The organism is uncultured Roseobacter sp. (assembly GCF_947488185.1).
Lineage (GTDB): Bacteria > Pseudomonadota > Alphaproteobacteria > Rhodobacterales > Rhodobacteraceae > Roseobacter.
This window is the reverse complement of the sequence record NZ_CANKYM010000003.1, coordinates 850,587-900,506: the sequence shown is the minus strand read 5'-3', so window position 1 is coordinate 900,506 and position 49,920 is coordinate 850,587. Positions and strand designations below refer to the sequence as shown.

Genomic DNA, 49,920 nt, shown 5'->3' with positions numbered 1-49,920 from the left:
TCTACGCCGCTATGGAAAGATCAGACATGGCCGCGTAACTAAGACAAATCAGCCTCAGAAAAAACCGGCGCGGTTCAATCGACCACGTACCGCTGCGGCCACTCAGGACCTCGCCACGGCTGTTCATGGCCACATGCCGGGTGGACGAAGAAGGCCCCCTCAGGACCTTTGAGAGGGTCGATGAGAGGTTCTCGCGGATACTGTAGAGTGTACGCTGAGTTGTTGCGTCGATCATGTGTTGCCCTGCTCAGGGAAAGGCAGGCTCGATGACCGGGCTACCTTTGACAATTCGCGGTCCAGTACTCTCTCGGCTTCCCGAAGTACATCACAGGTATCTGCTGCGATGCTGGCTTCGCTTACAAACATCTTTCCCGGGTTTGCGGCCCGGATTGCACCGTGCTCAGCCTGAGCCTTGGATACGGCCTGTCTCAGACCCACGAGGATGGAACAGGCCATCTCCCAGTAGTTCATATCAGTGGCCGGAACGGCCTTGGGTCGTGGCATTTTGAGCCCCCTCTCCATCAGTTCGCGATTGCAACGGTCAAAGCGGTCATCTCATCGTTCAGACGGTTCAAAGCGGCGTCTTTCACAAACTGATCAAGCTCAGTCACCGCCCCCACGTAAGCTGTAACGCCCGGTGACACTTCCAGTGCATCTGACAAGTCGAACGAGAAGGTGCCTGCACTGCGAGAAAGCACACTGCCGTCCGGGAGTGCGATTACACTCCGCGCAGTCGAGACATTGACGCTTTCGACGCGTTTGATTGTTTCGTGAAGTTGCTCCCGGGTTCTGCGGAACGCCAGTTCGTTATTGGTCATATTGTTTTCCTTGATTGGATTAGTTGATTGTTTGCGGTGTCAGTTTTTGACCGAGAAGGTGCTCACCTGTCGGAGGATCGACATAGCCAAACCCATAAAGGTTTGCCTGTCAGTCGGTAGCTCCTTGGTCAGCCTGAGTAGTTTGATCCACAACGGAAGTTGGGTCATCGGATCAAGTGGACCTTTTACGAGATGCTCGAGTTGTTGGGCCGCTGCGTTGTTGTATCTGTAACGCTTCCTGCGGCCTTGCAGTTCGAACAGCATGGCGTCCACTTCCTTGGTGATCCGTTCCGTTGTCCTGTAGCTGATCAGGTGTTCGGCTTTTGCCACCGGGCGGGAAGCCTTACGGATAGCTGCGATGTCCTCCTGATATGCCTTAGAGTTGGCACGTAGAGAGGTCCCACGCCGGTATCCATTGAGAGTACGACCACAGTTCTTCGGGTAACCCTTAATTTACAGAGGTTCCCCAAGGTCATTGTTGGGTGACGAGGCCCAGCACGAGCTGAATTCACAAGACCAGATTGACTCAAATCAACGCGCCCCAGGCGCCCGCCTTCTATGGTGCCGTAAGCATCAACAGGGGAGCCATTCATGCGGTTTTTGATTTTCGCAGCACTTTGCCTCGGCCAACAGGCCCACGCACAGGACATAGGAGAAGGTCAGACGTTGTTTCGTCTTCATTGTGCGGCCTGCCACGGCATCGAAGGGCGAGGAAATGGCCCTATGTCGCCGGTCCTGCTGGTCCAGCCTGCCGACCTTACCAAGCTGTCGCAAAAGGAGGACGGGGCCTTCCCGACTTACCGTGTAGTGAAACGGATCGACGGGCGGGACCCTCTTGTCAGCCACGGCAGCGACATGCCGGTCTACGGGTGGTTCTTTGAGGGCAACGACGTGGCGATTTCTGCCCAAACCGGGCAGCCGATCATGACCAGCCAACCCGTGGCGGATCTGGTCGCATGGTTGCGCACCATTCAGGAGTAGCGATGGATCAGGGTATTTCGCGCGGGTCGAGAATGCGCGCGATCACCCCCCGCTTGGTAACCTGCCCCACCAGATCGCCGTCATCCTCCACACCCAGGGGGCCATCGTTTTCCAGCAGCATGCGCATGACGGTTTCGACCTCCATATCCGCTGGCACGGCCTGCTCGGGTGCGGCTTTCGCGGGCTCCATCACATCACTGGCGCGCAGCACGCCAAGCGGGTTCATATGGGCCACGAAATCCGCGACGTAATCATTCACCGGCTGCGAGAAAATCTCCTGCGGCGTGCCGCATTGCACGATGCGCCCGCCTTCCATGATCGCAATCCGGTCGCCCAGCTTGAAGGCCTCGTCGAGGTCGTGGCTGACAAAGATGATCGTGCGCTGCAGATCGCGCTGCAGGTCCAGCAATTCGTCCTGCAGCCGGGTACGGATTAGCGGATCGAGCGCGGAAAACGGCTCATCCATCAACAGAATGGGTGCATCGGTTGCAAACGCGCGTGCGAGCCCCACCCGCTGCTGCATCCCACCGGACAACTCGCCGACCTTGCGGTCTGCCCAATCGGAGAGCCCCACGAGGTCTAACTGTCGGTCGGCACGGGCCAGACGGTCCTTCTTGGACACATCCGCCAGCTCCAGCCCGAGGCCCACGTTTTCGCGCACCGTGCGCCAGGGCAGCAGCCCGAACTGCTGGAAGACCATGGACACGCATTCGCGCCGGACCCGCCGCAAATCCGGCGCCGAGCTATGGGTGACATCGCAGGACCAGTCGCCGTCATGCACGCGGACCGCGCCGCGCACCACCGGGTTCAGCCCGTTCACAGCCCGCAACAGTGTGGATTTGCCCGACCCCGAAAGCCCCATGAGGACAAGGATTTCACCGGCGGGCACGCTGAGCGAACAATTGTGCACGCCGAGCACCTGATTGGTCGCCTGCTGGATCTCGGCGCGGGACTTGCCTGCGTCCATGTCCGGCAGGGCCTTTTCCGGCGCGTCGCCAAAAACGATGGAGACGTTGTCGAATTCAACAGCCGTTGTCATTTGCGATCCACCCGCAGCATCCGGTCCAGCATGATGGCCACAACCACGATGATAAATCCGCTTTCAAATCCAAGCGCCGTATTCACCTGGTTCAGCGCCCGCACAACCGGCACCCCAAGACCGTCGGCACCCACAAGGGCGGCGATCACCACCATCGACAGCGACAGCATGATGGTCTGGTTCAGCCCCGCCATGATCTGCGGCAGGGCATAGGGTAACTCCACCTTCCACAGTTTCTGCATCGGGGTGGCGCCGAAGGCATCCGCCGCTTCCAGCAGCGGCTTCGGTGTCGTGCTGATGCCCAGATGGGTCAGACGAATGGGGGCGGGCACCACGAAGATCACCGTGGCGATCAGGCCCGGCACCATGCCGATCCCAAAAAACACAATGGCTGGAATAAGATAGACGAAGGTCGGCAGCGTCTGCATCAGGTCCAGCACCGGGCGCATCGCTTGGAACAGGCGCGGCCGGTGTGCGGCCGCAATGCCGATGGGCACGCCAACGGCCATGCAGACCACGCAAGCCGACAGGACTAGCGTTATGCTCTCCGTCATCTCCTCCCAGTAATCCTGGTTGAGGATGAACAAGAAACCCAAGGCGACGAAAAGGCAGACTTTCCAGCTGCGTTGCAGCACCCAGGTGAGGGCGACGAAGGCCAGGATGATGACGAAGGGATGGGGCGTCTGCAGCACCCAGAGGATCGCGTCGATCATCCCCTCCATCGCAACCGCGAGCCCGTCAAAGAACCACTCGCCGTTGGTCTGTAACCAGTCAAAGAACGCCGCTGCACCCTTGCCAACAGGTATTTTCGTCTCGGTCAGCCAGTCCAGCAAAACACGCACCCTTCCCCGGAAAAGTCATCGCCCCGCACGATGTGTCGTGCGGGGCGTCTTGATCACAGACCGAGGGCCGATTTCACCGCAGCGACGCTGTCCCCGCCATCCACGGTGGTCACACCGTCCAGCCAGGCGACAAAGGCATCCGGGTTGGCCGTCAGCCAGGCGCTGGCGGCGTCGGAAGGTTCTTCGCCGTCATTCAGGATCGCGCCCATGATCTCGTTTTCCATGGCCAGCGTGAATTCAAGGTTGTTGAGCAACGCGCCCACATTGGGACATTCGCCCACATAGCCCGCGCGGGTGTTGGTATAGACCGAGGCACCGCCCAGATTGGGGCCAAAGAAATCATCGCCACCGGTCAGATACCCCATGTCGAAATTCGCATTCATCGGATGCGGTTCCCAGCCGAGGAAAACGATCGGCTCGTCCTTCTTGGACAGACGCTCGACCTGCGCCAGCATGCCCTGCTCTGAGCTTTCCTTGACCTCAAACTCGCTCAGACCAAAGGCGTCCGCGTCGATCATGGATTGGATCAGGCGGTTGCCGTCATTGCCGGGCTCGATCCCGTAAATCTGGCCGTCCAGCGCATCCGCGTGCTTGGCGATATCGGCAAAGTCCTTGATGCCCATATCCGTGGCCGCCTTGTTCACGGCCAGCGTGTATTTGGCGCCTGCAAGGTTCTCACGGACGGTGTCCACGGAGCCTGCCTCGCGGTAGGGCGCGATATCCGCTTCCATCGTGGGCATCCAGTTGCCGAGAAAGACATCGACGTCGCCCTGCGCCATGGAAGTATATGTCACCGGAACGGAAAGAACCTTGATATCCGTCTCATAGCCAAGCGCGTCGAGGATGACGGTTGTGGCGGCCGTCGTGGCGGTGATATCGGTCCAGCCGACGTCGGAAAAGGTCACTTGCGTGCAGTCGGCGGCCGCCACGCCGGTCATGGCAAAAAGAGCCAGCGCACTTGCTGTTGTCTTGAGCGTCATATCGGATCTCCCATCTGATTTTTCTTTATACATGCGCAGGTTGGAACAGGGGGTCAAGGCGAAACCCCTGAACCCTGCTGCGGCTCTTGGTTGTATGAAAAGCCAGGTGTGGTTCTCAGCTGTCCGGAGGCAGGTCGCGGAACACGCCAATGATCTTGGTGATCTCACCTGAGGCATCCGCCCGTGCCAGCCCGAAAGACTCCACATTCACAGTATCACCGTCGCTATTGATCAACCTGTGCTTAAAGTGGAAATCCCCCCCTTTCTTGGCCACGCGGTCGACCTCCTTTATGACCGCCGCGCGGTCATCGGGGTGATAGTACTCAAGGGCCTCCTGCAGGTTGGGCGCAGGTTTTCCGGAATCTACTCCGTGAATGCGATAGACTTCCGAAGACCAGTGTAGCTCCTTGGTTTCGATATCCAGCGCCCAGAAGCCGACCTTGGCAAGATCCTGCAGCAGTTGCAGATGTGTCAGTGCTTCCTCTGCCTTGTCACGGGCATCCACCACATCCGTGATATCCGTCCCGACCGAATAGATCGAAGAGTTCGGCAGTGACGGATCCGCGAAGATGAAGTTTTCGGTGCTCATCCAGTATTTTTGACCGTCGTCCTTGGAGACGACCTCGTGCACATGGCTTTCGCTCCCCGACGCGCTGTTCATCAGCGCGTTATCACGCTCCTTGACGGCATCGGCGGTTTTCTTGGTCGCCAGCTTGAAGAAATTCTGGCCTTCCGCCTCCTCCCGCGTGGTGCCCAGAATCCCCGCCGATTTCTGGCTGATCCGCAGGATCGTCCCGTCGGTCGCCCGGTTCAGCATGAAGATTTCCGCATGATCGAGGATCAGGTCGAGTTCCTGCGCCAATCCGGGGAATTCTGACACCACCATGGTGGAGCCCTTCATCTGTCCGCGCATGTCGAAGAATGGCGAACAGGTGAGTTTGAAACGGGATCCCCTGGAGGTGAACTCGCGTGAAATCGGCTCCCCCAGCTTGAGCGTTTCATTGCAGATCGGTGCCAGGGACGGGCAGTTTTCCGGCAGCACACATTGGCTCACATGCGGGTTGGAGACCGGGCGAGACAGGCCAAACATCTCTGCCGCCGCGTTGGTCGCCTGCGAAATTTGCAGCGCCGTATCCAGAACCATGATCGCCAGCGGCGCGGTTTCAAGCACGGACATCAGCTCGCCCGTCCGACCGCTGAGCTCAGCCGCCGTGACCTGCAATTCCTCGTTGACAGTGATCAGTTCTTCGTTGGTCGATTGCAGTTCTTCGTTGGATGTCTCCAACTCTTCGTTTGTGGCCTGCAATTCCTCGTTGGTCGACTGCAACTCCTCGTTCAGCGACTGCAGTTCCTCATTGGAGGTCTCCAATTCCTCAATGGTCTGCTGAAGCGCTTCACGTGTCGTGGCCACTTCATCTTCAAGGAGCCGGATGCGATCACTTTCAAAGGCCGCGCCACCCGGTTTGATATCCGTATCGAACCCCTTGGCGCGATCCACCTGAATCTCACTGAAAACAATCAGTGCCGCGCGCTCATTGATGTCGCGCGCGATGATCGGATAGACATCCAGCCGGATCTCAGCGTCATCGTCATCAGCCAAAAGATGGCGGACACCGGTTCGATGCTCGCCATTTTTCAGGGCCAACGTCACAAGGCTGCGGGCCTCTTCCCGGAAGGGCCGCCGCAGCAGGTCGATGTGCATTTTCAGGTTGCTGCTTTCGTTCATTTCAATGAACGAACTGACGTTCCCGTAGATGCGCACGATGGAGTATTCATCCGTGACCAGCACCGAGTTCTTGCCAAGGGCCAGGGCAAGGGCTTCAAACATCTGCCGGTCGGTAGAGTGACCCGGCGTCGGCACCGCCGCCGTGGCAGGCGCGATCTTGCGCGACTGGGGCATGTTACGCGTGTTGGAGAACGGCGTGTGCTCGGAGCGCCGGATGGACCGCCGCCGGTAGATATGCGCGGACTGGCTGTCCTGAATAAAGAGCTCGTCCGAGCCCGCCACGGTCTCTGCCGTGCCAAGAAACATCAAAGAGGTTTCGGTCAGCGCATAATGGAACCGCGACATGACTTTGTGTTGCAGTGCATTTCCAAAATAAATCAGCAGGTTACGGCAGCACAGCAGGTCGACTTTCTGAAAAGGCGGGTCCTGGCACACGTTGTGATCGGAAAACAGGATCGCCGAGCGCAGCGAGTCGATGACCCGGATGCCATCGTTTTGCTGTATGAAGTACTGGTCCGACAACTCTTTGGGAATATCGTTCAGGGCAGCCATGCCGTAGATGCCCTTGCGGGCAACTTCGAGGGCGTCCTTGTCAATATCCGTGGCAAAAATCTGGACGTGATCCTTGAGCTGGACCTTCGCGCCGCCCAAAGCTTCGCAGAGCAGAATGGCAATGGAATAAGCCTCTTCGCCCGTCGCGCAGCCTGCAATCCACACCCGGAAGGGCGTATTGGTCTTTTTCTTCAGGAGCGCTGGCAACAGCTCCTTAAGGGCCTCGAACTCGCTTTTGTCCCTGAAAAACCGGGTGACCGAAATCAGCAGATCCTTGAAAAGCGCATCCACCGCGTTCGGGTTCACCCGGCAGAACTGGGTGTATTCCTCGTGGCTTTCGATCCCCAGCGCAATCATGCGCCGCTCAATCCGGCGGTTGATCGTGGTCTGCTTGTACTCGCGGAAATCAACGCGCGTGCGGGCCAGCAGGATCTGCAGCAGATCCGAGGAGGGGCTCTTTTCTGACGCCTCCTGCCGAAACGCATCGAAGTCACGCGGCGAGGTCAGGATTTTCTGCAGATGGGTGCCAATCTCAAAGGGCCGCAGCACCAGATCAACGCAACCGGTCTGCATGGCGGCCATGGGCATGCCGTCGTACTTGGCACTTTCGGTATCCTGGGCAATGGTGATGCCGCCGGCCTCGCGGATCGCCTGTACACCGTAGGCACCATCGGTGCCGGTGCCCGAGAGGATGATTGCCATGGACTTTTCGCCATGCTCGTCGGCGAGGCTGAGAAGGAAGCGATCCACGGAAGGTTTGGGCGAGGCCACCTCGTGGCTTGGATCCACCAGATTGAGCTTGCCCTTTTCGTAGACCACATCCGTTTTGGGCGGGGTGACATAGATAACGTTCGGCTCGGGCACCGATCCGTTGACCACATCCCGCACGACAAGACTTGTCTGACGGGCGACCAGCTCAGTCATCAGGCTTTTATGGTGCGGCGACATATGCTGCACGACCACATAGGCCACCTGCAGATCCGTAGGCAGAGTGGCGACAAGTTCGCGAATTGCCTCCAGGCCGCCGGCCGAGGAGCCGATACCGATAATTGTTAACTCTTCTGTATCTGCCCCGTCCACGCTCTCTACTCCCCACCGCGAAAACCATCACAGGTTGTGCACGCCGACTTGACCCGCGCACAGCCTGAATTTGGCAACCCATAGTTGCAATCCTAGTGACTCTGCTGTGATGTATTCAACCCTAAGATAGGGGGTTGCGTAATATTTCTCTACCCGTGGCGCAACAGGTACCGTACGGTGCGTTTACCCTTGCCTACCGAATTTAAGGCACCTTGGACCAATTGATTGCAGTTTATGGATAGAAAAGATGACAGATCCCAATAGAGTTGTGCCGCTGCCCTCAGATTTGTCCGACCGTGTGCTGACACTGAACCTGACGGTGAAGGAGGACAAGAGCATCACGGTTCGGTCCTGTGAAGTGCTGGGGCGTGGGTTTCGCAATCGGGTTTCTTTTCAAGAAACAAGTGAACTGGATCGGGTTCTCGTGGCAAACCTGGCGCATTCGGTGCGCAAGTGCATGTCCGCCATCCCGGATGGGGCACACGTTCTGTCTCTGCCCGATTTTCTTGTTGAGGTACCGGGGCTTGTCCTGTCCGGCGCGCATGTTCTGGTCATGGAAATCAAGGACGGGATGCGCAACGCCATCGTCCGGTTCAAGGAATTCATGGGCGCGCTCAACAACGCTTTTCATCCTGACATTGGTTTTCAGGAACCCTATTCCAATCACGCGGAACGGCTGGCCACCAATGTGCTGGCAGACATCTGCCTGCCGCTTCTGAACATGTGCCGGGACATGGAATACGCCCAAGTGGAGGCAAACGAACGCCTGCCACAGGGGTTCGCCGAACGGGCGCGGGAATTCGAGTTTCAGACCGAACTGCTCAAGCGCTTTATCTTTAATGCTGGCATCGGTCATGCGCAGCCGAGCCAAGTCTATCTGGAACCGGAGTACCGAGCGAAACCGCTCACCCTACCCCGTTCCTGATTGGTCACTTGTTTTGCATTGGCCGCTGTTTGTCTTTCTGCAGACATCACACGGTGCAGCGGCGCATTTTTATTGTCAAAGTCTGAATATTTTCGCGAAAATCCGCGCTTAAAAGCCACGATCTGGTCATTTCGGTGCCCTGCGACCGGCAGAAAAGCCCGGTATCCCTTTGTGTCGAGGCGGCCCCTCCGCTTCATGCGAAAGGACCGAACAGATGACCAAGGAACCGCAGAAACCTGCCCCCGTGCCAACGTCCGAAGGCGCCAAGAAACCGCCGCCCCCGCCGCCGCCCATTACGGATTACGCGAGCCTCTGAGAGCATTTTCCCAAGTGACAAACACCCCGGTGACGGCATAATCTGGCGCCATGTCCATCCCTGTGTCCTCCATCCGCAATCTTGGCCCGGCCTATGAGGCCTCCTGCAAGGCTGCGGGCATTCATTCCGCCGAGGACTTGCGCGATCTCGGCGCTGACGAAGCCTACAGACGCATGATTAAAACCGGCCTGAGGCCGCATTTCATCGGATACTACGTACTGGTGATGGCCTTGCAGAACCGCCCGTGGAACGACTGCAAGGGCGAAGAGAAAAAAGCGCTGCGCAAACGGTTCGATGCGATCAAGGCGTCGTCCTTCGACGCGGGCCTCGATGCATTTGAGCAAATGATGGATCAGATCGGCGTGCGTCCGGGCTGAGGCGCAAAAAAAGGGCCTCCCAGCGGAAGACCCTCTCAAAAATCATCCTGCGGTGGCGATTAGCCGACCAGTTCCAGACCGGAGAAGAAGTACGCGATTTCAACGGCGGCGGTCTCAGGCGCATCCGACCCGTGTACCGAGTTTTCGCCAACGCTTTCGGCGAACTCCGCGCGGATCGTGCCGGGCGCTGCGTCCGCGGGGTTGGTCGCCCCCATCACTTCGCGGTTCTTCGCAATGGCGCCTTCGCCTTCCAGCACCTGCACAACAACCGGCGCTGAGGCCATGAATTCACACAACTCGTCATAAAACGGGCGCTCTGCATGCACCGCATAGAAAACACCCGCCTGTGCCTTGGTCATGTGGATACGCTTTTGCGCAACGATCCGCAGGCCGGCGTCTTCGAACTTGGCGTTGATCTTGCCGGTCAGGTTGCGGCGGGTGGCATCGGGTTTGATGATCGAGAATGTGCGCTCAAGGGCCATGAGTAGTCTCCGTGATGTTTCGCGCAAGGCCCATGCCCTGACGCGCTTGAATTTCGCGGCCCACCTAACACGGGCAATCAGCCATGAAAAGCGGCGATTGACGCGGACCAAGGGATGCGGCACACCGCGCCCATGTTACGTATTTCCGACATCACCTATGCCGTCGAAGGCCGCCCGCTTTTCGAAGGCGCGAGCGCCGTTATCCCGGAGGGCCACAAGGTCGGTCTGGTGGGACGCAATGGCGCGGGCAAGACCACTCTCTTCAAGATCATTCGTGGAGAACTTGGGCTGGATGGCGGCGATATCTCGCTGCCAAGCCGGGCTCGGATCGGTGGTGTGGCGCAGGAGGTTCCGTCCTCGGCAACCTCGCTCATCGACACGGTACTGGCGGCGGATACCGAACGCGCCGCCCTGTTGATGGAAGCCGAGACCGCAACAGATCCGGGCCGCATCGCCGATATCCAGACGCGGCTTGCCGATATCGATGCCTGGTCCGCCGAGGCGCGCGCCGCCAGCATCCTCAAGGGCCTTGGCTTTGACGCCGCGGACCAACAGATGCCCTGTTCGGATTTTTCCGGTGGTTGGCGCATGCGCGTGGCCCTTGCCGCCGTGCTCTTTGCCCAACCGGACCTGCTGCTGCTGGACGAGCCGACCAATTACCTTGATCTCGAAGGCGCGCTCTGGCTCGAAGCTTATCTGGCAAAGTACCCGCACACGGTGATCATCATCAGCCACGACCGGGGCCTGCTGAACCGGGCCGTGGGCGCGATCCTGCACCTCGAAGACCGCAAGCTCACCTTCTATCAGGGCCCCTACGATCAATTCGCCCGCCAACGGGCCGAACAGCGCGCGCTCCAGGCCGCCATGGCCAAGAAACAGCAGACCCGCCGCGACCACATGCAGGCCTTCGTAGACCGGTTCAAGGCCAAGGCCTCCAAGGCGAAACAGGCCCAGTCCCGCCTGAAAATGATCGAAAAGATGGATATGATCGCCAGCCCCGAACAGGTGGCCAAGCGTGTCTTTACCTTCCCGGAACCCGAAGAACTCTCACCACCCATAATCTCCATCGAAGGCGGCTCGGTCGGCTATACCGACACGCCCGTGCTCAGCCGGCTGAACCTGCGCATCGATCAGGACGACCGCATCGCGCTCTTGGGCAAGAACGGCCAGGGCAAATCCACGCTCTCCAAACTTCTTTCAAACCGCCTGACCCTGATGTCCGGCAAATCGGTGCAATCCAACAAGCTGCGCATCGGGTTTTTCGCCCAACATCAGGTGGATGAGCTGCACATCAACGAAACGCCGTTGCAGCACATGATTTCCGCCCGCCCCGGCGTGTTGCATTCCAAGCTGCGTGCACAGATGGCCGGGTTCGGGCTGGGCCCGGATCAGGCGGAAACCGAGGTGGGCAGGCTCTCGGGCGGGCAAAAGGCGCGGCTCTCCCTGCTGCTGGCCACGCTGGACGCCCCGCATCTGCTGATCCTCGACGAACCCACCAACCACCTAGACATTGAATCGCGCGAGGCGCTGGTGGAAGCGCTGACCGCCTATTCCGGCGCGGTCATCCTCGTCAGCCACGACATGCACCTGCTGTCGATGGTGGCCGACCGGCTCTGGCTGGTCTCCGATGGCACGGTGAAACCCTACGAGGATGATCTGGAAGCCTACCGCAAGATGCTGCTGACCCCGGTCAAGCCCACCAGCAAATCGGCGAAAAAACCACTCGAAGCACCCAAGGCAAAACGCGCCAGCCGCGACGAAATCCTCGCCCTGAAATCGGAGACCCGCAAATCCGAAGCCCGCGTCGAAAAACTCAACGAGATGCGCGACAAGCTGGCCAAGAAACTGGCTGACCCCGCGCTCTATGAAGATGCCAAGGCGGGCGAACTCGAAGTCTGGAACCGCAAATACGCCGAGGTGATGGAGGCGCTGAACCGCGCCGAAACCCTCTGGATGACAGCGCTTGAAAAGCTCGAAAGAGCCCAGGCCGCATGACCACCGCTTCTTCTGGCCTGAAATATCCTGGGGTTTGGGGCAAAGCCCCAATTCATTTGCAATAGTGGATACCGCTTTCTTCATCACCGCCTTCGTGACCATGTTCGTCGTCATCGACCCGATTGGTCTGGCCCCATTGTTCGTGGCGCTGACCCACGGCATGACCACCGCTGCCCGACGGCGCATCGCGCTGCGCGCAACCCTGATCGGCATCCTGATCCTGCTGGCCTTCGCGGCTTTCGGCGAGGCATTGCTCTCCTTCATCGGCATCTCCATGCCCGCCTTCCGCGTGGCAGGGGGCATCCTGCTCTTTCTGACCGCCCTCGACATGCTCTTTGAACGTCGTACCAAGCGGCGGGAAGACAAGCAGGAAGAGGATCGCGATGACCCCTCGGTTTTCCCGCTAGCCATCCCGCTGATCGCCGGACCGGGCGCCATCGCCTCGGTGATCCTGCTGATGGGCCAGCGACCCGGTGTCGAAGGCGCGGCTCTGGTGCTCGGCGCAACCGGGATCGTCATGCTCATTGTCATGGGCTTCTTTCTGGCCAGCGGCATGATCGAACGCGCGCTTGGCAAAACCGGCGTGACGGTGGTGACCCGGCTTCTTGGCATGTTGCTCGCTGCGCTCTCCGTGCAATTCGTCCTCGACGGGCTCAGCGCTTTTGGCTTCGGTCCGACAGTAGGCTGATTTCCCGATCTGAACGCCTATATTGAGGACAACAGGCGACAGGAGTACCCCATGGACAGCTTTGATACCGGCAGATTGATCTATCTCGCCCTTCTCGGGCTGATGGTCTGTGCATGGTTCTTTGCGCAAAACCGGCTGTCGACGAACAAGCTCCTGCAACAGGCGGCGGTCTGGGGGCTGATCTTCCTCGGCGCCATCGCCGCCTTTGGCCTGTGGGAAGACATCCGCCAAACCGTGCGCCCGCAACAGACCGTCTTTGCCGATCAGGGTAAAATCGTCGTTCCCCGCAGCCCCGACGGCCACTACTATATCGCGGCAGAGGTCAACGGTGCCCCCGTCGAGTTTGTGCTCGACACCGGCGCCACCACGCTTGTGTTGACCCGCGAGGATGCCGCAGCAGCAGGTCTCGCCCCCGACAGCCTGAACTTCACCAGCCGGGCGATGACCGCCAATGGTGAGGTGCGCACAGCGCCCGTGCGTCTGGACAGCGTCACCATCGGACCCGCCACGGATGAGGATATCACCGCCGTGGTCAACGGCGGCGAGATGTCGCAAAGCCTGTTGGGCATGACCTACCTGCAGCGCTGGGGCAAGATCGAGATCACCGGCGGTGAGTTGACGCTGACCCGCTGACACCAGCAGGTAAGGTGGGCTTTCAGGCCACCGCTGCTCAGGTCTCCGCCTTCTTCTCCCAGCGCCCGCTTTCTTCTGACCAATATTGCGCAGCGGCACCGGCGTCCTTGAGAGATTTCCACTGGCCGCGCGCATGCTCCAGCGCTGCGGGATCGTTTCCGTCAAAAAGGACGCAAACCCGCTCCATCGCCGCCACCTCTTCGGCCTCCACCGGCGCGCCATCAATGCTCATCAGACAGCGCGCACCATTCACGGCCTCCTGGGCCGTGGTCAACAGCACCGGCTGATGAGCATCATGCGCCCCACCGGCCAGCCCATGCGGCAAGAATCCGTCGTCCGCCCCAAGCCAGAGCTTTTCATCCAGCCACCCCAGACGCACTAGGTCGGTGCCCCGCACCACCACGCGCATCTCCGCCGCCCCGGCCTTGCCAAGCAGCATGGCCAGGGTCTCCTCCATCGGGCGGCGGGTCAGGTGGTAGAAGAGTGCGGTGCCCAAGCGCTCAGCCTTTCTCGAACATATCCGCAACCAGACGATCGAGCGCGCGCACACCCCAGCCCGTGGCCCCTTTGGGCGCAAGCTTTGTCGCCGTTTTCAATGAGGCAACACCGGCGATGTCCAGATGAATCCAAGGCGTGCCCTCTTTGACAAACCTCAGCAAATACTGCGCCGCCGTGATTGATCCCGCTGGACGCCCGCCAATATTCTTCATATCCGCAATCGGGCTTTTCAGCATATCGTCATAGGCCTGCCCCAAAGGCATGCGCCACGCCCCTTCGGCCTCTGCACCGGCGGCTTTCAGGAAAGCGTTGCACAGCGTGTCATCGTTGGAAAACACACCTGCGTTCTCATGGCCCAGACCGATGATGATCGCCCCCGTCAGCGTGGCCAGATCAATCATGCCGGCAGGCTCGAACCGCTCCTGCGCGTACCACATGACATCACAGAGCACCAAGCGCCCCTCGGCATCGGTGTTGAGGATCTCAACCGTATCCCCCTTCATCGACTTCACCACATCGCCGGGGCGGATCGCGGTACCGGAGGGCATGTTTTCCACCAGCCCCACCAGCCCCACGACATTGGCCGGGGCCTTGCGCAGCGCCAGCGCCCGCATCACGCCTGCAACCGTTCCAGCCCCGCCCATATCCATAGTCATATCTTCCATGCCCGCCGCCGGTTTCAGGCTGATGCCGCCGGTATCAAAGACAACGCCCTTGCCGATCAGAGCGAGAGGTGCGTCATCTTCGTCGCCGCCATTCCACTGCATGACAACGACCTTGGAGGGGCTGGCAGAGCCCTGGCCGACCGCAAGCAAGGTGCGCATGCCCAACTCCTCCAGCTTGTCTTCCTCCAGCACTTCGACCTTGAGACCCAGCGCCGTCATCTCCGCCAGCCGGTTGGCAAACTCCGTCGTGGTCAACACATTGGCAGGCTCATTGACCAGATCGCGGGTCATGAAGGTGCCTTCCACGGTCGCCAGCAATGGCGCTGCCGCCGCCTCGACCGCCTCGGGATCGTTGCACATCACCTCGATGGTCCCTTCGGCCGCATCGTCAGAGGTTTTGTGATCGCGGAACTGGTAATCCCGCAACACGGCTCCCTGCACCACATGCGCCGCCCGGCGCGCCGACCCAACGGCCAGCAGCACATTCGCCTTGCCGCGTTTCTGCCCGAACAGCGCGCCTGCATCACGCGCTGCCGTCTCGGAGGCGCCGCGCGGCAGGCAGATCACATCCACCGCCTCCGCTGCCATCCCCGTCGGATAGGCCAGCGTCAAGCTGTCGCCTTCCTTGAGACCCTTTTCCACACGTGCCTCAAGCGCGCGTTTCAGCGCCCCCTTGCTCAGCCGGTTCACCCGCCGTCCGGCCACGTCCAGACGCCCCGTGGCATCGACGATCAATCCAATCCGACCGGCATGATCTGACAGGCGGTCGATGTCGGTTTTGCTGAAGCTGACGGCGGTGGGCGTGGTCATGATGGAGCCTTTCCTGAATGAGGTGCCCCACGACCTAGCGCGCCCGTCCGCCAAAGACCAGATTGCAGTTTTACACGCCCGCCGATTGGTCTATCGTCGCGCAAGAAACGTCAGTTGGTACGAAGGGGAGAGCGGTGAGCAAGATCGACAGATATGTGCTGTCGCAACTGCTGCTGTTGTTTGGCTTTTTCTCTCTGGTGCTGGTGGCCGTCTTCTGGATCAACCAGGCAGTGATCCTGTTCGACCGGCTGATCAGTGATGGCCAGTCGGCGCTGGTCTTTCTGGAATTCACTGCCCTTGGCCTGCCCAAACTGATCACCACGGTGCTGCCGATCTCCGCCTTCGCCGCATCGGTCTATGTGACCAACCGGATGAACAACGAAAGTGAACTGACGGTCATGCAGGCGACGGGCACCGGCCCCTTCCGCATGGCACGACCTGTCTTCGTCTTTGGTCTGATCGTGTTTTTCATGGCCTCGGTGTTGAATCACTTCCTGCTGCCGCTGGCGCTGCAACAACTCAGCGAACGGGAGGCCGAGATTTCGCAAAATGCGACTTCGCGCCTGCTGACCGAGGGTGCATTCCTGCATCCTTCGCCAGCCGTGACCTTTTATGCCCGCGAGATTGCCGAAGACGGCGTGCTGCGCGATGTGTTCCTGTCGGATCGGCGCAAACCGGATGAAGGCGTGATCTATACCGCGGCCGAAGCCTATCTGATCCGCAATCAGAACATCACGACACTGATCATGGTGGACGGGATGGCGCAACGCCTGAGCACGCAAACCAACCGCCTTGCGACGGCTAACTTCCGAGATTTCTCTTTCGACATCAGTGCCTTGACACGAAACAACAGAACCCAGAACCTGCTTGCCCGGAACATGCTGACGCCGCAGCTTTTCACGCCTTGGGATACACTGGCCGAGCAAACCAAACAACGGCCGGGCGAATTTGCCGAAGAATTTCATGCCCGGTTCGCCGAGCCTGTTTTCTGCATCGTCGCTGCGATGATCGGCTTCACAACCCTGTTGGTCGGCGGCTATTCCCGGTTCGGTGTCTGGCGCGAGGTGGCAATTGCATTTGGTCTGCTGCTGTTGATCGACGGGGCGAGATCCACCATGCAAAACCCGGTGCGCGATGATGCGAGGCTTTGGCCTTTGCTCTACCTGCCCGTCATTGTCGGCGCGCTCTTGTGCGTCGGCATGATGTGGTACGTGGCGCGACCAAAACGACTGCGCCGAAGGCGGCAGCCCGCACAGGAACAACCGGCATGATCCTGCACATCTATTTCGCCCGCCGCTTTGCAATGAGCTTTCTTCTCCTCGCGCTGGTGCTCTTTTCGCTCGTGGCTCTTGTCGACCTTGTAGATCAGGCGCGCGGTTTCAGTGATCTTGGCGTCAGTTTCGGGCGCATCATCGGGCTCACGCTTTTGAAGACACCCGAAACGGTAAACGAAATCCTGCCCCTGATTATTATTCTGGCGACCATTGTGCTCTTTGTCGGCCTCGCCCGATCATCGGAACTGGTGGCCACACGCGCTGCAGGCCGGTCAGCGCTGCGCGCCCTGATCGCGCCATCGGTTGTTGCCCTGATCATCGGGGGCTTGGCCGTCACCATACTGAACCCCATCGTCGCCGCTACCAGCAAACGCTACAGCGAACTCTCCGAAAGCTACCGCACGGGCGGGGCCTCCACCCTGTCGATTTCAGGAGAAGGCCTGTGGTTGCGTCAAGGCGGCGACCAGGGACAAACCGTCATCAGAGCGTGGCGCTCGAACGCAGACGCCTCGATCCTTTATGACGTGACTTTCCTCTCCTACGCGCCAGGCGGCGGGCCGATCAAACGGGTAGCAGCGGAAAGTGCTGCCTTGGCGAACGGCGGATGGGATTTGCGAAATGTGAAACTCTGGCCGCTGCAACCCGGCGTGAACGCCGAGGCAAACGCCGAGGCGCACGACGAATTCTTTATCCCGTCGACCCTGACCCTGGAACGTATCCGGGAAAGCTTTGGCCGCCCGAGTTCGATCTCCATCTGGAAACTGCCTGAATTCATAATACAGCTGGATCAGGCGGGCTTTTCCTCGCGACAGCACCGCGTATGGTTTCAATCGGAACTTGCCCGCCCGCTGTTCCTGATGTCGATGGTTCTTGTTGCGAGCGCTTTCACCATGCGGCATACCCGATTTGGGGGAACCGGCATTTCGGTGCTGGCGGCAGTGCTTTTGGGGTTTGGTTTGTATTTCATTCGCAGCTTCGCGCAAATTCTGGGCGAAAACGGGCAGATTCCGATTTATCTTGCGGCCTGGGCGCCACCTGTTGCCGCCGTTCTCTTCGCCCTTGGCCTTTTACTACACGCGGAGGATGGTTGAGCCGTGACGCGTGCCGTTCTCACTCTGCTGATGCTGGTCTGGCCATTGCTGAGCTGGGCGCAGGAGACATCTGCCCCTCCCGCCGTGCTGATCGCCGACGAACTCTTTATCGAAAATGACAGCGCGTTGATCGCACGCGGCAATGTCGAGGCCTTCCAGGGCACAACCCGCATCACCGCTTCCGAAATCCGCTATGACCGGGCAAGCGGCGCACTGACAATTTCCGGACCGATCACCATGCAGGAGGGCGACGACATCCGGGTTTTGGCGTCGGCGGCCGAATTGGATGCCAATCTGCAAACGGGGTTGCTGACCGGCGCACGCATGGTGCTGAACCAGCAGCTGCAACTGGCCGCAGTACAGATACAAAGGGTCAATGGGCGCTACAGTCAACTTTACAAAACTGCTGTAACCTCCTGTAAAGTCTGTGAAGATGGCACACCGCCGCTCTGGCAGATCCGGGCAAAACGGGTCATCCATGACAAGGAAGAAAGGCAGCTGTATTTTGATGGGGCGCAATTTCTCATTCGCAACACGCCGATCCTCTACATCCCACGGCTGCGCTTGCCCGATCCGACACTGGACCGCGCCACGGGGTTCTTGATCCCCTCGCTGCGCACAACATCGCAACTGGGCACCGGGATCAAAATTCCCTATTTCATCAACATCGCCGAAGACCGGGACATCACCGTAACGCCTTACATTTCTTCGCGGACCCGCACGCTGGAATTGCGATACCGGCAGGCCTTTGTGAACGGGCGGATCGAGTTCAACGGTGCGATCAGCCGTGATGACGAGCGGCCGGGCGAGACGCGGGGGTATGTTTTCGGCGACGGGGCTTTCGATCTTCGGAATGATTTCAAACTGGAATTCGACATCGAAGTCACCACCGATGATGCTTATCTCAAGGACTACGGCTATTCCGGCAAAGACCGTCTGGACAGTGCCATCACGATCAGCCGAGCGCGGCGGGACGAGTTTCTTTCAGGCAGTGTGATCGCCTTCAAATCGCTGCGGGATGCGGATATCAACGCCAACATTCCAACCATTGTCGGGGATGCAATTTACGAAGCGCGCTACTTCCCCGGCTCCATTGGTGGGGAAGTGCGGTTCGGAGCAACTGCACACAGCCACTACCGTTATTCAGATGTGGATATTGTCGGTCGGGACGTGTCGCGTTTCAGCACCGAGGCGGATTGGCTGCGTGGCTGGACATTGGCCAGCGGTATCCGCGCCGAAGTCACCCTTGGTGCCGTAGCGGATCTCTTCAACATCACCCAGGACAGCGCCACACCACAAACGCAGACGGAATTGACACCACGCGGCGCGATTGCCTTTCGCTACCCGATGGCGCGCAGCGATGAAAACGGCGTCACCCAGTTTCTGGAACCCGTTGTCCAACTGGGCTGGGTGGGCGGTGACAGGCCAGACATACCGAACGAAGAAAGCACACGGGTCGAATTTGACGGCGGCAACCTGCTTTCACTCTCACGCTTTCCCGAATCCGACCGCCGCGAGCGCGGACGCACGGCGGCCTTGGGGGTAAATTGGGCGCGGTTTGACCCCAACGGGCTCGATACGTCCCTGACAGTTGGACAGATTTTACGTGACGATGCAGAACCCGATTTTACAGAGTCCTCCGGTCTGACCGGTGTCTCTTCGAGCTACCTTGTGGCTGGCCAGATGAAATCAGCGGACGGCTGGTCGTTGACCGCACGCTCGCTCTTCGACGCTGAATTCGATTTTACCAAGGCAGAAGTGCGCGGCGACTTCAGCAATGACCGATCACGCCTCGGCGGCAGCTATCTGTGGCTTACGCGGGACCTTGCGGAAGACCGGCCCGAGAACATCGCGGAAATTGCGCTTGATGGATCCTACAGGGTCGACAAATACTGGACCGCAACCGCCGACTGGCGTTACGATATCGCGATTGATCGCGCCTCGACCGCCGGAGTTGGCTTTGTCTACGAGAACGAATGTGTGGCGGTGGCATTCTCCGTCGAACGCAGCTACTCGACATCGGCAAGCCTTGAACCCTCGACGACTTTGGGCTTAAGCATCGGGCTAAGGGGATTTTCGGCGAAAAAAGGCACGGAAACCTACACCAGAACATGCGGGTAACAAGAACAATGAACGCAATGAGCAGTATGAAATCCATTTTCGCCTTCGTGGTCGCAATGGCCGTCGCACCACCTCTTGCAGCACAGGGTCTGTTTGATCCGGTGGTTTTCGTCAATGACGCTGTTGTGACCGAATATGAAGTTGACCAGCGCACGACCTTCCTGCGCTTGCTCAACGCGCCGGGCTCGGGGCGTCAGGATGTCGTTGACACGCTGATCAATGAGCGTTTGCAGGCCCAGGCGATCGCGGCTGTCGGGCTGGAGTTGACCGACGAAGAGATCGACACGGGTATCGAGGAGTTTGCCGGGCGAGCAAATATGACCAAGGATCAGTTCCTCGCGGCCCTCATTGATGGTGGCGTGGCAGAAGAGACTTTCCGCGATTTTGTAGAAGTCGGCGTCGCGTGGCGCGAACTGATTGGTGCGCGGTTTGGCGCGCGTGTCCAGATCACCGAAGCGGAAATTGATCGCGCCTTGGGCACTGCCGGGGGCGCGTCCGGTGTTCGTGTTCTGGTCTCTGAAATCATCATTCCGGCCCCGCCTGAAAGGAAGGCCGATGTTGACGAGATCGCCCAGGAGATCGCGGCGAGCACTTCTACCGAAGAGTTTTCGAACTATGCGCGTGAGTTTTCGGCAACGGCCTCGCGGGATGCGGGCGGGCGCCTGCCATGGCAGGAGTTGAACAACCTGCCACCGGTGCTGCGCCCGATCCTGTTGTCACTGGCGCCGGGGGAAGTCACCGAACCACTGAGCATTCCCAACGCCGTAGCGCTTTTCCAGCTGCGCGATATCGAGGAAACCGGAACACCTGCACGAGAGTATGCCGCGATTGAATATGCGGCATACTATATTCCAGGCGGGCGGACGCCAGCCGGTCTGGCGGCTGCCGAGAAAGTCCGCGCGCGGGTAGACGTCTGTGACGATCTTTATGGCGTGGCCCAGGGCCAGCCAGAAGAGGTACTCGAACGCGGCAGCAAGCCTCCCTCTGAAATTCCGCAGGATATCGCCATCGAGCTCAGCAAGCTCGATCCCGGCGAGGTGTCCACAACGCTGACACGGGCCAATGGAGAGACACTTGTCTTTCTGATGATGTGTGGCCGTACCTCTGCGGTGAACGAGGATGTGGCGCGGGAAGACGTGGCCGCTGCCCTGCGGTCCAGCCGGATCAGCGCCTATGCCGAAGGATTTCTGGATCAGCTGCGCGCTGACGCCCGTATCGTGACCCCATGACAGCCGACACGGCACCCGTAATCATCAGTTGCGGGGAACCAGCCGGGATTGGCCCGGAAATCGCCGCAGCGGCCTGGGCTGCGATTGGCGCACAGATCCCAATGGTCTGGATGGGCGACCCGCGCCATCTGCCCGCCGGTACCCGCTATCAGGTCATCGACATACCAGAAGAGGCTGCCGAGATTTGCGCAAAGGCCCTGCCCGTTTTGCACCACGGGTTTCCCAACCCCGCTAAACCGGGAACGCCGGATCCTGCAAATGCCGAAGGGGTGATCGATGTCATCGCGGCCTGTGTTGAGCTGGTGCAATCAGGTGACGCCAGCGCGCTGTGTACAGCGCCCATCCACAAAAAGGCGCTGATCGAAGGCGCTGATTTCGCCTATCCCGGTCATACCGAATACCTCGCTGCCCTCTCCGGGGGTAAGACGCGGGCGGTCATGATGCTCGCCTCCGACGCGCTGCGCGTGGTCCCCGCAACCGTCCACATAGCACTTGAAGACGTGCCCCGGACATTAACGCCGGACCTGCTGCGCGAGACCATTGAGATCACGGACCACGCGCTGCGCCAGCAATTTGGCATCGCCGCGCCCCGCATTGCGATTGCGGGTTTGAACCCCCATGCAGGCGAAGGCGGCACCATGGGCAGGCAGGAAACGGATTGGATCGCGGCCCTGATCGGCGAGATGCGAGAGGCAGGATTTGACCTGCGCGGCCCCCTGCCCGCCGACACGATGTTCCATGCCGCTGCGCGGCGCGGTTATGATGCGGCGATTGCAATGTATCATGATCAGGCGCTGATCCCGATCAAGACATTGGATTTCGATAAGGGGGTGAATGTCACGCTTGGCTTGCCGTTCATCCGGACCTCACCGGACCACGGCACGGCCTTTGACATCGCGGGCAAGGGCGTGGCGACACCCGCTAGTATGATCGAAGCCGTGAAGCTGGCCGCTCGGATGGCCCAGCTGTGACGCCTCCGGCGGGCATATTTGAGGAACAATGAAGATGGGGACCATCGACAACCTGCCACCGCTGCGCGAGGTGATCCGCACCCATGATCTGCAGGCGCGCAAATCGATGGGGCAAAATTTCCTGCTGGATCTGAACCTGACTGCCAAGATTGCCCGGCAGGCTGGCGATCTGACGAAATGCGACGTGCTTGAAATTGGGCCTGGGCCGGGCGGGCTGACCCGTGGGCTGCTGTCCGAAGGGGCGCGCCACGTGCTGGCGATTGAGAAAGACGCCCGCTGTCTGCCCGCCCTCGCGGAGATCGTCGCCGCCTGCCCCGGACGATTGACCGTGCTGGAAGGCGATGCGTTGGACATCGACCCGCTGGCACATCTGACCCCACCCATCCGCGTGGCGGCCAATCTGCCCTATAATGTCGGCACGGAGCTTCTGGTGCGCTGGCTGACACCGCAGGACTGGCCGCCCTTCTGGCTTAGCCTGACGCTGATGTTCCAGCGCGAAGTGGCAGAGAGGATCGTGGCGCAGCCGGGCAGCAAGACTTACGGGCGCCTTGCCATCCTCGCGCAGTGGCGGGCCGACGCGCGGATCGTGCTGCAACTGCCACCAGAGGCTTTCACGCCGCCGCCTAAAGTCTCCAGCAGCGTTGTGCATCTTCAAGCATTGCCCAAGCCCCGCTTCAAGGCCGATGCCACCGTTCTGAGCCGCGTGGTCGCCGCCGCCTTCAACCAGCGCCGCAAGATGCTGCGCGCCGCGCTGAAAGGCCTTGCACCCGATATCGAGGACCGTCTGATTGCCGCCGGGCTGAAACCCACGGACCGGGCCGAGCAGATCCCACTCGAAGGGTTCTGCGCGCTGGCTCGCAGCATGGCGCAGACATGAAAAACCCCGCCGGTGGCGGGGTCATTTCAATCGCTCATTCTGCCGCTTTTGGCGCGTCATCCCCGCCGGGCTGATCGCCGTTCGACGCCTCCGGCTTGGGCCGCGGTTTGCGGCGCGGAGACCGCTTGGGCTTGGGCTGGCTCTCTGGTGTTTCCACCAGATTGCTTTCCCCCCCCTGGGCATCGGCATTTGGTTGCTGCTGCGCTGCCTGTTCGACCGCCTGACTGCCTTCGCGCTCCTGGCGCTCGGCGCGTTCACGGTCACGCTCGGCCTGACGCTCGCGGTTCTGACGTTCCTGCTCTTCGCGGCGCGCTTCGATCTCGCGTTGCGCTTCCGCGAGCATGCGGGTGTAATGCTCAGCGTGCTGCTGGAAATTCTCAGCTGCCACGCGGTCATTGCTCAGCTGTGCATCACGCGTCAGCTGATTATATTTTTCGATGATCTGCTGCGGCGTGCCCCGCACCTTGCCTTCCGGGCCCGAACTGTCGAACACGCGGTTGACGACATTGCCGCCTTGATTGCCTTGGGACCGGTTGCGGTTGCTCTTTGAGCGGGACCGGGATCTCGATGATTTCATGAAGTTCGCTCAGCCTTCGTGCTGTGGATCGTGTGACCGGATGCGCTTTTTGCTGCTTTCATTCCGGGGGGTCGATATGTTGGGCATAACGCCGCGCGGGACCGCCAGTGTTGGGCATCCACCGCTGCAACATCTTTGAATAAACACGCACGTCGTCCTGCCGCAAGAGGTAATGATCGATTTTAACCAGATTCGCGGAATTTTCCTGCATTTTCAGGACAATTTATCCAGGTTTCGCGGCAGAAACCACACGATCCTGCCCCCCCAGATCGGGGAGAATCGCCACTTCGCCCCAGCCCTGCGCCTCAAAGATCGCAGCCACCGCCGCCCCCTGCTGCCAACCTGTCTCAACCAGAACGCGACCGCGCGCATTCAGGTACCCTTGTGCTTGTGCGGCAATGACGCGATACGCCGAGAGCCCGTCCCGTTCATCGGTCAGCGCGAGGCGCGGTTCGTGGTCGCGCAATTCGGGTTGAACCTGCAACATCTCTTCCGCTGTCAGGTAGGGCGGATTGGAGACGATGAGGTCGTATCGCCCTTCGACAGCCTCGAACCAATCTGATTTCAGGACCGTGGCACGATCGGCAACCGCATGCCGCGCGGCATTCGCGCTGGCATGCAGACAGGCGGCTTCGCTCAGATCGACGCCGACCCCTTCCGCTTCCGGGCGTTCCGCCAGAAGCGTTACCAGAATGCAGCCTGATCCGGTTCCCAGATCAAGTATGCGCGCAAAGGGTTCTGACAGGGCGACCTCGATCAGCGCTTCGGTCTCCGGGCGTGGGTCCAGCACATCGCGGCTGATCTCGAAGGCGCGACCGTAGAATTCGCGCGCCCCGATCAGCTGCGAGACCGGCACCCGCACGGCCCGCAGGGCGACCAGATTGTCGTAGCGTTCGGCGATCTCCGGCGCGATGTCCTCGGGCGCGATCAACGTAACCCGCGCCGCATCGACCTTCGCCGCATGGGCCAGCAGCACCCGCGCATCCCGCGCCGGATCCGGAACGCCCGCAGCCCGCAGCCGCGCCATCGCGGCCACCATGGCCTCGGCGGCGGTCACTGCCCCATCTCCGCCATCTGCCGCGCCTGCGCATCGGCTGTCAGCGCGTCCACGATCTCGTCGAGATCGCCCTGCATCACCGCATCCAGCCGGTAGAGCGTCATGTTGATCCGGTGATCCGTCATGCGCCCCTGCGGAAAGTTATAGGTGCGGATGCGTTCCGAGCGATCCCCGGACCCCACTTGTGCTGCACGGTCCGCTGACCGTTCGCCATCCACCCGTGCCCGTTCCTGATCGTAGAGGCGCGCGCGCAGGACCTGCATCGCGATCTCGCGGTTGCGGTGCTGTGACTTTTCGGAACTTGTGACCACAAGGCCGGTTGGCAAATGCGTGATCCGCACGGCGGAATCGGTGGTGTTGACATGCTGCCCCCCCGCGCCGGAGGACCGCATCGTATCAATGCGCAGATCGTTGGCCTCGATCTGGATGTCCACGTCTTCGGCCTCCGGCAGCACGGCGACCGTCGCCGCCGAGGTATGAATGCGGCCGCCACTTTCGGTGCTGGGCACACGCTGCACCCGGTGCACACCGCTTTCATACTTCAACCGAGCAAAGACGTTTTGCCCTTTGACATGCGCCACCACTTCCTTGATGCCGCCCAGCTCAGTCTCCTGCAGTTCGATGATCTCAAACTGCCAGCCGTTGCTCTCAGCATAGCGCTGGTACATCCGCAGCAGATCGCCCGCAAAGAGCGCTGCCTCATCCCCGCCCGTGCCGGGCCTGATCTCCAGCATCGCGGGTTTCGCATCGGCCTTGTCCTTGGGCAAAAGCGCCAACTGAAGGGCGGCTTCGGCGGCGGGCAAAGCGGCCTTCAACCGGGGCATTTCCTCTTCCGCAAGCGCAGCCATATCCGGATCCGACAGCATTTCCTGTGCCTCGTTCAGATCACCCAGCAATTGGCGATAGGCTGCAATCTGCTCCACCACCGGGCGCAGATCGGAATACTCCTTGGCCAGCGCCGCGATGTCCGCCGAGGCATCACCCGCCGACATTGCCGCCTCGAGATACTCGAAACGCGCCTTTATCTGTTCCAATTGCTGCACCGGGATCATTCTGCGTCTCTCCGACATTGAAAGCCGTTGGTCAAGAGCAGGCACCATGCTATTGTTTTCGCCATGAAACGACTGAGCCTGCTTCTGATCTGGGCTGCCCTGCCGGGCATTGCCGATGTCACCAGCCCTAGCGGCAAGACCGTCGAGTGCTATTGCACCGACAAATCCGGCGAGCGGGTGGAGCTTGGGCAGACCATTTGCCTGCAGGTGGATGGGCGGATGTTCATGGCACAATGCCAGATGTCGCTGAATGTGCCGATGTGGCGCGAGGTGCAACAGGGGTGCCTGTCATCCTCTCTGCAAGGCGGCGATCACCCGCTCCAGTCGTTCCCGGTTGACGCCCAGATCTGACGCGCCAAACCGCAACCGGGCGAACATGCGGATCTGGCCGTCCCGCGCCTCCACGGTCGTCATGTCCGGAAATCCAAACATTGCCGATCGTGTAACATAGGTGATCCGTCCTGCCTCCACCGATCCGGCCAGCACGTGGGTGCGCGGCAGCGCGCGCAGCACCGCATCGATCTGCTGCATCACCTCCGCATCGCCCGGGATCACCCGCACGGCACCGCTGGCAAAATCAGTGCTCTGCGCATGGGGTACCGGCTGATGCCAACGTGCGGGATTGATCGGCGCCAAACGCACATAGCCCAAACCAAACAAAAGAAGCAGCGCAACCGCCAGCGTTCCCATACGCATTCGCCTTCTCTTGGCCACAAATATCCCCCGCGGAGCGTCCCGCCCTCTCAGCGATAGGCCACGCCGGGCAGAACGCACAACAGTTCAAAGAGAATATTCGCGCCGGTCAGCGCGGTGTTGCCAGTTGTATCGTAGGGCGGCGACACCTCGACCAGATCGCAGCCCACTATGTTCAGCCCCTTGAGCGCGCGGATGAGTTCCATCGCCTGCGCCGCGGTCAGCCCCCCGATCTCCGGCGTGCCGGTGCCGGGGGCAAAGGCGGGATCGAGACTGTCGATATCGAAACTCACGTAGGTGGGCTGTTCGGGGCCGATGTCGCGGCGCACTTCTCCACCAAGCGTTGACAGGCTGCGGTGCCACAACTCCTGCGCCGGGAACTGCTGGAAGCCCCATCCTTGCGCCTTGGTGAAATCAGCCGCCGTGTAGCCGGTGCCGCGCAGCCCGATCTGGTAGGTCTTTTCCGGCAGGATCAGGCCTTCTTCATAGGCGCGTTTGAAGACCGTGCCGTGAGTTTCACGCTCGCCGAACATCTCGTCATTCACATCCGCATGGGCGTCCACATGCACCAGCGCCACCGGCCCGTGACGTTTGTGCATGGCCCGCAGGATCGGCAGGGTCATCGAATGATCACCTCCAATAGCCATCGGCATCGCGTCATAATTCAGGATCGCCTCGTAGCTCTCCTGAATGATCTTCAGACTGTCGGCCAGCGAAAACGTATTGATCGCCAGATCACCGATATCGGCCACCTGCAGGCTGTCGAAGGGCGCCGCCCCCGTGCCCATGTGATAGGGACGGATCATCGCACTCTGGGCGCGCACCTCCTTGGGGCCGAAGCGCGTGCCCGATCGCCACGAGGTGCCGATGTCGATCGGAATGCCTAGAAAGGCCACATCCAGCCCCTTGAGATCATTGACAAAAGGCAGGCGCATGAAACTGCCTGGTCCGGAAAACCGCGCAAGGTCATTGCCGCTGATCGGTTGGTTCTTACTGCTCATTCTTTGCTCTCTTCACGCATCCGCCAGCCCAGCAGGCTCAGGAGTTCTGTTGCCACATGCGCCCCCGCAATGGCTGTCGCGCCGGTTGTATCAAAGGGGGGCGAAACCTCAACAACATCGCCGCCGCGAATGTTGATGCCCGCCAGATCGCGCAGCATGGATGCCGCCTGCGCGCTGGTCAGCCCGCCCCAAACCGGCGTGCCCGTGCCGGGCGCATAGGCCGGATCGAGCGCGTCGATGTCGAAGGTCAGATAGCAGGGCCGGTCGCCGAGGATGTCCTTGATCCTTGCCACCGCCGCGCCCGGCCCCTTTTCATGGACCTCGCGTGCATCGATAATGTTCACACCCAATGTGTCCGCATTTGTCGTGCGAATGCCCAACTGCACAGAGGTCGCGGGATCGACAATTCCCGATTTCACCGCCTTGTAGAACATGGTGCCGTGATCGACGCGGCCCATGTCGTCATCGGCCCAGGTGTCCGTATGTGCGTCGAACTGCAGCAGACTGATCGGCCCGTATTTTTCGGCATAGGCCTTGAGGATCGGAAAGCTGATGTAGTGATCGCCACCCAGCACCACGCTAGCTGCCCCGGCGTCCAATATTCCCCGGATATGGGCGGTCAGCGCATCGGGGAAAGCGGGGATATTGGCATAGTCAAAGGCCAGATCGCCGTAGTCGACAATCACCCGCTCGCTCAGCACGTCAAAGGGCCAGCCATAGGGCGCATCGGGGGCCTGCAGGGTCGAGGCTTCGCGGATGGCGCGGGGGCCCAGCCGTGTGCCGGGACGGTTTGTGACCGCCTGATCGAACGGCACGCCCGTCACGGCGATATCGACGCCAGTCAGGTCCTTTGTGTACCGCCTGCGCAGGAAGGACAGCGCCCCGCCAAAGGTCAGCTCAAAACTCGGGCCCCTGGGATCATCGCGGGTAAAGGCGTGATCCATCTGGGTCTTGGCGTCTTCCAGCGCCATGGCTCAGGCTCCGGTCACGGGCTGCGCCCGTTCCACAAGCCGCGCAAAGAAGGAGGCGCCAATCGGGGCGATCTCGTCGTTGAAATTATACTTGGGGTGGTGGACGCCCGCGCCTTCCCCCTGCCCCAGCATCACATAGGCACCGGGTCGCGCCTCAAGCATGTAGGAGAAATCCTCCGCCCCCATGACCGGCATAATCGCATCATCCACCGCTGCAGCACCTGCGATTTCCTCGGCCACCTCCGCCGCGAACCCGGCCTTGGCGGCGTCGTTGATTGTGGGCGGGTAACCGAATTCGAACTCCAGCCGCGCCTCCAGCCCGAAAGAGGCCGCCTGCCCCGCCACGATCTCTTCCATCCGGCGCACCACCATGGCCTGCACCTCCTTGTCAAAGGTGCGCACCGTGCCGTTGATATAGGCCGTTTCCGGGATCACGTTATCGGTTGTACCGGTGTGGATTTGCGTGGTGGAGATGACCAGCGACTGCATCGGATGGCGGTTACGGCTGACAATGCTCTGCAGCGCCTGCACGATAGAACAGGCGGCAACAACAGGATCGACACAATCATGCGGCCGGGCGGCATGTCCGCCGACCCCGGTAATGTGGATGTGAAATGTGTCGGCGGCCGCCATGATCGGCCCGCGCGTCGTGTTGAAACTGCCAAAATCGCGCCCCGGCGAATTGTGGATCGCATAGACCTGGCTGACGTTGAACTGTTCCATGATGCCTTCCTGCACCATGACCTCACCACCGCCGCCAAACTCTTCTGCCGGTTGGAAAATCAGCGCAACGCGCCCAGCGAAGTTGCGTGTCTCGGCCAGGTACTTCGCAGCCCCCAGCAGCATCGCCGTGTGCCCGTCATGGCCGCAAGCATGCATCTTGCCGGGATGGGTGGAGGCATAATCAACCCCGGTCTCTTCGGTGATCGGCAGCGCATCCATATCGGCGCGCAGCCCGATGGTCGGCCCCTCGCCCTGCCCCTCGATGATCGCGACAATGCCCGTCTTTGCGATGCCTTCGTGGATCGCGTCGACACCGAATTCGCGCAGGCGTTCGGCGACAAACGCGGCGGTCTGGTGACACTCCAGCCCCAGCTCCGGAATGGAATGCAGATGCCGCCGCCAGGCCGTCATCTCATCACTCAGATCAGCGATCCGGTTTACCACGGGCATGGGGTGGACTCCTTGTCGAATTATTTGTCAGGTGCATGTGACACGACAGATGGGCACGCTGCAATGGCTGAAGACTTGATCCACGACCCGAATGCGGGAATTGAGCGCCTGCTGGAGATCATGCGCCGCCTGCGCGATCCGGAAACGGGCTGCCCCTGGGATATCGAGCAGGATTTCGACACCATCGCCCCCTACACCATTGAAGAGGCTTACGAAGTTGCCGATGCGATCCAGCGGCGCGATTTCGCGGAGCTGGAGGGGGAGCTGGGCGATCTGCTCCTGCAGACGGTCTATCACACGGCCATGGGCGAAGAGGCCGGGCATTTCTCCTTTCAGTCCGTGGTGACCGCGATTTCCGACAAGATGGTGGCGCGGCATCCGCATGTTTTTGGCGACGAAAGCCGGGACAAATCCGCCGCCCAGCAGACAGCGGACTGGGAGGCGATCAAGGCGGCGGAACGGGCGGGAAAAGCGCAAGGCGGCGCCCTGGACGGTGTGGCCATCGGCCTGCCCGCCCTGCTGCGCGCGCTCAAACTGCAGAAACGCGCGGCCCGCGTCGGATTTGACTGGCCCTCGACCACTCAGGTGCTGGACAAGCTGACCGAAGAATCCGCCGAACTGGTAGAGGCGAAGGACGGCCTGACCCAGCGGGAGGTCGAGGAAGAATACGGCGATCTTCTCTTTGTCATGGCAAACCTCGGGCGGCATCTGGGCCTTGATCCCGAAGCGGCCCTGCGTGCGGCCAATGCCAAGTTCACGCGCCGCTTCGAAGCAGTGGAAAAACGGCTGGCACAGGTCGGCAAAACCCCGTCGGACAGCGATCTGGCAGAGATGGATGCGCTCTGGGAAGACGTAAAACGGGCCGAACGCCAGTCAAATACTGCATAGCGCCCTCTTCACCCACTTGTGTGCGCGCTCCCCTGCTCAGCTGAAATTGACCGTCTGGACAAAATCGGTGCGACTTGCGAGTGTCGCGCAAATCTTTGGACAGGAGCATGCATGTCCCCCCGCAAAATCATCATCGATACCGATCCCGGGCAGGATGATGCCGTAGCCATTCTGCTGGCGCTGGCCAGCCCCAAGGAAATCGACGTTCTGGGCATCACCTGCGTGGCTGGCAATGTGCCGCTGGCGCTGACGTCGAAAAATGCGCTGATGATCTGTGAGCTGGCAGGTCATACCGATGTGCCGGTCTTTGCCGGATGCGACCGCCCTCTGGGTCGCGAATTGGTCACCGCAGAACATGTGCATGGAGAGACGGGCCTGAACGGGCCGACTTTGCCCGACCCTTACATGCAGCTTCAGGACCAGCATGCGGTCGATTTCATCATCGAGACACTGCGGGCCGCTGCCCCCAAGTCGATCACTCTCTGCCCGCTGGGCCCGCTCACCAACATCGCGACCGCACTGCAAAGGGCGCCGGAAATCGCCGAGGCGGTGGATGAAATCGTGCTGATGGGCGGCGCCTATTTCGAGGTGGGCAACATCACGCCCACGGCAGAATTCAACATCTACGTCGACCCACAAGCAGCTGATATCGTGTTTAAATCTGGTATTTCCATTGTGGTCATGTCGCTGGATGTCACACATAAGGCGCTGGTCACTCCGCCCCGGAACGAAGCATTCCGCGCCCTGGGCACGCCCGTGGGCAAAGCCGTGTCCGAGATGACCGATTTCTTCGAACGTTTCGACAAGGAAAAATACGGCTCCGAGGGCGCGCCGCTGCATGATCCCTGCGTCACGGCCTACCTGGTCGACCCTACATTGTTCAAGGGACGCCACATCAACGTGGAGATTGAGACCCAATCGGAACTGACCATGGGCATGACCGTGGCCGACTGGTGGGGCGTCACAGACAGGCCCGCCAATGCGCTCTTTATCAAGGACATCGATGCAGACGGGTTTTTCACCCTGCTGACCGAGCGGCTGTCGCGGCTATGAGCGCCGCGCTAACGCTCGCCACAGCGGAGCACGCAGATCGCCTCGACGCGCTGGTCGCCGCTTTTCACGAAGAGCATGGCATTACGCTGAACGCCGAGGCGCGGCAGGCCGGGATCGCACCGCTGCTTGCGGGCTCGCCCCATGGCGCGGCCTACCTGATCGGCCCGCCCCGTGCGCCCATCGGCTATGTGATCGTGACCTTCGGATGGTCCTTGGAGTTCGGCGGTCTGGACGGGTTTGTTGATGAAATCTACGTGCGCCCGGGTGTGCGCGGGCGGGGCATCGCCTCGGAAACCCTGCAAAGCCTGCCCCGCGCGCTGGCAGGTGCCGGGTTGAAGGCCCTGCATCTCGAAGTAGATCGCACGGCGGAAAGCACCCAACGCCTCTATGCCCGTGCCGGGTTCAGCCCGCGCCCGGACTATATGCTGATGACCCGCAAGTTCTGAACCCGTTGCGCAGCGGCCCGCGCGACATATGTTAGGGTCATGAGTTTTTCCGTTCCCTTCGACAACAGCTACGCCGCCCTGCCGGACGCCTTTTATGCGCGGCTGGACCCGACCCCGGTCAAAGCGCCCAAACTGATCGCGTTCAACGAGGCACTGGCACAGAAGCTGGGTCTGCCGGAGGCATCGGACGACCTGCTTGCCGCCATGTTTTCGGGCCAGAAGGTGCCCGAGGGCGCGACTCCGATTGCCCAGCTCTACGCAGGCCACCAGTTCGGCACCTTCAACCCGCAGCTTGGCGACGGGCGCGCGCTGCTGCTGGGTGAAGTGGTCGGCACCGATGACATCCGCCGCGACATCCAGCTCAAAGGCTCCGGCCCCACGCCCTATTCCCGCATGGGCGACGGGCGCGCGTGGCTGGGCCCGGTTCTGCGGGAATATGTGATCTCGGAGGCGATGCACGCCTTGGGTATTCCCACGACCCGCGCCCTTGCGGCCACGCTCACGGGCGAGGAGGTGATCCGCGAAACCGTGCTGCCTGGTGCTGTTCTGACAAGGGTGGCGCGGAGCCATCTGCGCGTGGGCACCTTTCAGGTCTTTGCGCACCGCGGTCAAAAGGCGGAACTGGCGCAGCTCACGGACTACGCAATCGCGCGGCACTATCCGGACGCCGAGGGCCCGATGGATCTGCTGCGCGCGGTCTGCGCCGCACAGGTCGAGCTTGTGGCCGCCTGGATGTCGGTGGGGTTCATCCACGGCGTGATGAACACCGACAACTGCGCGATTTCAGGCGAAACGATCGACTATGGGCCTTGCGCTTTTATCGATGAATATCACGCGGATACGGTCTTCAGCTCCATTGACCAGATGGGCCGCTATGCCTATTCCAACCAGCCGCGCATCATCGTCTGGAACATGGCGCAATTCGCCACGGCGCTGCTGCAGCAGTTGGACGATCCCGCCACTGCTCTGGACGAAGCGACAGAGATCGTGCACGCAATGCCCGCCCAGATCGAAGCAGCGTGGCTTTCGCGGTTCGGGGCCAAGATTGGCCTCGCCGCGCCAACGAAGGACGATGCGGCGCTGATCCAGGATCTCTTGACGCTGATGCAAACGCAGGGGGCCGATTTCACCAACACATTCGACGCGCTGGCACGCGGCGATGCGCGGGACCAGTTTCTGGAGCGTGAGGCCTTCGACGCCTGGGCAGCGGAGTGGCAGACACGGCTGCAGGGCGAGGAAGACGCGCAGGCCGTGATGCAGGCGGCCTCGCCCCGGATCATCCCGCGCAACCACCGTATGGAAGAGATGATTGCTGCCGCGGTTGCCGGGGATTTCGCGCCCTTTGAGCGGCTTCTGACCGCGCTCGCCAGCCCCTTTGACACCGATGATCTTGACCTGATGCGCCCGCCCACCAAGGCGCAGCGTGTGCCCGCAACCTTCTGCGGGACCTGACGCTCAGACCACCTTGGGGCGCCGGTTGATCAGGTAAATCCCCAGCGCCACCAGCGCCAGCGCCACCCAGACCTGCGGCCCCACGTCCTCGCTCAGCAGCAGCCAGCCGAGGATCACCGCAAAGACCGGGGACAGGAAGCTAAAGGAGGCCACTGACGAAGCAGGATAAATCGACATCAGCCAGAACCACGCCAGAAACCCGAGGCTCGCAACCGCGATGATCTGGAAGAGTAGCCCGGCGATGTGGATCGGCTGCAGGTCGCGGATCAGATCGCCAAAGGCCAGCGAGGCCAGCAGCAAAAGCGGCGCAGAGACGATCACCTGAAACATCAATTGCTGCGCGGGCGGCACCGTGCTCAGCGGTGTGATCTTGACGCAGAGCGCGATGCCCGCCCAGCAGATGGCCGAGGTCAGCGCCAGCAAATCCCCCGTCAGGCTGGCGGAGGCATCGCTGCGGTCCAGCAGGGCCAGCGCCACCCCGGCCATCGCCAGCACCAATCCGATCCCCCGCAGCCCGGTCAGCTTGTCAGACGGGATCAGAAAATGGCTGGCGATGGCGAGCCAGACCGGCATGGAATAGAAAATCACCGAGGCGCGGCTGACGGTGGTGAAATCCAGCGCGGTAAAAAGGCACGTGAATTCAAGCGCAAAGAGGCAACCCGACAGAATACCGGCGGGCACGGCCTCGCGCGGGACGGTCAGGCTGATCCCGCGCAGCCGCATCCACAACAGCAGGACAAGGACCGCCCCGGCGGAGCGCAACCCTGCGGCAAACACCGGATTGAACCCGCCGTTGGTGACCTTGATGACCACTTGGTTGAACGCAAGATGCAAGGCAAAGGTGATGAGGGCGGCTGCCCCAAAGGCATCCATGTGAGTCTTGCGGTCCATGGCGCCAGATGGGGGGCTCTGCCGGGCAATGTCAATCGCCCGGCGGGACTCGCGCCCGCAGAGGGGCGCAGGTTGCTTTAAATCAGACGTCCGAGATCAGGCGACCCTCTGCCCGTCTCCACCAGCATTGGGGCGTCCGCCCGGCTTGCCACCGCGCCGCCGTCTGCGACGCCCGCCTGCGGGCTTGGCGCCCTGCGGCTGACCGGATGCGGATTTGTCCGCGCCCTGTGGTCTGCCGCCACGCCCACGTCCCCGGCCGCGACCTTTGGGTTTGCTACCTTCGGGGATATCCATGGCTTCCCAGGGCCGCCCAGACCCCACGGGGATCGAAATGCCCATGGTCTTCTGAATGGCCTTCAATTCACCCATCTCGTCGGGTGCGCAGAAAGCAATGGCCGCGCCATCCTTGCCCGCCCGTGCGGTACGGCCAATCCGGTGCACGTAGTTGTCCGGCACATTCGGCAGATCGTAGTTGTAGACGTGTTTCACATCCGGAATATCGAGGCCGCGTGCCGCCACATCCGTGGCCACCAGCACCTTGATCTCACCGGATTTGAAGGCGGCAATCGCGCGGTCGCGCTGGCCCTGGCTTTTGTTGCCGTGGATCGATCCGGCGGCATAGCCCGCCTTCACCAGCGTCTTCATCAGCTTTTCGGAACCATGTTTCGTCCGGCCAAAGACCAGCGCGCGTTCGTCGCGGTGCTTGTCCAGCATCTCGATCAGCAGCCCGGCTTTTTCGGCCTTGGCGATGAAGTGCACTTCCTGCGTGACCTTGTCCGCGGCCTTGCCGGGGGGCGAGACTTCCACGCGAATGGGGCTGCGCAGATAGCTTTGCGCCAATTCGTTCATCTGCTTGGGCATGGTGGCCGAGAAGAGCATCGTCTGCCGCTCCTTCGGGATCACATTCGCGATCTTGCGCAGATCGTGGATAAAGCCCATGTCGAGCATCTGATCCGCCTCGTCGAGCACCAGAAACGTCGCTTCGTCCAGCCGCACCGCGCGCCGGTCCATCAGGTCCAGCAACCGGCCCGGTGTCGCCACCAGCAGATCGACCCCACGCTCCAGCCGCTTGATCTGGTTGTTGATCGACTGACCGCCGACGACCATCGCCACCTTGATCGGTGTATTCTCGGCAAAAGCCCGCAGGTTCACGCTGATCTGCGTTGCTAGTTCACGCGTTGGGGCCAGCACGAGGCCGCGCACGGATTTCGGCGCGGGCCGCCCGTCCAGCTCCAGCATCTGCGCCACCAAAGGCACGCCAAAGGCCGCCGTCTTACCGGTACCTGTCTGCGCCAGCCCCATCACGTCGCGCCCGTTCAGCGCGTGCGGGATGGCCTGTTTCTGGATCGGGGTCGGGTCGTTCAGACCCATCGCTTTCAGACGTGCCACCAGTTTGGTCGGCAGGTCCATCATATCAAAATCGCTCATTCATATCTTTCTGGCGCACCGCAACGGGCCGCCACATTCTTTGGCTGTGCCACCTAGGACACCGCTTGGGACACGCAACACGGATCGCACGTGTCGGCCATATGCCCACACCTGTCCGCAGCGTTTGGACCCACGCGTGATTTTGGGAACATCGGCGGGCCTTTCTGGATGAGCGCGTTGACCGGCATGATATCCGGGGCGCTCACAACTGCTCACGCGGCAGAAGGCTTCGCTTGCACTGCACATGGGGGTTTGGGCGGCGGAAGTCAACACAAGCCTGAAAAGGCGTCTGGAAGCAGGACAAAAATGCCGCTAAATGTGGCCTCCAGCGATCAAGGGCACCGACATGCGCAATACCATCATCAACCGCTGCGAGGCCAAGGGCCTGCGCATGACCGGACAGCGACGTGTGATCGCGAAGGTGCTGGAAGACAGCGATGATCACCCTGACGTGGAAGAGCTCTACGCCCGCGCATCGGGCATCGATGCAGGCATTTCGATTGCCACGGTCTACCGGACGGTCAAGCTTTTTGAAGAAGCGGGCATTCTGGACAAGCTGGAATTTGGCGATGGCCGCGCCCGCTATGAGGACGCCGAGCGGGATCACCACGACCATCTGATCGACATGAATTCGGGCGAGGTAATTGAATTCGTGGATGCAGAAATCGAGGCCCTGCAGGAGCGGATTGCACGCAAACTCGGTTACGAGTTGCGCGGGCACCGCCTGGAGCTGTACGGCGTTCCACTGAAGCGGGAGTGATCGCACGTCACGTCAGGGTCGAGCCACATTCTACCGAATGTTGCGATCTACGCCGATGGCTGCTTTCAAGCTGGTCTAGTGGAGATGGTCACTACACCAATCTTGCACCGACTTGCAGAATTGCTCGACTCGGGCAGGACGCTTCGTGCCGGAGACAAGCGCGAGATTTACCGGCAAACGGGCCGCGCGTAGATCGGGTGCCACGTCAACCAGATTGTCGATTTCGAGGTCGGACGCTACGAACCAGCGCGGCATGATGGCGACGCCAACGCCCTGCATTGCCGCTTCATAGATGGCGAAGATATTGTCGCTTGCCAGCTTCGGTGTGACAGAAAAAGCCTGCAATTCTTGGGCCTCATTGAACAACTCGATCCGATTTCCCTCGAAAGGACCAAGTGTCAGCCAGGGCATTGCGTGTAGGTCACTTCCTGCATGTTGCGCCAGGCAGTCCGGCGTCCCGACCACGAGACGTTCGACACGGGCCAATTCACGCACGACAAGCGTTTCGTCCGGGACAGGCCCGACTTTAAGCCAGCAATCGCACCCTTCCTCGGCAAAGCGGATTGCATCATCGCGCAGACGCCAGTCAATCGTGACGTTCGGATGATCCTTCATGAACTGTATGGCTGCTCTGACAAGAAGATTTTGTCCAAGCGCAACTGGAGCGATGACGCGAATAGTGCCCTTCAGCTCCTCATCTTCGCCATGACGATCCTCAATCGCCTCCCATTCGCCAATCATGCGTCGAGCATCGGACAGCAGCGCCAAGCCGTCTGGTGTTAACGTCACATCATGTGTGGTGCGCCGCACCAGCACTACGCCCAAACGGTTCTCCAACGCGGCAAGCCGCCGAGACACAGAAGGTTGCGACGTCCCCAGATCCCGCGCTGCCGCGGAGAGTGATTGCCGCTCTGCGATCCGGACGAAGGTCTCAAGCAGGAAGAGGCGGTCAAAACGAGTGTTCATACGTGTATCGTATGACAATTCTACCTGTCATGCTACTACCGTCTTGCCAGTTGGTGGGTATGTTCATGTGGACGCAAACAAAAGGAACCACGACATGACCAACGACATTCAATCAACCTTCACCTTCCTGAACGGCCGCACGGTGAACCGCAACGGCTATGGTGCCATGCGCCTGACGGGCCAGCCCGGGAATTTCGGTCCATACGAAGACTGGGGAGGCGGCGTTGCTCTGCTGCGCCGGGCGCGTGAGTTGGGCATCAACCATATAGACACGGCCCGCGCCTATGGCCCGCATGACAACGAGAAAATCATTGCAGATGCGCTGCGTGATGAAAACGGCAGCTACGGTGATATGTTCATCGCATCCAAGGGTGGCGTTGAAAAAACCCGTGACGGTATCACACGGGACACGTCTGCAGCGACGATGGCGCGTCACGTCGATGAAAGCCTGTCCAACCTCGGCGTCGATCAAATCGACCTATACTATCTTCATGCACCGGATGGTCATACATCTGTGACCGAAAGTATCACGGCCCTCGAAGACGCTCGGAAGGCGGGAAAGATCGCTATGATCGGCGTATCCAACGTTTCCCGCGCACAGATCGAAGAAGCGATGCAAGTTGCTCCTATTGCGGCTGTCCAGAACCGTTATTCGCCTACCGATGCACGGGACGAGGAAATGGAGGCGACTATCGACTGGCTGGACAATCAAGGGATTGCCGTCGTTTCGCACGGTCCTTTGGGGGCACATCCGATGAAGCAAGGCGCTACTGCTGATCCCAAAAAGGCGCTCCGCCGCCTTCTGGCGCGATCGCCAAACATTCTGGTGATCCCCGGCACAACCACTATTGCCCACCTCGAAGAGAACGCCGCCGCGTTGGACTCATGACATGCGCGGGATCCTGATCATATGGGCGCTTGCTTGGCCGACAATCACGGCTCTGCGGTTGATACTTGACGGTATTGTGGGAGGCTGGCCTCTGGCCTTCCGTCCTCTGGTCCTTGATGGTTTTATGATGCTTGTCGTGTCTTTGATCTTGGTGCCACGCACGATCCGGCTCCTTGACCATCTAAGGTGGGATGGAAGTGCTTGAGGTCCGGGCCAGCATTACGCGACACCAACACGCAAACTCATACAGATAGCCGGGGTCTGTCGCGTTAGTCATCGGCACCGTTCCACACATTCTTGAAATTCCATGACTTCGAAATTTGGTTCAAAAATTACTCAGTGGATATACCGGACCGCCATGCAGGACATATCAAAAGGCGGTAAGAAGCCACACAGGAGACCCAGCAAATTTTTGCTGCATGGCCCGCGGCGTCACAGATGCTGCATGGGCGAGAAACTAGATGTCGCCGCACAGCGGAAAAGCCGGCCGTTCATGCGGCCCTGTCTTCGTTGTTATCTCCGTATCCTCTCAAGGATTACGATGAACCAGAAACTCTAGCTAAATAAACCTGCCGTTCTGTCTCAAAAGTCCCGACGGGATACACTGTGGTGACGTCTGGCGCATTTTCGCCGGGGCTTTTCAGATTGGGTGCAGGTTTCGTGCATCGAACAACACTGGGAGCGATGAGGCAGTCGCCCCGCTAAACGCGCAGATCAATACTGCGGGGTGTCGCGACTGTCAGGCTGGGTGTATCGAACGCACCATCTCGTTTTAGAACATGCACCCCCTCACCGTTCCTCAGGATCAGATTGGCGGCGTCTTCTAAGCCCTCAAAGGTCAACGACCCGCCATCTTCGAAGCTGACGGTCAGCCCCGCTTCGGTGTCCCTGACGTTGAACCGTGCAGACCTGTCCAGATCAACCAGAACCGACACACCATCCCCTAGTGAAATGACATCCTGCCCATCGCCGTTGCGGTATTTGAGTGCAACGGTCCCGCTGTCGAGATACAGCCGATCATCACCTGCTCCTGCATCGACGGAGATATGCCTGTCAGCCCGGATATACATCGTGTCATTGCCAGCACCGCCCTCTACATCGGCGTTGGTAATGGATGAGAAAGACAACCCGCCGCCAGCGCCATCCAAGCGCGGAATGTAGGTAGTGCTGAGCGGTCGGTCGCCCTGTTCGACGTCCACGGAGATTGTATCATTGCCGTCACCGCCGTTTATGCCGGACGCCAGCACGGCCTTGACGTTGACGCTGTCATTGCCCGCGCCAGCTTCGACGTACTCAACCAGGCCTCCGCTCAGCGCGATGGCGTCATCGCCGGATCCGGCATGCACGCTGTAAATCAACCGAGACTGGATAGCGATGGCGTCTGCTCCGCCACCTGTCCTGACATCCTGCACATCGCGGGCGCTGATCGAGATACTGTCGGCGTTGCTGTAGGTGCGCTGCGCGCCAAAACCGCCGCCAAATCCCTCGCCCGAGATATGAGCCACGGTGGATCGGTCGGCATCTGTATGCACACTGTAAACCTTGTCTGCGGTGATGCTGACAGCATCGCTGCCGTCGCCGGTTCGCATTGCGCTGACTGTGTCGTCACGAACCGAAACCGCGTCGTTACCCGAACCGGTCGCGTATTCGACGTATTCAGTTTCAAGTCGCAGGCGGGCGTCTTGCGGGCGGATGGTATTGATGTTTGCCAGAACAAAATCGGATATGGCGATGTATCCGTCCGGCTCCGCAGCGTCCTGAAGAGCGCCTGCTGGGGCCGAAACTCCTTCTTGCGAAAGCTTGACCAGCGCCTTCATCAATTCCTGCGCTTTTTGGCGGTACCGTTCGGCGACAAGATTCACGTCATCTTCTACATTGGTATTGGTGATGATCTCGCGCGCGTCGTATCGGTCCTTGGCGTCGGCAAGATAATCCTGTCGGGCCTGCACCCGTTCGCGGCGCAGATCGGCGACAGAGCCAGTACTGTCATCCTTCTGCGCCTGCACCTCCGCCCGAGCGGCATTAGTCTGCGCCAACAGAAGAGACGCTGTTATCATCTGACTTTGCGATTGAACTACCACGGCCTTTCACTCCTGACACCCCCAATCAGGGTGCCGCAGAAGACTTACGAAGCACTTAAGGCCAGCTCTGAGATTTATAGGGTTTGAGCAAAATTCGGACTATGTAGCTGACGGTACGGTCGGCGGATCGAGCGAGAGGTTGGACCATACCAACTTGCACGCGATGCTCCGACGGGCTGTGCCTTCCAAAGCGACCATGCCCGACCGGCGCAGCGAGGGTGTCTGTAGAGACCGTTTTGACGATCTTCTGCAACCCGGCGTATGGCTTTTGTGACGAGAAAGGAAAAACAATCAGCAATTGCTTTGGCGTCAAACAAGAATTGTGGTGGTCCGAAACAGGGCAGTCACGTCACACTCCGGATACGAACCTTTGCGGCAAGGCCCATATGTCCGACATGCGAACAATGCACTTTCGTCGCAAACGTAACAAACGTTATCCATCTCTTCCGGGTTCGTCCGGATCGCTGGAGAACAATGCGATCTTGTTGCCCTGAGGGTCACGAAGGTAGCCAACATAGAAGTGAGGTCCATACAACGCGCGGAAGCCGGGCTGACCTTCGTCAAAGCCGCCAGCGGCAAGTGCCGCAGAGTGCAGGTCAAGAACCTGCTGTTGACTGCGGGCCTCAAATGCCACCATAACACCATTCCCAGCCGAGGCGGGACGTCCATCGAAAGTCGGTTTAACGTAGAAATCCGGCAGAATGACTGACTGACCCAGCTTAACGGGCAGCACGTAGCTTAGGCCCTCGGGACCTTCCGTCAGCGTGTAGTCAAGGGCTGGCAGGAACGCTGAGTAAAATCGCTTCGCGCGAGCGATGTCATCGGCACCGACGGTGACATAGGCAATCATGCCGCCTGCTCCCTTCCGGAAATTTCGCTATGGTCATGCGTCTAATGGATTATATCAGGCTGGCAGGCAATCTGACACAACAAACGACCGCTTGCCAATACTCTCCCCAAAAGCTGGCATTCGTGCAATTGCCGCGAAAGGTCAGCTGGTCAGTTGAGCAGCCCTGAACCCCATTTTAAATGACCAGTGTTCGCCCTGTTAATGCGGCAAAGACCGACCCGCACCAATGCGATACAAATACCGCATATGCCATGATGCAGGGGGTTTCAGGGGCATCCACCTACCTGTCAGGCAGCCCGTATTCGCACCGTTGCACACGGGTCTGACCATTTCGGTCGTGCGTGACCTGTCCCATAGATTGACCTTTGGCCAGGTTTCTGAGAGGAGGCCCACGAGCCAACGAAGGACACCCGATGGACAATTTACGCGGCGCGACCTTCATGGTGGTGGCCATGTTCGGCTTTGCCATCGAGGACATGCTGATCAAGCTCATGGCGTCGGCTCTGCCCGTCGGCCAGATCATCGGGATGCTTGGGCTTGGCAGCGCGGTGCTGGTAAGCGCCATCCTGATTGTCCAGCGCCAGCCGCTTTTCACCCGCGCCATGCTGACACCTGCCATCGCCCTGCGTGCCTTCGGTGAGCTTGTTGGGACAATTGGATTTGTCACTGCCATTGCCCTCACCCCACTGTCCTCCGCGTCGGCCATTTTGCAAGCCACACCGCTTTTCGTGACCCTTGGCGCCGCCCTGTTTCTGGGAGAAGCCGTGGGCTGGCGGCGCTGGTCCGCCATCCTCGTGGGGTTCATCGGGGTGCTCATGATTATCCGGCCCGGCATGGAAGGCTTCAGTTGGCTGTCACTTTTTGCCGTTCAGGGGGTCATTGGTCTGGGTATCCGCGATCTGGCCACACGCCGCGTTCCCAAAGAAACCTCGACGATGCAGCTCAGTTTCCTGGCCTTCCTGGTCCTGATTCCGACGGCGGCCCTGCTGATGTGGATCAATGGGACAAGCCTTGTTCCCCTGTCTCCGATCAACTGGATTTATCTGACCATCGCCCTGCTGATCGGCATCGTGGCCTATTACGGCATCGTCGCGGCCATGCGCATCGGAGAGGTCAGTTTCGTGACCCCATTCCGGTATTCACGCATTCTCTTTGCCCTCGTCATCGGGATGTCCGTCTTTGATGAAAGTCCTGATTTCCTGACACTTCTGGGCGCTGCAATCATCGTCGGATCGGGGCTCTACACGCTTTGGCGTGAAAGGAATGTTCGCGCTAACAGCGCCTAAGGGTTCCCAACCGTAGCCCGGCCCGCTATGAGGCAGTTAACCTTTGACCAGAGGAGCCTCACATGAGCACCATCATCGACATCCACGCCCGCGAAATCCTTGACAGCCGAGGCAACCCCACGGTTGAAGTTGACGTGATCCTCGAAGACGGCACCATGGGCCGCGCGGCCGTCCCGTCCGGTGCATCTACCGGTGCCTACGAGGCAGTCGAACGACGCGACGGGGACAAGGCACGCTATATGGGCAAGGGCGTGCTGGAGGCCTGTGCCGCCGTGAACGGCGAGATTGCCGAAGCGCTGGTGGGCATCGACGCCACCGAGCAGGTCGAGATTGACGGCGTGATGATCGAGCTGGACGGGACGGAGAATAAATCCCGCCTCGGTGCCAATGCCATTCTCGGCGTGTCGCTTGCCACCGCCAAGGCGGCTGCCGACTTCTGCACCCAGCCGCTCTATCGCTATGTCGGCGGCACCTCGGCGCGGGTTCTGCCGGTGCCGATGATGAACATCATCAACGGGGGCGAGCACGCAGACAACCCCATCGACATTCAGGAATTCATGATCATGCCGGTGGCGGCGGGCAACATCCGCGATGCTGTGCGCATGGGCGCGGAAGTCTTCCACACGCTGAAAAAGGAGCTCTCCGCCGCAGGCCTCTCTACCGGCATCGGGGATGAAGGTGGCTTTGCGCCCAACATCAGCTCCACACGAGACGCGCTTGATTTCATTCTGAAATCCATCGAGAAAGCCGGATATAAGCCCGGCGATGACATCTATCTGGCCATGGATTGCGCGGCGACAGAATACTACAAGGACGGCAAATACATGCTGGCGGGCGAAGGCAAGACGCTGAGTTCGCAGGAGAATGTCGACTACCTTGCGGCGCTGGTGAACGACTATCCGATCATCTCCATCGAAGACGGCATGTCGGAAGATGACTGGGACGGCTGGAAGGCGCTGACGGATGCGCTGGGTGACAAGGTGCAGCTGGTGGGCGACGACCTGTTTGTGACCAACCCCGCGCGCCTTGCCACAGGGATCGAACGCGGATCGGCCAATTCCATGCTGGTCAAGGTGAACCAGATCGGCAGCCTGACCGAAACGCTGCGGGCGGTCGACATGGCGCATCGCGCGGGTTTCACCAATGTGATGTCGCACCGCTCGGGCGAGACCGAAGATGCCACCATAGCCGATCTGGCCGTGGCCACCAACTGTGGGCAGATCAAGACCGGTTCGCTGGCCCGCTCTGACCGGCTGGCCAAATACAACCAGTTGATCCGCATCGAGGAAGCGCTTGGGGAAACGGCGGAATATGCCGGGCGCGCCATCCTGCGCTGATGACGGCGGTAACGGTACGCGCGGCGGATCTGCCGCGCGAATTGCCGGACGTGCAGCGTCTGTGCTGGGATTATCGCGACTACCTTATCGGCTTCAGCGATGAGATGCGCGTCCTGACGGAATCGTTCTATCCGGCAGAGGCCTATGGAGAATTGATGGCAGCGCTGCCCGCCAAACATGCACGTCCCAGGGGCGCGATCCTCGTGGCCGACCAGGACGGTACGGCGGTCGGATGCGGGATGATACAGCCCCTCAGCGACACGGATGCCGAGATCAAACGCGTCTACATGTCCCCCGCCGCGCGGGGTACAGGTGCCGGGTATTTGCTGTCACAGGCGCTGGTCGATCAGGCCCGTGCGGATGGGTATGCGCGCGTGCTGCTGGATACCAACAAGGAATTCGCACCGGCCCGCGCGCTTTATGAAAAGCTTGGGTTTCGCAACCGGGGACCTTACGCCGAACTGCCGCCCGGCACAGAGGCGCATTTGGTCTTTTACGAGTTCACGTTCTGAAACGCTGCGGCCTGTAGGGCGCGACCAGTGCGGACTGCGCGTTGGTTAACCCACGCTCCAGCACCTCCGCCGCCGCCAGTTCCGCCGCCAGCGGGCCAAGCGTGGCGCCCGAATGCATGGTGCTGACATAGAGCCCGTCCGGCCCGCAGGCCCCGATCACCGGCAGGCCGTCCTGTGGCACAGGCCGCGCGGCGAGGGTGACCTCTTCCCATCTGAGCGGGCGGTTTAACAATTTCGCCACCCGCGCCATTGCCTGATCGGCCAGTTTATCCGGCGTCTCCCGCACGTCATCCGTGGCGTCCGCCTGGTGGCCAGCAGCAGTCGGGGCCAGCAAGCTACCTTGCGGCAATTGCCGCACCTCCTGCCCCGGGCTCACGAGGACATGCCGCAACAGGCTGGGCAAAGGTTCCGAACGTAAGATCAGGCCGGGCCGGTCCAGCATGGGCAGGGCAACGCCCACCTCTTCCAGCAACCCCTGCGTGGCAACGCCTGCCGCAATGACACAACGGTCCGCCGCCATCACACCGCCTGGCAGACGGACGCCACGCAGCGCGCCGGCCTGCAGCTCGAAACCCGTAGCCCGCACGCCCGTGATCAGACGCAAGCCCAGATCCGCCACGGCCCGCAACGCGTGCGCTGCAAGCTGGCCCAGATCGACAACGCCCTCGTCCATGAAATGCAGCGCGCGTTCAGGAGCGGTCACCGCAGGCTCCAGCTCGGAAAATGCAGCGCGATCAATGATGCGTAACCTGTATCCCAGATCCGTCAGCGCCTGATGCTGTGCGTCGAAGGCCTCGCCCTCTTCCTCCCAGCACAGGCACCCGGGCCAGCGCACCGCGTCCGAGGCAAGCTCTGACGAAAGTCGCCTATGGGCCTCCATTCCGGCCAGCCGCAAATTGAAGTGATCGGAATCCGCATGGAAACTGGCGTTGATCCAGCCGAATGAGGCACCGGAGGCCGCCGCCGCGGGCTGTCCCGCCTCGATGATGGTCACCTGTGCCCCCGCCTGCGCCAGACGCAGGGCGGTCAACACGCCGATGATCCCCGCGCCGATCACGATGACTTTCATGCCCCTGTCCCCTTGGCCTTCCGTTTTCGTCAGACTAGCCTTGCGCCATGACAGCACAAGAGATCATCGCGCATCTGGAGCTTATGCCCCACCCTGAGGGCGGGCATTTTCGCCAGACATGGGTGGCGGAGAATGACGGGCGGCCCAGCGGGACCTGCATCTACTTCCTTCTGGCGGCGGGTGAAGCAAGCCATTGGCACCGGGTGGATGCAACCGAAATCTGGCTTTTTCATGCGGGCGCGCCGCTGATCCTGTCCCTGAGTGAAACGGACATGGGTCCGGCAAAAGACCACCTGCTGACCCCTGATTTAAACACAGGCTCGCCACAGATCATCGTGCCAGAAAACCACTGGCAGGCCGCACGCAGCACGGGAGATTTCACACTGGTCAGCTGCACCGTCTCGCCGGGGTTCCAGTTCGAGGGGTTCACGCTCGCCGCTCCCGGCTTCGACATTCCGAGAGATTAGACCGCGATATCCGTGGCTTGCGGCCAACTCAACGTACCGCCCCCCACGGCAGCGCGTACCCCGGTCGTGCCGGGGCAAGAGGTTGGCAACCCGCGCGCCACCCGCACCGCCAGATAGGCAAAGGCCTGAGCCTCCAGCATATCGCCGTCCAGGCCGACGTCTTCGACAGGCCCCACGGGGCAGTCGAGCGAAACAGCCAGCATCTGCATCAGCAACGGATTGTGCCGCCCGCCCCCGGTCACGAGAATACGCGCGGGAGGTTGTGGGCAATGCCGCATCCCTTCGGCCACCCCTGCTGCGCACATCGCGGTCAGAGTTGCGGCGGCATCGGCATCGCTCAACTCTCCGACCAGCGCCACCATTTCGCAAAAATCGTTCCTGTCTAATGATTTGGGCGGGATACGGGCAAAATAGGGTTCGGCCAGGAACAACTCCAGCGCGCCCTGCTCCACGGTGCCGCGCCGCGCGATCTTGCCACCCTCGTCATAGGCAAGGTCCAAACGATGTTGCAGCAGATCGTTCAGAGGGGCATTTGCCGGGCCGGTGTCAAAGGCCAGCAGTGCACCGGGATCTTGCGGACGATCCAATGCGGGGTCCACATAGGTGAGGTTTCCCACCCCGCCGAGGTTCAGAAAAGCAAGCGGTTCCTTGGCCCCGATGTGGTGCGCGCAGGCGAAGTGAAAAAACGGGGCCAGCGGCGCACCTTCCCCCCCGAGATCGACATCCGCGCTGCGAAAATCCCAGACCACCGGGGTGTCGAGCGCCTGCGCCAGCCACGCGCCATCGCCGACCTGCAAAGTGCCACGTGTGCGCGGGGCATGGGCCAAGGTCTGGCCGTGAAAACCGACCAGATCGATCGCATCAAAGCTTTCCAGAAGCGCCAGATGCGCCTGCTCAACAACGTCCGTCGCGGCGTCGACCGCAGATCCGGACCAATGGCCGAGCCCCGCCCGCAGCACGGTCTGTTCGTCTTTGCCATAGGCGCGATACGAGGTCGCGCCGAACCTGTTGATCCGGTGGCCGTCGGTGATCACCACGGCGGCATCCACCCCATCAAGCGATGTGCCGCTCATCGCACCCAGAGCGGTCACGTCTCCGGTTTTCTCCAAGGGCCTTTTCAAAGCCTTTTCCTTTGCCTGCTCACCGCCTATAGAGTGGGCGCAATTCCAGCCGAGAGCAAGCAAGATGACCTACCATCCCAAATCCGATTTCGTCGCTGTGATGATGGAGCGTGGCTTTCTGGCCGACTGCACCGATTATCAGGGGCTGGACGACGCGCTGCTGAAAGGTGGGCAACCGGGGTACATCGGTTTTGATGCCACGGCCAAGTCGCTGCACGTGGGCTCACTGATCCAGATCATGATGCTGCGCTGGTTGCAGAAAACCGGTGGCAAGCCGATCACGCTGATGGGGGGCGGCACCACCAAGGTGGGCGATCCATCCTTTCGCGCTGATGAGCGCCCGTTGCTCGACGCGCAGTCCATCGATGACAATATCGCGGGGATCAAGCGGGTGTTTTCCGCCTACCTGACCTATGGCGACGGCCCGTCGGATGCGATGATGATCAACAATGCCGAATGGCTGGATGATCTGAACTACCTCGATTTCCTGCGCGACATCGGGCGGCATTTCTCGATCAACCGGATGCTGTCCTTCGAGAGCGTGAAATCCCGGCTTGACCGGGAGCAATCGCTGTCCTTCCTGGAATTCAACTACATGATCCTGCAGGCCTATGACTTCATGGAGCTGCACCGTCGTTATGGCTGCATTCTGCAGATGGGGGGATCGGATCAATGGGGCAATATCGTCAACGGGATCGACCTCACGCGCCGGGTGATTGAGGGCGAAGTTTACGGCCTGACCTCGCCCCTGCTGACCACCTCCGATGGCAAGAAGATGGGCAAATCGCAGTCGGGTGCGGTCTGGCTGAACGGGGATATGCTGTCGCCTTATGAATTCTGGCAGTTCTGGCGCAACACCACGGATGCTGATGTGGGACGTTTTCTCAAGCTCTACACCGAGTTGCCGGTCGCGGAATGCGACCGTCTTGGCGCGCTCGAAGGGTCGGAAATCAACGCGGCCAAAGTGCGTCTTGCCAATGAGGTGACGACACTTTTGCACGGGACAGATGCGGCGGCAGCGGCCGAGACCACGGCGCGCGAAGTCTTTGAAAAAGGTGGCGTGGGGGATGATCTACCAACGCTGACTTTGAGGGAAGAAGACTTCGTGCTTGTAGATCCTCATTCTTCAAACTTCATCGAGGTCATGAACCTACGTCCAGAAAACTTGACTCTCTCAATGGCACAGCTTTTCAAGAAAGCAGGTCTGGTAAAGTCGGCGAAGGAGGCAAAACGCTTGATCGCCGAGGGAGGCGCAAGAATGAATGACGTCGAAGTGAAGAACCCAAACGACGCAGTGTCAGCTGCCGACTTGTCCACGCCAATCAAACTGAGCGCGGGCAAAAAGCGGCACGCCCTGGTGCAGTTGGGCTAAAGCCAGAGCCAGTCAATCAGCGTCAGGATGGCAAAGACCGGGATAGACAGCCCGGTGGCCATCAGGAACGCCGTTGTTTTTGTCATACGCGGGGCGGGGGCAGCAACGCCTTGAACGGTTTTTTTCATGCAGCCATTAACCCGGATTTAGGTTTCCGGACGGTTAATGCATGGCATGTTTGATGCCGCTCCTGCCTCTAATCCCTCGCCTTTGCAGCAAAGTGACGCCTTTGCGCGGGCACTGAACGCGCTCGGAACACCGCCCCTGCGGCTGGAGGATGGCACGCTGGCACTGCACCGGAAAATCGGCCCTCTGCCGGTGCATATGATCACCCGCCCCCGCACCGAAACGCCCGAGGCGCTAAGGGAATTGGCGCGCGGCATGAAGGTCAGGGGGCCGGTATTGCTGGCCCCGGAACGCCCGATGCCGCTCAACCGGATCGGCGCCCTGCCCCTGGTCAGCCCCAGTACGGTCGCACAGCTGGACCTGACGCCTGATGAAAAGACCTTGTTTGCCGGGCTGCACCAGAAATGGCGCAATCGGCTGCGCCACGCACAATCTCAGAAACTGCGTGTCACCCGCCAGAACATGCCCGACGATCCGGGGCACTGGATGCTGCAGGCCGATCTGGTTCAGCAGCACCAGCGGGGTTATCGCGGCTGGCCGCTGGCGCTCACACTGGCTTATGGACGGGCCAACCCGGGACAGGCCAAACTTTTTACTGCGTTCTGGGGGCGCGAACCGGTGGCAGCCCTGCTGATCCTGCGACATGGCACTGGGGCAACCTACCACATCAGCCATACGCGACCATCTGGTCGTCTTGTCTCCGCCCATACGCTGCTGTTGTGGTCGGCCATACGATGGACCAAATCCAAGGGTGTGCAGCAGCTGGAACTCGGCACCTTCGATACGGAAGAGAACGCGGGGCTGGCGCGGTTCAAACTGGGCACTGGCGCGCGACCGCACCGGCTTGGCGGCACGTGGTTGTGGTGGCCCCCTCTCACCTCGCTGCTCCGCCCGATTGCGCGGCTGGACCGTGGGCTGATGCAGAGCGGCTAGACAGGCTGCAAGCCGCATGGTTAACTGAACATATGTTCAAATCATGAGGGAAGCGCCATGCCGCTGAGCAATACAGCCGCCGTTGTGACCGGAGGGGCTTCTGGTCTGGGGGAAGCAACCGCCCGGCATTTCGCGGCACAGGGGGCCATGGTCACGCTCTTTGACCGGGACGCGGCGCGCGGCGAGGCCGTGGCGGCGGAAATCGACGGGCATTTTGTCCAAACGGATGTGACGGATGAGGCATCGGTGCAGGCGGCAATCACCTTCGCCAAGGAGAAAATGGGCCGGATCACCACGGCGGTGAACTGCGCCGGGATCGCGGATGCCGCAAAAACGGTCGGGCGCGACGGTCCGCACCCCCTGCCGCTCTTCCAGCGCACCATCGACATCAATCTGGTCGGCACCTTCAACGTGGCGCGACTGGCCGCAGAGGCGATACAGGAGAACCATCCGGCACCGGATGGGGCGCGGGGCGTGATCATCAACACCGCCTCTATCG

Annotated in this window: 51 protein-coding genes (1 of these 51 cut by a window edge); 26 read left to right on the top strand and 25 right to left on the bottom strand. The window is 60.6% G+C overall.

Annotation, left to right across the window (positions count from 1 at the left end):
* Window positions 1-231 precede the first annotated feature (231 nt).
* From Q1A52_RS15600 to Q1A52_RS15590, 3 genes are read right to left on the bottom strand one after another with little or no spacing between them, the layout of a single operon-like run.
* Window positions 232-504, bottom strand: a complete 273-nt coding sequence (locus Q1A52_RS15600) for a hypothetical protein (RefSeq protein WP_300017271.1) — start codon at window positions 502-504, stop codon at window positions 232-234.
* Window positions 505-521: 17 nt separating this feature from the next.
* Window positions 522-818: a hypothetical protein gene (locus Q1A52_RS15595; protein ID WP_300017268.1), complete on the bottom strand. Its 297-nt coding sequence runs from the start codon at window positions 816-818 to the stop codon at window positions 522-524.
* A gap of 39 nt (window positions 819-857) precedes the next feature.
* Entirely contained in the window at window positions 858-1,148 is a 291-nt protein-coding gene (locus Q1A52_RS15590; protein ID WP_300017265.1) for a hypothetical protein, read from the bottom strand.
* 261 nt (window positions 1,149-1,409) lie between these two features.
* On the opposite strand from Q1A52_RS15590, the gene Q1A52_RS15585 reads away from it, so the two are divergent.
* Window positions 1,410-1,799, top strand: a complete 390-nt coding sequence (locus Q1A52_RS15585; protein WP_300017262.1) for a cytochrome c — start codon at window positions 1,410-1,412, stop codon at window positions 1,797-1,799.
* Between the two features lie 7 nt (window positions 1,800-1,806).
* On the opposite strand, the gene choV is transcribed toward Q1A52_RS15585, so the two are convergent.
* From choV to Q1A52_RS15565, 4 genes are all read right to left on the bottom strand, one after another.
* A complete protein-coding gene (gene choV / locus Q1A52_RS15580; RefSeq protein ID WP_300017259.1) occupies window positions 1,807-2,838 on the bottom strand; it encodes a choline ABC transporter ATP-binding protein in 1,032 nt (343 codons plus the stop codon).
* Window positions 2,835-3,668 (bottom strand): choline ABC transporter permease subunit, encoded by an 834-nt coding sequence (gene choW, locus Q1A52_RS15575; RefSeq protein ID WP_300017347.1) that lies wholly within the window; start codon window positions 3,666-3,668, stop codon window positions 2,835-2,837. Before choW ends, choV begins: the two co-directional genes overlap by 4 nt.
* A 65-nt stretch (window positions 3,669-3,733) precedes the next feature.
* Window positions 3,734-4,660 carry a choline ABC transporter substrate-binding protein gene (locus Q1A52_RS15570; RefSeq protein WP_300017256.1) on the bottom strand — a complete coding sequence of 309 codons (927 nt, stop codon included), beginning with the start codon at window positions 4,658-4,660 and terminating at the stop codon, window positions 3,734-3,736.
* A gap of 115 nt (window positions 4,661-4,775) precedes the next feature.
* The gene (locus tag Q1A52_RS15565; protein WP_300017253.1) at window positions 4,776-8,018 is read right to left on the bottom strand and encodes a chemotaxis protein CheB; all 3,243 of its coding nucleotides are present in this window, start codon (window positions 8,016-8,018) and stop codon (window positions 4,776-4,778) included.
* Between the two features lie 247 nt (window positions 8,019-8,265).
* Here Q1A52_RS15565 and Q1A52_RS15560 point away from each other — a divergent pair, with 247 nt between their 5' ends.
* A complete protein-coding gene (locus Q1A52_RS15560; RefSeq protein WP_300017250.1) occupies window positions 8,266-8,943 on the top strand; it encodes a hypothetical protein in 678 nt (225 codons plus the stop codon).
* A gap of 366 nt (window positions 8,944-9,309) precedes the next feature.
* The gene (locus Q1A52_RS15555; RefSeq protein WP_300017247.1) at window positions 9,310-9,636 is read left to right on the top strand and encodes a TfoX/Sxy family protein; all 327 of its coding nucleotides are present in this window, start codon (window positions 9,310-9,312) and stop codon (window positions 9,634-9,636) included.
* A gap of 59 nt (window positions 9,637-9,695) precedes the next feature.
* On the opposite strand, the gene ndk is transcribed toward Q1A52_RS15555, so the two are convergent.
* Window positions 9,696-10,118, bottom strand: coding sequence for a nucleoside-diphosphate kinase (gene ndk, locus Q1A52_RS15550; protein WP_195820374.1), 423 nt, complete (start codon window positions 10,116-10,118; stop codon window positions 9,696-9,698).
* Between the two features lie 132 nt (window positions 10,119-10,250).
* On the opposite strand from ndk, the gene Q1A52_RS15545 reads away from it, so the two are divergent.
* From Q1A52_RS15545 to Q1A52_RS15535, 3 genes are all read left to right on the top strand, one after another.
* Window positions 10,251-12,113, top strand: coding sequence for an ABC-F family ATP-binding cassette domain-containing protein (locus tag Q1A52_RS15545; RefSeq protein WP_300017244.1), 1,863 nt, complete (start codon window positions 10,251-10,253; stop codon window positions 12,111-12,113).
* Between the two features lie 61 nt (window positions 12,114-12,174).
* The gene (locus Q1A52_RS15540) at window positions 12,175-12,801 is read left to right on the top strand and encodes a MarC family protein (RefSeq protein WP_300017344.1); all 627 of its coding nucleotides are present in this window, start codon (window positions 12,175-12,177) and stop codon (window positions 12,799-12,801) included.
* 51 nt (window positions 12,802-12,852) lie between these two features.
* Window positions 12,853-13,434 (top strand): TIGR02281 family clan AA aspartic protease, encoded by a 582-nt coding sequence (locus Q1A52_RS15535; RefSeq protein ID WP_300017241.1) that lies wholly within the window; start codon window positions 12,853-12,855, stop codon window positions 13,432-13,434.
* 37 nt (window positions 13,435-13,471) lie between these two features.
* Here Q1A52_RS15535 and Q1A52_RS15530 read toward each other — a convergent pair whose 3' ends face one another.
* Together Q1A52_RS15530 and Q1A52_RS15525 are read right to left on the bottom strand one after the other, a co-directional pair.
* Entirely contained in the window at window positions 13,472-13,930 is a 459-nt protein-coding gene (locus tag Q1A52_RS15530; protein ID WP_300017238.1) for a DNA polymerase III subunit chi, read from the bottom strand.
* A 4-nt stretch (window positions 13,931-13,934) separates the two neighbouring features.
* Complete coding sequence (locus Q1A52_RS15525) at window positions 13,935-15,407, bottom strand: leucyl aminopeptidase (RefSeq protein ID WP_300017235.1); 1,473 nt, start codon at window positions 15,405-15,407, stop codon at window positions 13,935-13,937.
* A gap of 134 nt (window positions 15,408-15,541) precedes the next feature.
* Here Q1A52_RS15525 and lptF point away from each other — a divergent pair, with 134 nt between their 5' ends.
* Genes lptF through rsmA form a run of 6 tightly spaced genes read left to right on the top strand, consistent with a single transcriptional unit; the run spans window position 15,542 to window position 22,970 of the window.
* Window positions 15,542-16,678, top strand: coding sequence for an LPS export ABC transporter permease LptF (gene lptF, locus Q1A52_RS15520; RefSeq protein WP_300017233.1), 1,137 nt, complete (start codon window positions 15,542-15,544; stop codon window positions 16,676-16,678).
* Window positions 16,675-17,772 (top strand): LPS export ABC transporter permease LptG, encoded by a 1,098-nt coding sequence (lptG, locus tag Q1A52_RS15515; RefSeq protein ID WP_300017230.1) that lies wholly within the window; start codon window positions 16,675-16,677, stop codon window positions 17,770-17,772. The genes lptF and lptG overlap by 4 nt, the downstream gene beginning before the upstream one ends.
* A 3-nt stretch (window positions 17,773-17,775) precedes the next feature.
* Complete coding sequence (locus Q1A52_RS15510; protein ID WP_367278050.1) at window positions 17,776-19,893, top strand: LPS-assembly protein LptD; 2,118 nt, start codon at window positions 17,776-17,778, stop codon at window positions 19,891-19,893.
* Between the two features lie 26 nt (window positions 19,894-19,919).
* The gene (locus Q1A52_RS15505) at window positions 19,920-21,122 is read left to right on the top strand and encodes a peptidylprolyl isomerase (protein ID WP_300017227.1); all 1,203 of its coding nucleotides are present in this window, start codon (window positions 19,920-19,922) and stop codon (window positions 21,120-21,122) included.
* On the top strand, window positions 21,119-22,093 hold the full coding sequence (gene pdxA / locus Q1A52_RS15500) for a 4-hydroxythreonine-4-phosphate dehydrogenase PdxA (protein ID WP_300017223.1): 975 nt from the start codon (window positions 21,119-21,121) through the stop codon (window positions 22,091-22,093). The genes Q1A52_RS15505 and pdxA overlap by 4 nt, the downstream gene beginning before the upstream one ends.
* Before the next feature lie 34 nt (window positions 22,094-22,127).
* On the top strand, window positions 22,128-22,970 hold the full coding sequence (gene rsmA, locus Q1A52_RS15495) for a 16S rRNA (adenine(1518)-N(6)/adenine(1519)-N(6))-dimethyltransferase RsmA (RefSeq protein ID WP_300017220.1): 843 nt from the start codon (window positions 22,128-22,130) through the stop codon (window positions 22,968-22,970).
* 34 nt (window positions 22,971-23,004) lie between these two features.
* Here rsmA and Q1A52_RS15490 read toward each other — a convergent pair whose 3' ends face one another.
* The 3 genes from Q1A52_RS15490 to prfA form a co-directional block, all read right to left on the bottom strand.
* The gene (locus Q1A52_RS15490; protein WP_300017217.1) at window positions 23,005-23,547 is read right to left on the bottom strand and encodes a DUF4167 domain-containing protein; all 543 of its coding nucleotides are present in this window, start codon (window positions 23,545-23,547) and stop codon (window positions 23,005-23,007) included.
* A 223-nt stretch (window positions 23,548-23,770) separates the two neighbouring features.
* Entirely contained in the window at window positions 23,771-24,586 is an 816-nt protein-coding gene (gene prmC / locus Q1A52_RS15485; protein ID WP_300017338.1) for a peptide chain release factor N(5)-glutamine methyltransferase, read from the bottom strand.
* Window positions 24,587-24,600: 14 nt separating this feature from the next.
* A complete protein-coding gene (prfA, locus tag Q1A52_RS15480) occupies window positions 24,601-25,656 on the bottom strand; it encodes a peptide chain release factor 1 (RefSeq protein ID WP_300017214.1) in 1,056 nt (351 codons plus the stop codon).
* Between the two features lie 63 nt (window positions 25,657-25,719).
* On the opposite strand from prfA, the gene Q1A52_RS15475 reads away from it, so the two are divergent.
* Complete coding sequence (locus tag Q1A52_RS15475) at window positions 25,720-26,007, top strand: hypothetical protein (protein ID WP_300017211.1); 288 nt, start codon at window positions 25,720-25,722, stop codon at window positions 26,005-26,007.
* Here the strand turns inward: Q1A52_RS15475 and Q1A52_RS15470 are convergent.
* Genes Q1A52_RS15470 through Q1A52_RS15455 form a run of 4 tightly spaced genes read right to left on the bottom strand, consistent with a single transcriptional unit; the run spans window position 25,945 to window position 29,494 of the window.
* Window positions 25,945-26,352, bottom strand: a complete 408-nt coding sequence (locus tag Q1A52_RS15470) for a DUF1499 domain-containing protein (protein WP_300017208.1) — start codon at window positions 26,350-26,352, stop codon at window positions 25,945-25,947. The genes Q1A52_RS15475 and Q1A52_RS15470 overlap by 63 nt on opposite strands.
* A 47-nt stretch (window positions 26,353-26,399) precedes the next feature.
* Window positions 26,400-27,350, bottom strand: coding sequence for an agmatinase (gene speB / locus Q1A52_RS15465; RefSeq protein ID WP_300017205.1), 951 nt, complete (start codon window positions 27,348-27,350; stop codon window positions 26,400-26,402).
* On the bottom strand, window positions 27,347-28,321 hold the full coding sequence (gene speB / locus Q1A52_RS15460) for an agmatinase (protein WP_300017202.1): 975 nt from the start codon (window positions 28,319-28,321) through the stop codon (window positions 27,347-27,349). Before speB (Q1A52_RS15460) ends, speB (Q1A52_RS15465) begins: the two co-directional genes overlap by 4 nt.
* 3 nt (window positions 28,322-28,324) lie before the next feature.
* Window positions 28,325-29,494 (bottom strand): M20 aminoacylase family protein, encoded by a 1,170-nt coding sequence (locus Q1A52_RS15455; RefSeq protein ID WP_300017199.1) that lies wholly within the window; start codon window positions 29,492-29,494, stop codon window positions 28,325-28,327.
* 63 nt (window positions 29,495-29,557) lie between these two features.
* Between Q1A52_RS15455 and mazG the strand changes: the two genes are divergently transcribed.
* From mazG to Q1A52_RS15435, 4 genes are all read left to right on the top strand, one after another.
* Window positions 29,558-30,382 carry a nucleoside triphosphate pyrophosphohydrolase gene (mazG, locus tag Q1A52_RS15450; protein WP_300017196.1) on the top strand — a complete coding sequence of 275 codons (825 nt, stop codon included), beginning with the start codon at window positions 29,558-29,560 and terminating at the stop codon, window positions 30,380-30,382.
* A gap of 111 nt (window positions 30,383-30,493) precedes the next feature.
* On the top strand, window positions 30,494-31,435 hold the full coding sequence (locus tag Q1A52_RS15445) for a nucleoside hydrolase (protein WP_300017193.1): 942 nt from the start codon (window positions 30,494-30,496) through the stop codon (window positions 31,433-31,435).
* Complete coding sequence (locus Q1A52_RS15440; RefSeq protein ID WP_300017190.1) at window positions 31,432-31,881, top strand: N-acetyltransferase; 450 nt, start codon at window positions 31,432-31,434, stop codon at window positions 31,879-31,881. Before Q1A52_RS15445 ends, Q1A52_RS15440 begins: the two co-directional genes overlap by 4 nt.
* Before the next feature lie 39 nt (window positions 31,882-31,920).
* Window positions 31,921-33,333, top strand: coding sequence for a YdiU family protein (locus tag Q1A52_RS15435; protein WP_300017187.1), 1,413 nt, complete (start codon window positions 31,921-31,923; stop codon window positions 33,331-33,333).
* 3 nt (window positions 33,334-33,336) lie between these two features.
* Here the strand turns inward: Q1A52_RS15435 and Q1A52_RS15430 are convergent, their stop codons facing one another.
* On the bottom strand, window positions 33,337-34,224 hold the full coding sequence (locus Q1A52_RS15430; protein ID WP_300017184.1) for a DMT family transporter: 888 nt from the start codon (window positions 34,222-34,224) through the stop codon (window positions 33,337-33,339).
* A 96-nt stretch (window positions 34,225-34,320) separates the two neighbouring features.
* Entirely contained in the window at window positions 34,321-35,652 is a 1,332-nt protein-coding gene (locus tag Q1A52_RS15425) for a DEAD/DEAH box helicase (protein WP_300017181.1), read from the bottom strand.
* Between the two features lie 346 nt (window positions 35,653-35,998).
* On the opposite strand from Q1A52_RS15425, the gene Q1A52_RS15420 reads away from it, so the two are divergent.
* Window positions 35,999-36,412 carry a Fur family transcriptional regulator gene (locus Q1A52_RS15420; RefSeq protein WP_300017178.1) on the top strand — a complete coding sequence of 138 codons (414 nt, stop codon included), beginning with the start codon at window positions 35,999-36,001 and terminating at the stop codon, window positions 36,410-36,412.
* Window positions 36,413-36,487: 75 nt separating this feature from the next.
* On the opposite strand, the gene Q1A52_RS15415 is transcribed toward Q1A52_RS15420, so the two are convergent.
* Window positions 36,488-37,378 carry a LysR family transcriptional regulator gene (locus tag Q1A52_RS15415; protein WP_300017175.1) on the bottom strand — a complete coding sequence of 297 codons (891 nt, stop codon included), beginning with the start codon at window positions 37,376-37,378 and terminating at the stop codon, window positions 36,488-36,490.
* 94 nt (window positions 37,379-37,472) lie between these two features.
* Here Q1A52_RS15415 and Q1A52_RS15410 point away from each other — a divergent pair, with 94 nt between their 5' ends.
* The gene (locus Q1A52_RS15410) at window positions 37,473-38,267 is read left to right on the top strand and encodes an aldo/keto reductase (RefSeq protein ID WP_300017172.1); all 795 of its coding nucleotides are present in this window, start codon (window positions 37,473-37,475) and stop codon (window positions 38,265-38,267) included.
* Between the two features lie 701 nt (window positions 38,268-38,968).
* Here the strand turns inward: Q1A52_RS15410 and Q1A52_RS15405 are convergent.
* Window positions 38,969-40,324, bottom strand: coding sequence for a hypothetical protein (locus Q1A52_RS15405; RefSeq protein ID WP_300017169.1), 1,356 nt, complete (start codon window positions 40,322-40,324; stop codon window positions 38,969-38,971).
* A 457-nt stretch (window positions 40,325-40,781) separates the two neighbouring features.
* Complete coding sequence (locus tag Q1A52_RS15400; protein ID WP_300017166.1) at window positions 40,782-41,198, bottom strand: VOC family protein; 417 nt, start codon at window positions 41,196-41,198, stop codon at window positions 40,782-40,784.
* Between the two features lie 413 nt (window positions 41,199-41,611).
* Between Q1A52_RS15400 and Q1A52_RS15395 the strand changes: the two genes are divergently transcribed.
* From Q1A52_RS15395 to Q1A52_RS15385, 3 genes are all read left to right on the top strand, one after another.
* Window positions 41,612-42,484 carry a DMT family transporter gene (locus Q1A52_RS15395; RefSeq protein WP_300017163.1) on the top strand — a complete coding sequence of 291 codons (873 nt, stop codon included), beginning with the start codon at window positions 41,612-41,614 and terminating at the stop codon, window positions 42,482-42,484.
* Window positions 42,485-42,546: 62 nt separating this feature from the next.
* Complete coding sequence (gene eno, locus Q1A52_RS15390) at window positions 42,547-43,821, top strand: phosphopyruvate hydratase (protein WP_300017160.1); 1,275 nt, start codon at window positions 42,547-42,549, stop codon at window positions 43,819-43,821.
* Window positions 43,821-44,333: a GNAT family N-acetyltransferase gene (locus Q1A52_RS15385; RefSeq protein WP_300017157.1), complete on the top strand. Its 513-nt coding sequence runs from the start codon at window positions 43,821-43,823 to the stop codon at window positions 44,331-44,333. Before eno ends, Q1A52_RS15385 begins: the two co-directional genes overlap by 1 nt.
* Here Q1A52_RS15385 and Q1A52_RS15380 read toward each other — a convergent pair.
* Window positions 44,323-45,402, bottom strand: coding sequence for an FAD-binding oxidoreductase (locus Q1A52_RS15380; RefSeq protein ID WP_300017154.1), 1,080 nt, complete (start codon window positions 45,400-45,402; stop codon window positions 44,323-44,325). The two genes, Q1A52_RS15385 and Q1A52_RS15380, sit on opposite strands and share 11 nt — an antisense overlap.
* A gap of 47 nt (window positions 45,403-45,449) precedes the next feature.
* Here Q1A52_RS15380 and Q1A52_RS15375 point away from each other — a divergent pair, with 47 nt between their 5' ends.
* Window positions 45,450-45,869, top strand: coding sequence for a cupin domain-containing protein (locus tag Q1A52_RS15375; RefSeq protein WP_300017151.1), 420 nt, complete (start codon window positions 45,450-45,452; stop codon window positions 45,867-45,869).
* Here Q1A52_RS15375 and Q1A52_RS15370 read toward each other — a convergent pair.
* Entirely contained in the window at window positions 45,866-46,990 is a 1,125-nt protein-coding gene (locus tag Q1A52_RS15370; RefSeq protein WP_300017148.1) for an anhydro-N-acetylmuramic acid kinase, read from the bottom strand. The two genes, Q1A52_RS15375 and Q1A52_RS15370, sit on opposite strands and share 4 nt — an antisense overlap.
* A 64-nt stretch (window positions 46,991-47,054) precedes the next feature.
* Here Q1A52_RS15370 and tyrS point away from each other — a divergent pair, with 64 nt between their 5' ends.
* Window positions 47,055-48,362 carry a tyrosine--tRNA ligase gene (gene tyrS, locus Q1A52_RS15365; RefSeq protein ID WP_300017145.1) on the top strand — a complete coding sequence of 436 codons (1,308 nt, stop codon included), beginning with the start codon at window positions 47,055-47,057 and terminating at the stop codon, window positions 48,360-48,362.
* Here tyrS and Q1A52_RS15360 read toward each other — a convergent pair.
* Window positions 48,359-48,490 carry a hypothetical protein gene (locus Q1A52_RS15360; protein WP_300017142.1) on the bottom strand — a complete coding sequence of 44 codons (132 nt, stop codon included), beginning with the start codon at window positions 48,488-48,490 and terminating at the stop codon, window positions 48,359-48,361. The genes tyrS and Q1A52_RS15360 overlap by 4 nt on opposite strands.
* 46 nt (window positions 48,491-48,536) lie before the next feature.
* Between Q1A52_RS15360 and Q1A52_RS15355 the strand changes: the two genes are divergently transcribed.
* Both Q1A52_RS15355 and Q1A52_RS15350 read left to right on the top strand, forming a co-directional pair.
* Complete coding sequence (locus tag Q1A52_RS15355) at window positions 48,537-49,421, top strand: GNAT family N-acetyltransferase (protein ID WP_300017139.1); 885 nt, start codon at window positions 48,537-48,539, stop codon at window positions 49,419-49,421.
* A 57-nt stretch (window positions 49,422-49,478) separates the two neighbouring features.
* On the top strand, window positions 49,479-49,920 hold the 5' portion of the coding sequence (locus tag Q1A52_RS15350) for an SDR family NAD(P)-dependent oxidoreductase (protein ID WP_300017136.1). Its footprint extends 314 nt past the window's final position; only the first 442 of its 756 coding nucleotides appear in the window; it begins with the start codon at window positions 49,479-49,481; the stop codon falls past the right edge of the window.

Bases quoted from the DNA above. Each gene is read 5' to 3' on its own strand.
- Q1A52_RS15570 (WP_300017256.1), bottom strand. From the start codon at position 4,660: ATGACGCTCAAGACAACAGCAAGTGCGCTGGCTCTTTTTGCCATGACC.
- Q1A52_RS15555 (WP_300017247.1), top strand. From the start codon at position 9,310: ATGTCCATCCCTGTGTCCTCCATCCGCAATCTTGGCCCGGCCTATGAG.
- Q1A52_RS15405 (WP_300017169.1), bottom strand. From the start codon at position 40,324: ATGATAACAGCGTCTCTTCTGTTGGCGCAGACTAATGCCGCTCGGGCG.
- prmC (WP_300017338.1), bottom strand. From the start codon at position 24,586: ATGGTGGCCGCGATGGCGCGGCTGCGGGCTGCGGGCGTTCCGGATCCG.
- Q1A52_RS15490 (WP_300017217.1), bottom strand. From the start codon at position 23,547: ATGAAATCATCGAGATCCCGGTCCCGCTCAAAGAGCAACCGCAACCGG.
- Q1A52_RS15535 (WP_300017241.1), top strand. From the start codon at position 12,853: ATGGACAGCTTTGATACCGGCAGATTGATCTATCTCGCCCTTCTCGGG.
- Q1A52_RS15385 (WP_300017157.1), top strand. From the start codon at position 43,821: ATGACGGCGGTAACGGTACGCGCGGCGGATCTGCCGCGCGAATTGCCG.
- Q1A52_RS15435 (WP_300017187.1), top strand. From the start codon at position 31,921: ATGAGTTTTTCCGTTCCCTTCGACAACAGCTACGCCGCCCTGCCGGAC.
- lptG (WP_300017230.1), top strand. From the start codon at position 16,675: ATGATCCTGCACATCTATTTCGCCCGCCGCTTTGCAATGAGCTTTCTT.
- Q1A52_RS15600 (WP_300017271.1), bottom strand. From the start codon at position 504: ATGCCACGACCCAAGGCCGTTCCGGCCACTGATATGAACTACTGGGAG.
- Q1A52_RS15415 (WP_300017175.1), bottom strand. From the start codon at position 37,378: ATGAACACTCGTTTTGACCGCCTCTTCCTGCTTGAGACCTTCGTCCGG.
- pdxA (WP_300017223.1), top strand. From the start codon at position 21,119: ATGACAGCCGACACGGCACCCGTAATCATCAGTTGCGGGGAACCAGCC.
- Q1A52_RS15445 (WP_300017193.1), top strand. From the start codon at position 30,494: ATGTCCCCCCGCAAAATCATCATCGATACCGATCCCGGGCAGGATGAT.
- Q1A52_RS15545 (WP_300017244.1), top strand. From the start codon at position 10,251: ATGTTACGTATTTCCGACATCACCTATGCCGTCGAAGGCCGCCCGCTT.
- Q1A52_RS15355 (WP_300017139.1), top strand. From the start codon at position 48,537: ATGTTTGATGCCGCTCCTGCCTCTAATCCCTCGCCTTTGCAGCAAAGT.
- Q1A52_RS15410 (WP_300017172.1), top strand. From the start codon at position 37,473: ATGACCAACGACATTCAATCAACCTTCACCTTCCTGAACGGCCGCACG.
- Q1A52_RS15375 (WP_300017151.1), top strand. From the start codon at position 45,450: ATGACAGCACAAGAGATCATCGCGCATCTGGAGCTTATGCCCCACCCT.
- mazG (WP_300017196.1), top strand. From the start codon at position 29,558: ATGGCTGAAGACTTGATCCACGACCCGAATGCGGGAATTGAGCGCCTG.
- Q1A52_RS15380 (WP_300017154.1), bottom strand. From the start codon at position 45,402: ATGAAAGTCATCGTGATCGGCGCGGGGATCATCGGCGTGTTGACCGCC.
- Q1A52_RS15585 (WP_300017262.1), top strand. From the start codon at position 1,410: ATGCGGTTTTTGATTTTCGCAGCACTTTGCCTCGGCCAACAGGCCCAC.
- Q1A52_RS15475 (WP_300017211.1), top strand. From the start codon at position 25,720: ATGAAACGACTGAGCCTGCTTCTGATCTGGGCTGCCCTGCCGGGCATT.
- ndk (WP_195820374.1), bottom strand. From the start codon at position 10,118: ATGGCCCTTGAGCGCACATTCTCGATCATCAAACCCGATGCCACCCGC.
- Q1A52_RS15395 (WP_300017163.1), top strand. From the start codon at position 41,612: ATGGACAATTTACGCGGCGCGACCTTCATGGTGGTGGCCATGTTCGGC.
- speB (WP_300017205.1), bottom strand. From the start codon at position 27,350: ATGAGCAGTAAGAACCAACCGATCAGCGGCAATGACCTTGCGCGGTTT.
- Q1A52_RS15505 (WP_300017227.1), top strand. From the start codon at position 19,920: ATGAAATCCATTTTCGCCTTCGTGGTCGCAATGGCCGTCGCACCACCT.
- Q1A52_RS15455 (WP_300017199.1), bottom strand. From the start codon at position 29,494: ATGCCCGTGGTAAACCGGATCGCTGATCTGAGTGATGAGATGACGGCC.
- choV (WP_300017259.1), bottom strand. From the start codon at position 2,838: ATGACAACGGCTGTTGAATTCGACAACGTCTCCATCGTTTTTGGCGAC.
- Q1A52_RS15525 (WP_300017235.1), bottom strand. From the start codon at position 15,407: ATGACCACGCCCACCGCCGTCAGCTTCAGCAAAACCGACATCGACCGC.
- rsmA (WP_300017220.1), top strand. From the start codon at position 22,128: ATGGGGACCATCGACAACCTGCCACCGCTGCGCGAGGTGATCCGCACC.
- Q1A52_RS15560 (WP_300017250.1), top strand. From the start codon at position 8,266: ATGACAGATCCCAATAGAGTTGTGCCGCTGCCCTCAGATTTGTCCGAC.
- tyrS (WP_300017145.1), top strand. From the start codon at position 47,055: ATGACCTACCATCCCAAATCCGATTTCGTCGCTGTGATGATGGAGCGT.
- Q1A52_RS15595 (WP_300017268.1), bottom strand. From the start codon at position 818: ATGACCAATAACGAACTGGCGTTCCGCAGAACCCGGGAGCAACTTCAC.
- Q1A52_RS15420 (WP_300017178.1), top strand. From the start codon at position 35,999: ATGCGCAATACCATCATCAACCGCTGCGAGGCCAAGGGCCTGCGCATG.
- Q1A52_RS15360 (WP_300017142.1), bottom strand. From the start codon at position 48,490: ATGAAAAAAACCGTTCAAGGCGTTGCTGCCCCCGCCCCGCGTATGACA.
- speB (WP_300017202.1), bottom strand. From the start codon at position 28,321: ATGGCGCTGGAAGACGCCAAGACCCAGATGGATCACGCCTTTACCCGC.
- Q1A52_RS15425 (WP_300017181.1), bottom strand. From the start codon at position 35,652: ATGAGCGATTTTGATATGATGGACCTGCCGACCAAACTGGTGGCACGT.
- prfA (WP_300017214.1), bottom strand. From the start codon at position 25,656: ATGATCCCGGTGCAGCAATTGGAACAGATAAAGGCGCGTTTCGAGTAT.
- Q1A52_RS15430 (WP_300017184.1), bottom strand. From the start codon at position 34,224: ATGGACCGCAAGACTCACATGGATGCCTTTGGGGCAGCCGCCCTCATC.
- Q1A52_RS15400 (WP_300017166.1), bottom strand. From the start codon at position 41,198: ATGATTGCCTATGTCACCGTCGGTGCCGATGACATCGCTCGCGCGAAG.
- Q1A52_RS15440 (WP_300017190.1), top strand. From the start codon at position 31,432: ATGAGCGCCGCGCTAACGCTCGCCACAGCGGAGCACGCAGATCGCCTC.
- eno (WP_300017160.1), top strand. From the start codon at position 42,547: ATGAGCACCATCATCGACATCCACGCCCGCGAAATCCTTGACAGCCGA.
- Q1A52_RS15470 (WP_300017208.1), bottom strand. From the start codon at position 26,352: ATGCGTATGGGAACGCTGGCGGTTGCGCTGCTTCTTTTGTTTGGTTTG.